This is a genomic window from Burkholderia sp. RF2-non_BP3, from assembly GCF_001522185.1.
In the GTDB taxonomy this organism is placed as follows: Bacteria; Pseudomonadota; Gammaproteobacteria; order Burkholderiales; family Burkholderiaceae; genus Burkholderia; species Burkholderia diffusa.
Map to the genome: position 1 here is coordinate 285,522 of NZ_LOSU01000028.1, position 56,931 is coordinate 342,452.

Here is a 56,931-nt window from a genome sequence, read left to right on the forward strand (position 1 = left end):
TGGCTCGCCGACGTGCTGGCCGGGCGCGACCGCAATCTCGCCGCGCCCACGTTCATGGCCGACGGGTTGTACCTCGCCCATGTCGGCTACCCGGCGGAATTCGCCGTCCCGCCCGCGCAGCTCGGCAGCGTGCCGTGGAGCAGCGTCTGGGCCGACCTGGACCCACAACCATGACGGATCACGCCGTGTCTTCTCCGACTCCCGCCGCGGCCGGCCTCGCGCCGCGCACGCGCATCAAGCTGTGCGGTCTGTCGCGCCCCGAGGACGTGCTGCACGCCGCCGCGCTCGGCGCCGACGCGATCGGCCTCGTGTTCTATCCGAAGAGCCCGCGCGCGGTGTCGATCGCGCAGGCGGCCGAGCTTGCACGCCTCGCGCCGCCGTTCGTGTCGGTGGTCGGGCTGTTCGTGAACGCGACCGAAGCCGAGATCGAGGCGGTCGTGCGCGACGTGCCGCTCACGGTGCTGCAATTCCACGGCGACGAGACGCCCGAGCAGTGCGACGCCCTCGGCCGCGCGGCATGTCTGCCGTGGTTGCGCGCGGTGCGCGTCGGCCCCTCGACGCAGCCGGCCGATTTGGTAGAATCGGCTCTTCATTATTCGAAAGCGCGCGGCCTCCTGTTCGACACCCTGGTGCCGGATTACGGCGGTAGCGGCAAGGTCTTCGATTGGTCACTTATTCCCGCAGAGCTCGCGCATCGGGCCGTTTTGAGTGGTGGCTTGAACGCGCAAAACGTCGGTGATGCGATCCGCCAGTTGCGCCCGTTTGCTGTCGATGTCTCGAGCGGCATCGAAGTGGACGGCGCGAAGGGCGTGAAGGATCACGCCCGGATGGCGGCGTTCGTACGCGCGGTGCGCGAAGCGGACGCCGGGTGATGCAAGCCGGTGCGGCCCCGACAGCGGGGCGCGCCGACCGATCGAGAGTGACACCATGTACAACCTTCCTGATGATCACGGCCACTTCGGCCCGTATGGCGGCGTGTTCGTCGCTGAAACGCTGATTCACGCGCTGGACGAACTGCGCACGGCGTACGAAAAATTCCGCAATGACCCCGATTTCGTCGCCGAATACGAGCGCGAACTGAAGTATTTCGTCGGTCGTCCGTCGCCGATCTATCACGCGCAGCGCTGGAGCGAGATGCTCGGCGGCGCGCAGATCTACCTGAAGCGCGAGGACCTGAACCACACCGGCGCGCACAAGATCAACAACGTCATCGGCCAGGCGCTGCTCGCGAAGCGGATGGGCAAGAAGCGCGTGATCGCCGAAACCGGCGCCGGCCAGCACGGCGTCGCGACCGCGACGATCTGCGCGCGCTTCGGGATGGAGTGCATCGTCTACATGGGCGCCGAGGACGTGCGCCGCCAGGCCGCGAACGTCTACCGGATGAAGCTGCTCGGCGCGACGGTCGTGCCGGTCGAATCGGGTTCGCGCACGTTGAAGGACGCGCTGAACGAAGCGATGCGCGACTGGGTCACGAACATCGAAAGCACGTTCTACATCATCGGCACGGTCGCGGGCCCGCACCCGTATCCGGCGATGGTGCGCGACTTCCAGCGCGTGATCGGCGACGAGTGCAAGGTGCAGATGCCGGAACTCGCCGGCCGGCAGCCGGACGCGGTGATTGCGTGCGTCGGCGGCGGCTCGAACGCGATGGGCATCTTCTATCCGTACATCGACGACACGTCGGTGCAGCTGATCGGCGTCGAAGCGGCCGGCGACGGCCTCGACACCGGCCGTCACGCGGCGTCGCTGATCGCCGGCAGCCCCGGCGTGCTGCACGGCAACCGCACGTACCTGCTGCAGGACGACAACGGCCAGATCATCGAGACGCATTCGGTGTCGGCCGGGCTCGACTATCCGGGCGTCGGTCCCGAGCACGCATGGCTGAAGGACAGCGGCCGCGCGCAGTACGTGCCGATCACCGACGAAGAGGCGCTGAAGGCGTTCCACGACTGCTGCCGGATCGAGGGGATCATTCCCGCGCTCGAGTCGAGCCACGCGATCGCGTATGGCGTGAAGCTCGCGCCGACGTTGCCGAAGGACAAGATCCTGCTCGTCAACCTGTCGGGCCGCGGCGACAAGGACATGCACACGGTCGCCGAGCGATCGGGCATCGCGCTCTGACCCCGACCGATGCGTGACCTGATCGAACAACCGGGCGGCGGTGCCGCGAGCGAAGCGGAGGCGGTGCAGTCCGCCGTCGCCGTGCCGTGCGCGCTGCCGTCCGGGATCGAGCTGCACAACCGCGATTTCATGTCCGAAGCCGCGCGCCTGCCGGATGCGTCGATCGACCTGATCGTCGCCGATCCGCCGTACGGGCTCGGCAAGGACTACGGCAACGACTCGGACAAGCGCTCGGGCGACGACTTTCTCGCGTGGACGCGCGAGTGGCTCGAGCTCGCGATCCCGAAGCTCAAGCCGAGCGGGTCGATGTACATCTTCTGCACGTGGCAGTACGCGCCGGAAATCTTCAGCTTCCTGAAGACGAAGCTCACGATGGTCAACGAGATCATCTGGGACCGGCGCGTGCCGAGCATGGGCGGCACGACGCGCCGTTTCACGTCGGTGCACGACAACATCGGCTTTTTCGCGGTTTCCAAGGCGTATTACTTCGATCTCGATCCGGTCCGCATCCCGTACGACGCCGACACGAAGAAGGCCCGCTCGCGCAAGCTGTTCGAAGGCAGCAAGTGGCTGGAGATGGGCTACAACCCGAAGGACGTCTGGTCGGTCTCGCGCCTGCACCGGCAGCACGCGGAGCGCGTCGATCATCCGACCCAGAAGCCGCTGGAAATCATCGAGCGGATGGTGCTCGCAAGCTGCCCGCCGGGCGGCCGCGTGCTCGATCCGTTCATGGGCAGCGGCACGACCGCGGTGGCCTGCGCACGGCAGGGGCGCGACTTCGTCGGCTACGAGATCAACGAAAGTTATTGCGCGATCGCGCACGAGCGCGTGAACGCGCTCGCCACGCCGGCGTGCGCGTGAGTCGCGCCGCCGCAGTGCCGATCGCATCAAGGAAAATTGCCATGTCCTCCCGTATCCAGCAGACCTTCGCCGCACTCGCCGAACAAGGCCGCAAGGGCCTGATCCCGTTCATCACGGCCGGCGATCCCGATCCCGCGAAGACCGTCGAATTCATGCACGCGCTCGCCGAAGGCGGCGCCGACGTCATCGAGCTCGGCGTGCCGTTCTCGGACCCGATGGCCGACGGCCCGGTGATCCAGCGCTCGTCGGAGCGCGCGCTCGCGCGCGGCGTCACGCTGAAGAGCGTGCTCGCCGACGTGAAGCGCTTCCGCGAGACCGACCGGAAAACCCCCGTCGTGCTGATGGGTTATGCGAACCCGATCGAGCGGATGGGCGTCGACACGTTCGCGACCGAAGCGCAGGCGGCCGGCGTCGACGGCGTGCTCGTCGTCGACTATCCGCCCGAGGAAGCGGGCGTGTTCGCCGAGAAAATGCGTGCCGTGCAGATCGATCCGATCTTCCTGCTCGCGCCGACGTCGACCGACGAACGCATCGCCGACGTGGGCAAGATCGCGAGCGGCTACGTGTACTACGTGTCGCTCAAGGGCGTGACCGGCGCCGGAAATCTGGATGTTTCGAGCATTGCGGGTAAAATCCCGGCCATCAAGTCGCGCGTGCCGGTTCCGGTGGGCGTCGGCTTCGGCATCCGCGACGCCGAAACGGCGCGCGCGGTGGCCGAAGTGTCGGACGCCGTCGTGATCGGCAGCCGCCTGGTGCAGCTGCTCGAGAGCGCCGCGCCGGAAGGCGCCGCCGCCGCGCTGAAGACTTTCATCGCCGAGCTGCGCGCCGCCCTGGACGGCGCCGGCAAGACGGCGCGATAAACACAACACAGGAAGCGGGAACGGGCCGGTCGGCCCGCCCCGCCACGGAACAGGAAACCATACGATGAGCTGGCTCGACAAACTGTTGCCGCCGAAGATCAAGCAGACCGACCCGAAAAGCCGCAAGGGCATTCCGGAAGGCCTGTGGGTCAAGTGCCCGTCCTGCGAGGCCGTGCTGTACCGCAACGACGTGGACGCGAACCTGCACGTGTGCCCGAAGTGCGATCACCACATGCGCATCGGTGCGCGCGAGCGTCTCGACGGGCTGCTCGATCCGGAAGGTCGCTATGAAATCGGCCAGGAAATCGTGCCGGTCGACTCGCTGAAGTTCAAGGACAGCCGCAAGTATCCCGATCGTCTGAAGGAAGCGATGGACGAAACGGGCGAGACCGACGCGATGGTCGTGATGGGCGGCGCGATCCACACGCTGCCCGTCGTCGCGGCCTGCTTCGAATTCTCGTTCATGGGCGGCTCGATGGGCTCGGTCGTGGGCGAGCGCTTCGCGCGCGGCGCGCAGAATGCGCTGGAGCAGCAGGTGCCGTTCATCTGCTTCACGGCGTCGGGCGGCGCGCGGATGCAGGAAAGCCTGCTGTCGCTGATGCAGATGGCCAAGACCACCGCGATGCTGACCAAGCTGGCCGAAGCCAAGCTGCCGTTCATCTCGGTGCTGACCGACCCGACGATGGGCGGTGTGTCGGCGAGCTTCGCGTTCCTCGGCGACGTCGTGATCGCCGAGCCGAAGGCGCTGATCGGCTTCGCCGGCCCGCGCGTGATCGAGCAGACGGTTCGCGAGAAACTGCCGGAAGGCTTCCAGCGCGCGGAATTCCTGCTGAAGACCGGCGCGATCGACATGATCGTCGACCGCCGCAAGATGCGCGACGAGATCGCGCAATTGCTCGCGCTGCTGCAGCGACAGCCGGCCGACGCGCTGGCCTGATTGGCGCGGCGTTGTGAACTGCGCGCGTCGCCCGGCTGAACCGCCGGGCGGCGCGTTTCGTTTTTTGGCGTAGTGGCGGTACCGATTCAGATTTGATCCGATGAGCACTTTTCCCACTCTCGACGCGTGGCTTTCGCATCTCGAACGCGCGCACCCGGTCGGCATCGACATGGGCCTCACCCGCATCGGGCAGGTCAAGGCGGCGTTGCAGCTCGAATTCGCGTGCCCCGTGATCACGGTCGGCGGCACGAACGGCAAGGGTTCGACCTGCGCGTTCCTCGAGGCGATCCTCGTTCATGCGGGCTACAAGGTCGGTTGCCACACGTCGCCGCACCTGCTCGAATTCGGCGAGCGCGCGCGCGTGAATGGCCAGCAGGTGAGCGACGGCGAGCTGCTGCCGCACTTCGAAGCCGTCGAGGCGGCGCGCACGTCGCTGCCCGAGCCGGTGTCGCTCACGTACTTCGAATTCACGACGCTCGCGATCCTGCACCTGTTCGCGTCGCGCGGGCTCGACGCGGTGATCCTCGAAGTCGGCCTCGGCGGTCGCCTCGATGCGGTCAACATCATCGATACCGATTGCGCGATCGTCACGAGCATCGACATCGACCACACCGAATACCTCGGCGACACGCGCGAGAAGATCGCATTCGAGAAAGCGGGGATCTTCCGCGCGGGCAAGCCGGCGATCTGCGGCGATCCCGCGGTGCCGAACACGCTGGTCGAGCATGCCGAAGCGATCGGCGCCGACCTGTGGCTGGTCGGTCGCGATTTCCGCTACGAAGCGCAGCCGGGCGCCGAGCGCCAGCAATGGAGCTACCTCGGCCGCGAGAAGCGCTATCCGGCGCTCGCGTATCCGGCGCTGCGCGGTGCGAATCAGCTGATCAATGCATCGGCCGCGCTGGCCGCGCTCGAGGCGCTGCGCCCGGTGCTGCCGGTGTCCGCGCAGGACATCCGGCTCGGGCTCGCCAACGTCGAACTGCCGGGGCGCTTCCAGGTGCTGCCCGGCAAGCCGGCGATCGTGCTGGACGTCGCGCACAACCCGCATGCGGCGGCCGTGCTCGAGCAGAATCTCGGCAACATGGGCTTCTTCCCGTACACGTACGCGGTGTTCGGCGCGATGCACGACAAGGACATCGACGGCGTGTTGCAGCATCTGAAGGGCGAGATCGACCACTGGTGCGTGACCGACCTGCCGCTGCCGCGCGCGGCGAGCGCGGAGCAGCTCGAAGCCGCGCTGCGCAAGGCCGGCGTGGAGGAGGGGGCCGATTCGAGCGTGACGCGGTTCGCGTCGCCCGCCGAAGCGTTTCGCGATGCACTAAAAAGAGCATCCGAGAATGATAGAATCGTGGTTTTCGGCAGTTTCCATACGGTGGCAGGTGTGATGGCCTACCGGAAATCGCAGCAACACTGACTGACGGGCAGTTTCGGACTCAGCCATTCATGGGAATTTTCTCGTTCGGCAAGAAAGACGACGACGCGCCCCCGCGGCGCGGCGGTCGTACCGGGGCCTCCCGGAACGTGCGCACGGAGCGCACTGAACGCGTCGAGCGACGCACGCGCCGCACCGAGCGTCCGGAATCGGACGCACTGCTCCTCGATCCGACCCTTCCAGAAAAGCAACGCGCCCGCCGGCGTCTCGTCGGCGCGATCGCGCTCGTCGTCGCCGCGGTGATCGTGCTGCCGATGGTGCTCGATTCGCACCCGAAGCCGGTGACGGACGACATCGCGATCGACATCCCGAACCGGCCCGCGCATCAGGCGGTGGCACCGCGCGACGACGACGCGTCCGACGTGCAGGCGGGCGTCGCGCACGACGAACCGCCGGCATCCGATGTCGCCGTGGCGGCCGTGCCCGCAGCCAAGCCGGCCGCGAAGCCCGATACCACGACCCCGACGACCACGGCGAGCGTGACGCCGCCGAAGCCCGCTGCGAAGCCGGCCACGGCCGCACCCGCACCGAAGCCGGCCGCGCCGAAACCGGCGCCCGCGACGGTCGCGAACGCGGATGCCGCGGCCGACAGCGGCGACGCATCGTCGCCGGCGTCGCCGGCCGGTGCGCGCTTCGCGGTGCAGCTCGGTTCATTCAAGGACGACGCAACGGCCCGTTCGTGGGCCACCAAGTTGAAATCGGCGGGTGTGCCCGCATATGTCGAACATCGCAAGCAGGCGGATGGCAGCACGGCTACACTGCTGCGTGCCGGCCCGTTCGCGGATCGCGCGGCGGCGTCCGCCGCGATCGCGAAGGTGCGCGAAGCCGGACTCACGCAGTAACGTGCGATGCTGACGGCTTTCGACTACGCTGTATTGGCGGTGATCGCGTTGTCTGCGCTGCGTGGCGCATGGCGCGGTTTCGTCTCGGAGATTTTCGGGTTGATCGGCTGGATCGCGGCGATTGCGATCGCGGCCCGCTATGTCGGACTGGTCGTGCCATATATCCCGGCAAACTGGCCGGGCGGCGCGCTGACACAGTGGGTGCTGGCGTTCGCGCTGATCGTGATCGGCGTGGTGTTCGTCGCGGGTGTCGCGAACGCGCTGTTGTCGCGGATCGCGCAGGCGACGGGCCTCGGCGGAGTCGATCGCTCGCTGGGCATGATGTTCGGGCTCGTCCGCGGCTGTGTGCTGGTGGTGCTGCTGGTCGCGGCGGCCGGGCTGACCGAATTGCCCAAACAGGATTTCTGGCGCAATGCGCTATTGCGTCCTTTCGCCGAACAGGGCGTGCACGAGCTGAAGCAGCTCCTGCCCGACGGCATGGCCCAGTATGTGCGCGTGTGACGACGCGGCCGGGCAGGACGGAACCGATTTTGTCATCTTGAAGGACATGCCATGTGCGGCATCGTAGGTGTTATCTCCCAATCCCCGGTCAATCAGCTGATCTATGACAGCCTGCTGCTGCTGCAGCATCGCGGTCAGGACGCAGCGGGCATCGCGACGGCGGACGGCAGCAATTTCCACATGTACAAGGCGAACGGCATGGTGCGCGACGTGTTCCGCACGCGCAACATGCGCAGCCTGCCCGGCACCTTCGGCATCGGCCAGGTCCGTTATCCGACGGCCGGCTCGGCGTCGAGCGAAGCCGAGGCGCAGCCGTTCTACGTGAACGCGCCGTTCGGGATCATCCTCGCGCACAACGGCAACCTGACGAACTGGGAACAGCTGAAGGACGAGATGTTCCGGATCGACCGCCGGCACATCAACACCAATTCCGACAGCGAAGTGCTGCTCAACGTGTTCGCGCACGAGCTGCAGCTGTCGACGACGGGCCTCGAGCTCGATCCGGCCGCGGTGTTCAAGGCGGTCGCGGGCGTGCATCGCCGCCTGCAGGGCTCGTACGCGATCGTGTCGCTGATCGCCGGCTACGGCTTGCTCGCGTTCCGCGATCCGTTCGGCATCCGCCCGCTCTGCATCGGCAAGCTCGAGACCGAACACGGCACCGAGTGGATGGTCGCGTCGGAGTCGGTGGCGGTCGAAGGCATCGGCTTCGAATTCGTGCGCGACGTGCAGCCGGGCGAAGCGATCTTCATCGACAAGGCCGGCAACTTCCACAGCCAGCAGTGCGCGGAGCACCCGACGCTGAATCCGTGCATGTTCGAATACGTGTATCTCGCGCGTCCGGATTCGTGCCTCGACGGCGTGCCCGTCTACAACGTGCGCCTGCGCATGGGCGATTACCTCGCCGAGAAGATCAAGCGCGAGCTGCCGAACGTGCCGATCGACGTCGTGATGCCGATTCCCGATTCGTCGCGTCCGGCCGCGATGCAGGTCGCCGCGAAGCTCGGCGTCGAGTATCGCGAAGGCTTCTTCAAGAACCGCTACGTCGGCCGCACCTTCATCATGCCGGGCCAGGCCGTGCGCAAGAAGTCGGTGCGCCAGAAGCTCAATGCGATGAGCATCGAGTTCAAGGACAAGAACGTGCTGATCGTCGACGATTCGATCGTGCGCGGCACGACCTCGCACGAGATCGTGCAGATGGCGCGCGATGCGGGCGCGAAGTCGGTGATCTTCGCGTCGGCGGCACCGCCCGTGAAGTTCCCGAACGTGTACGGCATCGACATGCCGACGCGCGGCGAGCTGGTCGCCCACGGCCGCACCGACGACGAAGTCGCGAAGATCATCGGCGCCGACTACCTGATCTATCAGGACGTCGACGACCTGCGCCGCGCGGTGCGCGACATCAACCCTAAGCTCGAGCGCTTCGAGGCGTCGTGCTTCGACGGCAACTACATCACCGGCGCCGTGACGCCCGAGTACCTCGATGCGATCGAGCGCGCGCGTCTCGCACCGGCGTCGCAGGCCGATCGCGATACGGCCGGCGATACCGCGCGTTCGCAGATGAACCTGCAACTGTCGGTCGAGTGATGCCGGCGCGCGCTTCCGACGAAGCGTGATAGGATGTGGCCTTGCGTCGATTTGATTCAGCTTGCGGACGCGGGGCGACTTCCCAAAACAGCTAAAGCGAAGGCCGGCGGCAGCCGGCCCGAGTCGATCGCTGTCGTACCGCACCGAAGCCCGCTGATGCCGACGCATAGCGGGCTTTTTGTTTTGGCCTGATTTTGTGGCTGGGTGCGCGCCCGATGCATGACCCGCGGCGCGACCCTCGAATACGGAAAACGGAACATGGACGACTCCCTCAACTTCGACACGCTCGCCGTGCGCGCGGGCACGCTGCGCAGCAACTTCAACGAGCATTCGGAAGCGCTGTTCCTCACGTCGAGCTTCTGCTTCACGAGCGCGGCCGAGGCGGCCGAGCGCTTTGCGAATTCGGAAGACTATTTCACTTATTCGCGCTTCACGAACCCGACCGTCACCATGTTCCAGGATCGTCTCGCCGCGCTCGAAGGCGGCGAGGCCTGCATCGCGACGGCGTCGGGCATGGCCGCGATCATGTCGGTCGTGATGTCCGCGCTGCAGGCGGGCGATCACCTCGTCAGCTCGCGCAGCCTGTTCGGCTCGACGCTCGGGATGTTCTCGCAGATCTTCAGCAAGTTCGGCATCACGACGACCTTCGTCGATCCCACCGACCTGAACGCATGGCAGGAAGCGGTGCGGCCCGAGACGAAGATGTTCTTCCTCGAAACGCCGTCGAACCCGCTGACCGAACTTGCCGACATCGAGGCGATCGGCAAGATCGCGAAGGCCGCGAACGCGCTGTTCGTCGTCGACAACTGTTTCTGCAGCCCGGTGCTGCAGCAGCCGCTGAAGCTCGGCGCGGACGTCGTGATGCACTCGGCGACGAAGTTCCTCGACGGGCAGGGCCGCGTGCTCGGCGGCGCGCTGGTCGGCTCGAAGGAATTCATCATGGGCAAGGTGTTCCCGTTCGTGCGCAGCGCGGGGCCGACGCTGTCGGCGTTCAACGCGTGGGTGCTGCTGAAGGGGATGGAGACGCTGTCGCTGCGCGTCGAGAAGCAGTCGACGAACGCGCTCGAGATCGCGCGCTGGCTCGATTCGCATCCGGCCGTCGCGCGCGTGTTCTATCCGGGGCTCGAATCGCATCCGCAGCACGAACTCGCGAAGCGCCAGCAGAAGGCGGGCGGCGCGATCGTGTCGTTCGAGCTGAAGGGCGACACGCCGGAGCAGCAGCGCGCGAATGCGTGGCGCGTGATCGATGGCACGAAGCTGATCTCGATCACCGGCAACCTCGGCGACACGCGCACGACGATCACGCATCCGGCGACGACGACGCATGCTCGCGTCACGCCGGAAGCGCGTGCGGCCGCGGGGATCACCGAAGGGCTGATCCGCCTCGCGGTCGGTCTGGAAAACGCGGGCGATCTGCGCAACGATCTCGCGCGCGGCCTCGAGGGCTGAGCGCGGCGGCAGGTTTCACGGCCGACATGAGATGGGCCGCTCGATCGGATCGAGCGGCCCATTTTCTTTTGGCCTGCGTCGCGCGCGTTGGCGGAATCAGCCGGCGTGCCCGGCCTGCGCGGACCGCGGCACGTCGCGCATCGCTTCCATCATCCAGCGCAGCGTGTCGTCGAGCGGCGTCACGGGCAGCTCGCCCACCGCGCGCCGCAGCTTGTCGCGCGACCCGCTCAGTCGCTTCACCTCGTTGTGCCGCACGAAACGCGGATCGATCGTCACGTCGATCACGTAGCCCGCGATCCGTGACAGCATCGCCAGCACTTCCTTCAGCGAATACGCGCGCTCCGAGCAGACGTTGAACGTCTCGCCGGCCGGCGCGGCTTCGAGCAGCTTCAGATAGGCGGCCGTCACGTCGCGCACGTCGGAGAAATCGCGGCTCACGTCGAGATTGCCGAGCGAGATGCGCGGCGCATTGCGCGCATAGTGCGACACGAGTTTCGGCAGCAGATACGCCTCGTCCTGGCCGACGCCGGTGTAGTTGAACGGCCGCGCGATCACGATCGGCAGGCGGTCGGCCCATAGCTTCGCCGCGTATTCCATCGCGAGCTTGCTGACCGCATAGTCGTTTGCAGGGGCGGGTGCGACGGTTTCGTCGAGCACGCCGGCCGTCGAATTGCCGTAGACATTCGCGCTGCTGGCGAGCAGCACCGCCGACGGACGACGGTCGAGGCCCGCGAGCGCGGCCAGCAGGTTGCGCGTGCCGACGATGTTGACCGCGTAAGTCTGCGACGGCTCGTCCTGCGCGACGTGCGCACGCGCAGCCAGATGCACGACCGCATCGGGTCGCGCATCGGCGGCCGCCGCGCGCATCGCTTGCGCGTCGAGCAGGTCGACCGGCAGCAGCGTGCAGTTCGCGAATGCCGGGTCGTCCGGCCGCGCCGCGCCGGGCGCCACGGTGCCCCACACGTCGTAGCCGGCCGCCTCGAGGCGCTGCGCCATGTAGCGGCCGGTGAAGCCCGTCAGGCCCGTGACGAACGCACGGCGCGACGCGCGTCCGGCATCAGTACGTGTCATGGTGACGATTCCGCGTCAGGTCCGCTTCCACCATCATCTGGCAAAGCTGCTCGAGCGTCGTTTCCGGCGCCCAGCCGAGCTTGGATTTGGCCTTGTCCGCGCAGCCGATCAGCAGGTCGACTTCGGCAGGGCGGTAGAACTTCGGATTCACTTCGACGAGCACGTTGCCGTTCGAGGCGTCGAGACCGCGTTCCTGTTCGCCCTTGCCGGTCCATTCGATCTGGTAGCCGGCGGCCGCGAACGCCATCTGCACGAAGTCGCGCACGGTCTCGGTGCGGTTGGTCGCGAGCACGTAGGTGTCGGGCTCGTCGACCTGCAGCATCCGCCACATCCCTTCGACGTATTCGAGCGCGAAGCCCCAGTCGCGCTTGGCGTCGAGGTTGCCGAGTTCGAGTTTGGTCGCCTTGCCGAGCTTGATCTTCGCGACGGTGTCGGTGATCTTGCGCGTGACGAACTCGCGGCCGCGCAGCGGCGATTCGTGGTTGAACAGGATGCCGCTGCAGCCGAACAGGTCGTAGGACTCGCGGTAGTTCACGGTCATCCAGTGCGCGTACAGCTTCGCGACGCCGTACGGGCTGCGCGGGTAGAACGCGGTCGTTTCCGTCTGCGGAATCGCCTGCACCTTGCCGAACATCTCGGACGTCGATGCCTGGTAGAAGCGCGTCTTCGGGCTCACCACGCGGATCGCCTCGAGCAGGTTCAGCGGGCCGATGCCGGTAACCTCGGCGGTCGTGGCCGGCTGATCGAACGACACGCCGACGAAGCTCTGCGCGGCCAGGTTGTACAGCTCGTCGGGCTGCGTGCGTTCGAGCAGCCGCAGGCTGGAGCCGGCATCCGTCAGGTCGTGCTCGACGAGCGACAGGTTCGGGTGCGTGTCGACGCCGAGCTCGGCGATGCGCCAGAAGTTCACCGAGCTGGTGCGGCGGTAGGTGCCCGTGACCTCGTAGCCCTTGTCGAGCAGCAGCTTGGTCAGGTAGGCGCCGTCCTGCCCGGTGATCCCCGTGATGATGGCCTTCTTGCGAGTTTGGCTCATGGCAATGTCCTGGTCGAATCGATGGATTGAGAAATTCAGGCGGTCGTGCGCGCGGCGGCGGGCACCGTGGCGCGTGCGGGGCCGCGCGTCAGGCGCCGCTCGAAGCCGTACCAGCTCACGGTGGCGTACGCGAGCGTGATGGCGAGGGCGAGCGCGGCCGTGACGAAGCGGTTCAGGTGCAGCGGCCACAGCGCGTACAGCACGCTCAGGTGAATCAGGTAGACGGTGTAGCTGACGGTGCCGACGTACACGAGCAGCGGGTTCGTCAGCACGCGCTGGACGAGGCCGCGTCCGCGCAGCGCGATCACGACGATCGACGTGCACAGCAGCAGCGAGACGCTGTAGAGCGCGGCGTTCGACAGCGGCGTGTTCGCCGCGCGGAAACGCGGGAACGACAGGTGCAGCCAGCCGAGGATCGCGAGCGCCACGAGCGCGCCGACGATCGCGAGCGGATAGAACGGCTCCAGCGCGCGCCGGTCGCGGCGCAGCACGATCGCGAGCAGCGCACCCGCGGCGAGCAGGTCCATCCGGAACGGCGTCAGGTAATAGATCGGCCAGAACGAATCGAACCACGGCGTCGCGATCGCGCGCAGCACGGGCGCCGCGACGATCAGCGCGGCGGCGATCCACAGCAGCGCACGCTCCGAACACCACAGCACGACGAACGGCCAGAAGATGTAGAACTGCTCCTCGACGGCGAGCGACCACAGCACGTTCAGGCTGTCGTGACCGATGCTGCCGAGCGACAGCCCGATGTTGGTCGAGAAGAACGCGAACCACGGCCAGTGCGGCAGCCAGCTCGCACCGAACAGCAGCGTCGACACGACCAGCAGCAGCACGTACGGCGGCAGGATCCGGCGCACGCGGCGCGCGTAGAAGTGGCTGAAGTACGACTGTCCGCGCGCCTTGCGATCGAGCAGGATGCCGGTGATCAGCAGGCCGCTCAGCACGAAGAACAGGTCGACGCCCATCCATAGCGGCGCCTTCAGCGCATGTTGCAGGAACACGGCGCCGACGGCGATCGCGCGCAGCCCGTCGAGCTGCACGATGCGGCCGTGTTGCGGCGGGGCGAGGTCGGCGGTGCGCGAGATGCCCGTCATCGCGCCGCTCCTTCGCGACGCGCGGCCGATGCCGTGGCGCGCCGCGCATCCGATGCGTGAACGTAATGCATGCGTTTAAATGAAATATTGAATCGAAATCGATTCTAGGGAAAAGAAATCGGCAAAAAAACGCATGTCATTTATCCGGTTGAAAAGATCCGAATGCCGGTCGTTTCAATCGCGACATGAAAGGTTTGCAGGCTACGCGCCCCGGCGGGCGGGCCGGAGCGGCATTTTCTACGGATCGCCGCATGAAAGGCGGTCGATATTTCCGCTTTGCCGGGCTAATTTCTCGCTGTTCCGGCTCGATATTTCAGGTGGAAACATCCCCAAATATTTCCAAATTTCTTGTGATTATTTTTGCTTGTAACCTGCATCGCGACGTTTGAAACCTATTTAGCGACAGGGCATCGCGTGCAGGCAGCATGCCGCGCCGCCGGTCGCTTCCGCATCGAGTCTGGAGAGCGCATTGCGACGTCTGATTCTGGTTGGCATGACGGTATGCGCGGCGCTGTCCGCGAGCGCCGCATCGGCTGAAACCGTGTTGCCCGCGACCACGTCGTGGATCGGCAACACGTTCGGCTATGGCGACGGCAGCTGGACGCAGATCGACATCCGCGCGATCGCGGTGACGCCCGACGGCAAGGTGTATACGAACGCGCCGTGGGACGAGAGCGGCGCCGAGGCGAGCGTCTACCAGGACGGGAAGATGCTCGGCTTCGCCGGCGGCACGCACGGCTGGGGCAACCTCGGCGGCAACGCGGTCGCGGTGAACGGCAAGTATGCGTACGTCGCGATTGGCGTCGGCAACGAGCGCGGCCATCTGCAGTCGCCCGGCATCTGGCCGGACAAGGGCAAGCAGTGGTTCGGCATTTCGCGCCGCACGATCGGCGACATGAAGCAGCCGGCGCCGTTCCGCGCCGCGCCGCAGGTCGCGCCGGGCGGGCGCGCCGATGCCGGCCGCGCGCGCATGGCCGCCAGCTTCATGATGGTCAACGAGGTGCCGGCCCCGGCCCGGTCCGAAGTGGGCGAGGCGAAGGCGGAAGTCGGCGGCCTCGCGGCCGACGACAAGACGCTGTTCTCGACGAATCCGTCGCATGACGCGGTGGACGTGTACGACGCCGAGACGATGCAGAAGAAGGCCACCTGGAGCGCGCACGAGCCGGGCCGCATCGCGCTCGCCGGCGACGGCACGCTGTGGCTGCTCACCGATACGATCGGCGGGCCCGCGCACCTCGTGCACGTGCGCGCGGACGGCCGCAAGCTCGACGACGCGCCCGCGCTGCCCGACGGCACCGAGGCGGTGGACGTGGCGGTCGACGCGAAAGGGCGCGTGCTGGTCGCGGACAACGGGCCGCGCCAGCAGGTGCTGATCTTCTCGAAAGGCGGCAAGGGCTACGCACCGTCGGGCACGCTCGGCGAGCGCGGCGGAATCTTCGCGGGCCCGGTGCCGGGCCGTCCGGGGCCGCAGCGCTTCAACGGGCTGACGGGCGTGGGCGTCGATCGCGCGGGCAACGTGTACGTGTCGATGAACGGCATCGGACCGCGTCACGACACGATCGGCGCGGGGCTCGGCGCGGTGCTCGAGAGCTATACGCCGGACGGCAAGCTGCGCTGGCAAGTGCAGGGGCTGCTGTTCGTCGACGGCGCGTGGCTCGATCCGGCGCGGCCGAACAGCGTGTATACGGGCAACAAGCGCTTCGAGCTCGATTTGTCGAAGCCGCCCGGCCAGGACTGGAAATACGCCGGCTTCCTGTCGAACCGCTTCAAGTATCCGGACGATCCCGTGTTCCACACGGACCAGTATCCCGGCATGCCGTTCGCGCGGCGCGTCGACGGCCGCACGTTCCTGTACCTGACCGACATGTACGCCGACCACCTGAAGATCTACCGCTTCGACGCGAAGCGCGACGGCGAGGTCGCGATTCCGTCGGGCCTGATCGCGGGTCGCGCGCGGCCGGTCGACAAGGTGCCGAACAAGCCGCCGGGCGGCGACTGGATCTGGCGCGACGCGAACGGCAACGGCCGGCTCGACGAGGACGAATTCACGACCAACACGACCGGCAAGGCAAAGGCGGGCGGCTGGGGCTGGTGGGTCGACACGAAGGGCGACATCTGGCGCACGAGCGACGTGCGCGGGATTCATCGCTTCGCCTACGGCGGCGTCGACAAGGCCGGCAACCCGATCTACTCGTACGACAAGGTCACGACCTATCCGATGCCGCAGCCGTTCACGCAACTGCGCCGCGCGATCTACGAGCCGCAGACGGACACGCTGTACGTGACGGGCTACACGGCCGATGCGCCGCCGCAGCCGGGCATCAACAAGGAAGTCGGCCGCGTGCTGGTGCGCTTCGACAAGTGGTCGACCGGCTCGCCGGTGGTGCGCTACACGGTCGCGCTGCCGTGGCAGCTCGACGCGAAGCCGATCCTCGACCTGATCGGCATCACGGTCGAAGGCCGCTACATCTTCACGGTGGAGCCGGTCGGCAAGATCCACGTGTACGACAAGGAAACTGGCAAGGAGGTCGGCGTGATGAGCCCGGGCGCGGAGGTCGGCAAGGCGTCGGGCTGGGTCGACGTGCCGTTCGGCATCAGCGCGTTCCGGCGCGAGAACGGCGAATACCTGGTGTTCGTCGAGGAAGACGCGCGCGGCAAGGTGCTGATGTATCGCTGGAAACCGTGACGGGCGGCGCGCCGTCGTCGTTGGCGTCACACAAGGCAGAAGCATGGACAAAGGCATACTCAAGAACGTTTCGATCAACTTCATCGGGCTGATCCTGCCGACCTTCGTGTCGCTGGTGACGGTGCCCGCGTACATCCACGCGCTGGGCGTCGAACGCTACGGCGTCGTCAGCCTCGTGTGGACGCTGATCGGTTATTTCGGGATCCTCGATCTCGGGATGAGCATGGCCGCGCAGAACCACATCTCGAAGGCGCTCGCGAGCGGCAACGCGGACGAAAGCGCGCGGGTCTTCTGGAGCGCGTTCTGGCTGAACCTCGGCACCGGCATCGTCGGCGGCCTGCTGATCTATTTCGGCGCGTTCGTCTACACCGCGTATTTCACGAAGGTGTCGGCGGCGATGCAGCACGAGGTGTATGTCGCGTTGCCGTGGCTCGCGCTCGCGATTCCGCTCGCGAACGTGTCGTGGGTGTTCGCCGGCGCGATCAACGGGGCCGAACGGTTCGGCGTGTTCAACACGAACCAGACGATCGGCACGTTCCTGTTCCAGCTGCTGCCGCTCGGCGCCGCATGGTGGATCGCGCCGAACCTGCAGACGGTGCTGGCCGCGGCCGTCCTCGCGCGGCTCATCGCGGCGGTGATGCTCGGTCACGCAAGCATCAAGGTGCTCGGGATCCGGCGCATCGACCCGCCGCAGTGGGGCACCGCGAAAGGGCTGTTCAACTTCGGCGGCTGGATGCTGATCGCGAGCACGACGAGCATGATCGCCGACACGCTCGACCGCGTGATGCTCGGCGCCGGCATGGGCGCGAAGTTCGTCACCTATTACACGGTTCCGCAGAACCTCGTCACGCGGCTGAACATGCTGCCGAACGCGCTGGTGCGCACGCTGTTTCCGCGCCTGTCGGCGGTCGGCCGCGACCATGCCGACACGCTCGCGCGCCAGTCGCTCGAATTCCTGAACGGCGTGTTCACGCCGGTCGGCATCGTCGCGATTTTCGCGCTCGCACCGTTCCTCACGTTGTGGGTCGGCGCCGATCTCGCCGCGCATTCGGCGCCGGTCGGGCGCGTGCTGGTGATCAGCGTCTGGCTCGTCGGCCAGGCGAGCGTCACGCGGATCCTGATCCAGTCGCAGGTCAATCCGGCCCGGGCGGCGTTCGCCGGGCTCGTCGAGATGCCGTTCTTCGTCGGCGGCCTGTGGTTCGGCATTCATCACTTCGGGCTGATCGGCGCGGCGGTGGTCGTCGCGACCCGCGCGCTGGTCGATTACGGCGTGCTGCTTTACCTGTCGGCGATCCGGATGCGCGCGATCGTGCTCGACATGCTCGCGCATCTCGCCTTCCTGCTCGCGAGCCTGTTTCTGGCGCAGGCGTGGTCGGGGCTCGGCGAGTCGATCGGCCTCTGCGCGGTCGTGCTGGTGCTGAACCTTGCGTGGTCGCTCACGATGACGCCGGCCCTGCGCGCGCTGGTGCGCGACCTGTTCGTCCGTCTCAATGCGAGGAAAACCGTATGAATCGCGATCTGGCGGAACACGCCATCCTGAACCTCGCCACGGCCGATGCCGCCGTGGCCGAAGCCGGCGACACCGCCGCGCTGCGACGGACCGAACCGGCCGGGCAGGCGGGCGCCCGCGATGCGTCGCGCCCGCTGCGCGTGGCGATCGTCCACGACTGGCTCGTCACGTACGCCGGCGCCGAGCGCGTGCTCGAACAGATCGTCGCGTGCTTTCCCGACGCGGACCTGTTCAGCCTCGTCGATTTTCTCGACGATCGCGCGTTCGTGCGCGGCAAGCGGGTGACGACCTCGTTCATCCAGAAACTGCCGTTCGCGCGCACCAAGTACCGCAGCTACCTGCCGCTGATGCCGCTCGCGATCGAGCAGCTCGACGTGTCGGACTACGATCTCGTGATCTCCAGCAGCCATGCGGTCGCGAAGGGCGTCCTGACCGGGCCGGACCAGATGCACATCAGCTACGTGCATTCGCCGATCCGCTACGCGTGGGACCTGCAGCACCAGTATCTGGAACAGTCGAACCTCACACACGGGCCGAAGTCGCTGCTCGCGCGGATGATCCTGCATTACATCCGCAACTGGGACACGCGCACCGCGAACGCGGTCGACGGCTTCGTCGCGAACTCCGCGTTCATCGCGCGACGCATCCGCAAGGTATATCACCGCGACGCGGCGGTGATCTTCCCGCCGGTCGACGTCGACGGCTTCTCGCTGAACGAGGCGAAGGACGATTTCTACCTGACCGCGTCGCGGATGGTGCCGTACAAGAAGATTGACCTGATCGTCGAAGCGTTCTCGCGCACGCCGGAGCGCAAGCTCGTGGTGATCGGCGACGGCCCCGAGATGCAGAAGATCCGCGCGAAGGCCGGCCCGAACGTCGAGATCATGGGTTATCAACCGTTCGCGGTGCTGCACGACCGGATGCGGCGCGCGAAGGCGTTCGTGTTCGCGGCCGAGGAGGATTTCGGGATCTCGGTGGTCGAGGCGCAGGCGTGCGGCACGCCCGTGATCGCTTACGGCAAGGGCGGTGCGCTCGAGACGGTGCTCGAGCCGCGCGCGCACGCGAATCCGACCGGGCTGTTCTTCGACGAACAGACGCCGCACGCGATCGTCGCGGCGGTCGACGATTTCGAGCGGGCGCCGCAGCGCTTCACGCCGCACGCGTGCCGCGCGAATGCGGAGCGCTTCTCCGCCGACACGTTCCGGCGGCGCTTCCTCGACTACGTGGAGGCGGCGCTGCCCGGCTCGACCGCGCAGCGTGGCACGGCCGTCGCGCCGATGCCGCCCGCGCGCGGCCCGGCGACGCTCGTGCTGGACCAGAGCGGCGTGCTCGGCGGCGCGGAGCTGTCGCTGCTGGAGATCATGAAGCACATGCGCACGAACGCCGACGTGGTGCTGTTCGACGATGGCCCGTTCCGCGCGGCGCTCGACGAGATCGGCGCGCGCGTCGACGTGCTCGACCAGGGCGCGCTCGCCGGGGTGCGCAAGCAGGGCGGCGTGTCGGCCGGCGCGTTGAAGCAGCTTTACACGCTCGTGCGGGACGTCGCGCGGCGCGCACGCCGCGCCGAGGTGATCTACGCGAACACGCAGCGTGCGATGGTGGTCGCGGCGCTGGCCGGGCGGCTCGCGCGCAAGCCGGTGGTCTGGCACCTGCGCGACATCGTCAGCGGCGACCATTTCGGCAGCAAGCAACTGATGGCGATCAAATACTGCGCGCGGTTCGGCGTCACGCGCGTGATCGCGAACTCCGACGCGTCCGCGCAGGCGTTTCGTGCGCTGACGGGCTTCACGCCACAGCACGTCGACGTCGTATTCAACGGCATTTCGGCGGAACCGTTCGACGCGCTGGACACGGCCAGCCAGGCCGCGCTGCGCGCGCGCTTCGGGCTGCCCGAGCACGCATGGCTGGTCGGCTCGTTCAGCCGCCTCGCGCACTGGAAGGGGCAGCACCTGCTGCTGGAGGCCGCGGCTCGCCATCCGGACATGCACGTGGTGCTGGTCGGCGCGCCGCTGTTCGGCGAGGACGAATACGCGGCGCAGCTGCACGAGATCGTCGCGCGTCACGGGATGGACGATCGCGTGCACTTCCTCGGCTTCCAGCGCGACGTGGCCGCGTGCATGAAGGCGGTCGACGTGGTCGCGCATACGTCGATCACGCCGGAGCCGTTCGGGCGCGTGATCGTCGAGGGGATGCTCGCACGGCGGCCGGTGGTTGCGGCCCGCGCGGGCGGAGTCGTCGAGATCATCGAGGACGGCGAAAACGGGCTGCTGTGCGAGCCGGGCAACGCGACCGCGCTGGCCGATGCGCTGGGCAGGCTGCAGCACGACGCCGCGCTGCGCGAGCGGCTCGTCGCGAGCGGGCGGGCGACCGCGGTGCGCCGGTTCGGCACCGCGACCTATGTGGAACGGGTCGAGAAGATCCTCGCGGATACGGTGAAGGCCGCGAAGGCGCAGAAGCGGTAGGTGCGGCGCGTCGGCGCGAATCGACGCCATGCGCCGGGAAACGGGCCCTCATGCGGCGGTGTGCTGCATGAGGGTTCTGCTTTTTGGGCGGGCGATGCGGCGGCAGTGCAGCCGCCCAGGCGGCGCGTGACGCCGCGTCACGCCCATGAAAATGCCCCCGGGCGACCTGAGGTCGCGCGGGGGCCGGGAGCGCCGTAACGGCGCAATCAGGCAGCCCGTTCGGGCGCCGGTGCGACGACGCGGGCGGCGCGCGTCGGCTTCAGGCTGGCCGACCACATCATCGCGGGGCGTTCGAACAGCCGGTAGAACACGTAGGCGACCGGAATCGCGGCGGCCATGAACGCGATCGACGGCCAGATCGACAGTTGCAGTTCGGAGTGGAACAGCACCGAGCCGAGGCAGACGAACAGCGGCAGATGGATCAGGTACAGCGAGTAGCTGAAGTCGCCGAACCAGCCGAGCACGCGCAACAGCGGCGTCGGGCGCGGCGGGCACGCGAGCGCGCGGTACAGGAAGCACGCGAAGCCGGCCGCCCACAGCTGGAACGCGCCGTACTGGCCGAAATGGAACGCGCCGCAGCCCGCGGCCAGCAGCGCGGCGGCCGCGAGATACCACGCGCGCGACGGCACGGCGGCCGTGCCGCGCGCCGGCTGCGCGCGCACGTCGGCGATCCATGCGCCGACCGTCCAGGACAGCCAGTACGACGTGAAGAACTGCAGGTCGTGCCGTTCGAGCAGCCACGCTGACGCGACGTTGACGAGCGCGACGGCCGCCACGATGGCCGGCATGCCGATGCGCCGGCGCAGCGCGAACAGCAGCGGGTAGATCGCATAGAACTGCACTTCGAGCGACAGCGTCCACAGCGCGCCGTTCGACCCGTACGTGTAGCCGGCGACACCCTGCAGCGAGAACAGGTTCACGAGGAACGCGGTGAGGCCGACGTCGCGGATCTTGTGGCTGACCGGCGCGATCTGCAGGCTGACCGCGTCCATCGCGAGCGTGAACAGCAGCGCGGCGAGCAGCACCGGGTAGATGCGCGCGAAGCGGCGCGCCCAGAAGTTCGGCGCGTCGAGCCGGTACGCGGGGTTGGCCGCGAGCTTGAGCGCCGCGTTGCGATGGATGCAGTAGCCGCTGATCACGAAGAAGATCGGCACGCCGGCGGAGCCCCACGCGAACGGGAAGGTCAGGTAGCCGGCGATCACGCTCGGGTTCAGCGCATGACCGTAAGCGTGATGGAAGCTCTGCATGCCGACCCAGACGACCTGGCGGCAGTGGAAATAGGCGACGAGCAGCGCCGCGAACCCGCGCATCGCGTCGATCACGTGTTCCTTGTGGTCGGCGACGGGCGGCGCGGTCAAAGACGATCCGCTGAAAGCTTGCATGCGATTCGATTCCTTGCGACGGATGAAGGGGATGGTCCAATCGTAATGCGCAAGAATTCGATCGAATGAATAAAAAAATCTCGCCGGGAAATGACGGTGTTTCAGATGGTGGTTTTATTCCGGTCTGAAAGCGGTTTCGCCGCCGCCACAATTATTTGCCGATTTTTTTCTGATAGCTTGAAGCTCCAGTTGATTGATGCAAGGAGCGGCAAGATGGACATGCATTGGATCGCGAGCGCGGCAGTACTGCTGGTCATGGCCGTGCTGTCGGCGTACCGCGAGGCGCTGAAGAACGAGCCGATTCGCCCGGGCCTCGAGCGGGGCGGCGTCCCGTATATCGAGGAATTCGAATCGTAAGAATTTGTATCCGGAAAATCGGTAATTTGTTTATGTGTCGGCGCCGGGTTCGGCAATATCGACCGGATTCGCCGATTATCTATTTTCCGGAAACATGGGCAATAGGTCCATATCGAAAATGAGCGGAGTGGAATTGGCCGTGCCGCCGGTTCTCGATATGCCGTTCGAAAAACAATCGCGCCGGGTCGCCCAGCGACGCGGCGCAGTCAACGCAATCAGGATGCGAACATGTTGAAAGTCACCAAGGCCGTGTTCCCCGTCGCCGGTCTCGGCACGCGGTTCCTCCCGGCAACGAAGGCGAGCCCGAAGGAGATGCTGCCCGTCGTCGACAAGCCGCTGATCCAGTACGCGGTCGAGGAAGCGATCAACGCCGGTATCACCGAGATGATCTTCGTGACCGGGCGCAGCAAGCGCGCGATCGAGGATCACTTCGACAAGTCGTACGAGATCGAGGCCGAACTCGAGGCGCGCGGCAAGGAAAAGCTGCTCGAACTCGTGCGCGGCATCAAGCCGAGCCACGTGAACTGCTTCTACGTGCGCCAGCCGGAAGCGCTCGGTCTCGGCCACGCGGTGCTGTGCGCGGAAAAGCTCGTGCACGGCGAGCCGTTCGCGGTGATTCTCGCCGACGACCTGCTGCACGGCGAACAGCCGGTGCTCAAGCAGCTCGTCGACGTGTTCGACCACTATCACAGCTCGGTGATTGGCGTCGAGACGATTCCGCGCGAGGACAGCCGCTCGTACGGCGTCGTCGAAGGCCGCGAGTGGGAAGAGGACATCATCAAGCTGTCGGGCATCATCGAGAAGCCGGCGCCGGAAGACGCGCCGTCGAACCTCGGCGTGGTCGGCCGCTACGTGTTCATGCCGACGATCTTCGATCATCTGCGCAAGCTCAAGCCGGGTGCCGGCGGCGAGCTGCAGCTGACCGACGCGGTCCAGACGCTGCTCGCGAACGAACAGGTGCTCGCGTATCGCTACTACGGCACGCGTTTCGATTGCGGCAGCAAGATCGGCTACCTCAAGGCGACCGTCGAGCTCGCGCTCCAGCATCCGGAAGTGAGCCGCGAATTCGAGGCGTACCTGCGTACCTGTCTGCCCGCGCTGGCTGCTGTCGCATAAGCAGCCGCGCTGCTCCGTTGTTTCAGGTGGTGGTTGTTCCGTTGGCCCCGGCTGCCTCGTGCGTCGGGGCTTTTTTGCGTGTGGACGAAGTGCGCGCGTGCGGCGGCGGGTGAGCGGCGATGCGGATGTCGGGCGGGTTCGAGCAGGTGTGTGCGCGACGATTCTGGTATGCCGCCGGACGGTGATGCCGGTTCGAGCGCGCGTTGAGCGGTGCGCCGGATGTCGCGGCGATGAAACCGGTGCCGGCGCGCCGGCCGCTTGCGCGCTGATGAACGACGGTTGCGTACAGGCTGCGTCGCGTCCGCGCCGGTATCGCGCTCAGCGCGGCGACGTGCTCGGCCGCGCGACGAAGTACCGGGCCAGCATCGCGGCGATCGGCTTCTTGAAGTCGAGCAGGCGCCGTTCCAGATAGCGCCACGACAGATGTGCGAGCAGCACGGCAAGCGCGAACTGCAGCAGTTCGGGCAGCGCTTCCCGGACGATTCCGGGCATCGGCACGTGCGCGAACAGCGCGGGCATCTCCCCGAAACGTGCCGGGATCAGGTTGTGGAACAGGTAGAAGCCGTAGCTGATCGTGCCGAGATAGACGAGCGGCGCCCAGTCGAGCAGTGCCACGGCCGGATGGTCGGGTTCGGTGACGATCCACAGCATCAGCGCGCCGAGCGACGCGGACAGGCCGAGATCCGCGAGCCCCGTGACGACGTCCGGCAGCATCGTGAACGCGGGCAGCGCGAGGAAGAACACGACGCCGGCGGCGCCGAGCCAGCCGGGCGGAATGCGGCGGACGACGTCCTGGCCGCGATCGGCGAGCGCCATCGCGCCGACGCCGCCCAGCGCGATCAGCGCGAAATTCCACGGGGAAAACGCGTAGATCAGCACCGGCGATGCATCGACCGCGTAGAGCGCGAGATGCGCGAGCGCGCACAGCGCGATGGCCGCGACGCCGAGCACGACGTGGCGCGCGGCCGGCACCGCGAGCAGCGTGAGCGGCGCAATCATATAGAACTGCTGCTCAACCGCGAGGCTCCAGAAGTGCGACGTGGAGCCCGGCCAGCCGTCCTTGACGACGCCGATCCAGTAATTCGACAGGAACGTGGCGTGCCAAGCGAGCCCGAGATCGACGCCGCGCTGGTAGAACAGCGCGTGCGCGATCGCGAGCGCGGCGAGCAGCAGGTAATAGACGGGAAAGATCCGCAGCGCGCGCTTCGCGAGAAACAGCGCCAGCGCATGACGGCGCGTCATCGCGCCGCATTCGATCGCCTGACGATTGCGATGCAGTTCGCCGACGATCAGGAATCCGCTGATGAAGAAGAACGTCCACACACCGAGCTTGCCCACGTCGACGGCGAGGACGTGGCCCTTGTGGGACAGGAAAACGAGGATGACGGCGATGGCTCGCAGGCCGTCGAGTCCTTTGACGTATCTGACTTCGCGCATGAAGGCATCCGGGGCACTGAGCGAGGTCAGTATAGGTGCGCAAATATCGAACGTAATTCGCGATCGGACGCGTTTGGACGTATACGTGAAGGCGTTTTTCGATGCTGGAGCGGCGTCGAAGTCGGTCGCGCGCAACAAAACCTGCGGGAAACCCCGCGAAAACGCATAAAAGTACTCCACGAAGCGTCAAGGCGCTTGTAGAATCCGGCGTTGAAGCGCGCGCGTTGCACGCTTCGTGTATCCAACGACCACACCTGGTAGGAGAAACATGGCGACTTCCGCAAAAAAGGTGGCCAAGAAGGCTGCCGCACCGGCCACCAAGAAAGTGGCTGCCAAAAAGGCTGCGCCCGCGAAGAAAGTAGTGGCCAAGAAGGCTGTCGCGAAGGCAGCACCGGCTGCTCCGACGCCGCTGAAGGACAAGTTCACGAAGGCATCGCTCGCAACGCACATCGCTGAGCGCGCAGCTGTCGAAGTGAAGGCGGTCAAGGCAGTGCTCGTCGCACTCGAGAACGTCGTGCTGGGCTCGGTTCACAAGAAGGGCGCAGGCGAGTTCACGCTGCCGGGTCTGCTGAAGATCACGGCGCAAGTCGTGCCGGCGAAGAAGAAGCGCTTCGGCAAGGATCCGTTCACGGGCGAAGAGCGCTGGTTCCCGGCGAAGCCGGCCAGCGTGCGCGTGAAGGCACGTGCGCTGAAGAAGCTGAAGGACGCGGCTGCGTAATGCCGCGTAACGGTCGCCGAATGCATGTCGGCGGCCGTTGCGATGTCCGACGATCCCCGTACGCGAAAGCGTACGGGGATTTTTATTGCGCCGCGCAAATCGAACGGCCGCGTCGGTATCGCACGGCGCGGATACGGCCTGACGTGACGCGCATCCGGTGTGGCGGGCCGCTTGCGCGGATGGCCGGATCGTCGTGTTCGTGCCGGCGCGCGGCGCTGCATCGCCGCGCGTTGCGCGCGCGTCGCGCGGGGCTTGCGCGATGAACGCGACGATCGTTCCCGCCGAGATCGCCGAGCAGGTGACGGTCGCGTGCGCCGCGATCGAACGGCATCTCGGCGCGACGCTGCAGGCGATGCATCTGTTCGGTTCGGCGCTCGACGGCGGGCTGAAACCGCGCAGCGACATCGACCTGCTGGTGACGGTTGCCGCATCGCCGGGCGAAGCGATGCGGCGCGCGCTGATGCTCGACTTGCTCGACGTGTCTGCGCCGCCACGGAGCGAGGCGCTCATGCGCGCGCTGGAAGTAACCGTGGTCGTGCGCGGCGACGTGGTGCCGTGGCGTCATCCCGCCCGGCGCGAACTTCAGTTCGGCGAATGGCTGCGCCGCGATCTGCGCGCGGGTATCGTCGAGCCGGCATGCGTCGATCACGATCGGGCCATTCTGTTGACGAAGGTGCGGCAGCACGACGTTGCGCTGCGCGGGCCGCGCGCGGCCGCGTGGTTCGACGCGGTGCCCGCACGCGATTTCGTCGCCGCGCTCCTCGCCACGGTTGCGCAGTGGAATGCCGAGCCCGACTGGCGCGGCGACGAATGCAACGTCGTGCTCGCGCTCGCGCGCATCTGGTACAGCGCCGCGACCGGCAGGATCGCGCCGAAGGATGTCGCCGCGGCGTGGGCGCTGGAGCGCCTGCCCGACACGTACCGCCCCGTTCTGGCGGCCGCGCGTACCGTCTATCTGCGCGGTGACGGCGACGGTGCCGATGCGCTGTTGTCGCGCCAACAGGTCGCCGCATTCGTGCGTTACGTGCGACGGATCGTCGAAGCCATGTTGTCGGCGTAGCCGCGCGCGAACGGCCGCTGCCCGCGATTGCGTCGCGGCGCGATGCAATCCCGTCGACGGCCGCGGTCAGGCGCGTATCGCGCGCGCCGCGGGCGTGCCGATGCCCGCGCGCAGGAGGCTGCGGCGCCGGTGCTTCGTCAGCCCGCCGTGCCGGCGTAGGCGGCCTTCAGCGCGGCGACGTCGAACTTCGTCATCTGCATCATGGCCGCGGCCACGCGCGCCGCCTTGACCTCGTCACGGTCGGCCATCATCGGGATCAGCGCGTCGGGCACGATCTGCCATGAGACGCCGAAGCGGTCACGCAGCCAGCCGCAGCCGTCGGCCGTGCCGCCGTTGTCGAGCAGCGCGCTCCAGTAGCGGTCGAGTTCCGCCTGGTCGGCGCAACTGATCATCAGCGAGATCGCGTGGTTGAACGTCTCGGTGCGCGGGTGGCTCATCGCGATGAACGGCTGGCCGAACAGCTCGAATTCGACCATCCGGGTGCCGCTGGTGCCGGGTATCGCCGTGACGCGCACGACGCGCGAGTTCGGGAAAATGCCCGCGTAGAAGGCCGCGGCTTCTTCGGCTTCCGTCGCATACCAGAGGAACGGCGTGATCTTCTGAATCGTCATGGAGCGTCTCCTGTCGGATGTCGGTGAAGGATGGGGCAATCTGCGTGCCGCCATCGATACGACGGACGAAGGCCGTCGAAATCGACAAGTCGAAGCATAGTGCTTCGCCTCGCTGTATCGAAATCGGCAGGGTGGGCGGACAAGCGTCCGTTGCGATGCCGGATTCCGCGTCGTCGCGCGTCAGGGGGATATGGCGAAGTTCGTGCGGCGGCGTGCGCCTGGCCGGCCGTATGCGGCCGTCGGACAGCAAGGGGTGTCCGGATGCCTCAGGACAGGCTTCCAGCGCGCGACAGGCGGTCCAGGAGCCGCTCCCGGCCGGTTGCCGTACCCAAGTGCCGACCACGGCCATCGCCCGCCACGGCGCCGCCGGCAACGGACGAAAAAAAACCAGCCACGGCCGAAACCGGTGACTGGTTTTGCAGTTCGGCGACATGGCGTCGGAGACGCCATGCACACCGGAAACGTACTTCTTAGAACTTGTGGCGAATGCCGACCGCGACCAGCTCGGCCGAGCTCTTGCCAGCGAAGCCGTACGAAGCGATCGACGCTTGCGCGCTTTGCTGCACGCCGTCGACGAGCTGCGTGCCGCTTGCGTGCTGGTATGCGCCAACCAGGTAGACGTCCGTGCGCTTCGACAGCGAGTAGTCCGCGCCGACACCGACTTGGTGGTACTTGGCCGACGTGTCGCCGCTAGCCTTCGTGTACGAGTAGCCGAGGCCCAGCAGCAGCGGCGGCGTGACCTGGTACGTCACGAACGCGCGGCCCGTGTTGTACTTTTCGGTCGAGCCGAAGCCCGAGAATGCGTCCGGCTTGTACTGTGCGTTGCTGTAGCCGAGGCCGAACGTCACCGGGCCGAGGGCATACTGGCCTGCGACTTGCGCGATGGCGATCGACTTCGCCGTTGCGTAACCCGAGTTGATCGGGCCGTCGAAGATCGCGTCGGACGTCGTCGAACCCCAGCCTGCGCGGCCGACAGCCGTCGTCGGCGACGGGTTGGCTGCGTAGAAGTAGCCTGCTGCAACGCCGACCGGGCCGTTGTTGTAGGCAGCCGCGACCGACCACGTCTGGCCCGAACCCGTCTTGCCTGCAACGCCGCCGAGAGCGTACATGCCTTCGACCTGGAAGCCTGCCCAGACCGGCGACGTGTACTTGATTGCGTTGCTGACGCGCAGCGAGTTGTCGTTGTTGTCGACGTCGCCCGGCGTTGCCATCACGCTGCCGAAGTAGTTGTCAGCCGTGACTGCCTGGACCAGGTCGACCAGCGGGTCATACTGGCGGCCGAGCGTCAGCGTACCGTACTGGGCGCTCTCGAGGCCGACGTATGCCTGACGACCGAACATGCGACCGCCCTGGTTCAGGTGGCCGGTGCCCGGATCAAAACCGTTTTCCAACTGGAAGATCGCCTTCAGGCCACCGCCGAGGTCTTCAGCGCCTTTCAGGCCCCAACGGCTGCCTTGCAGGTTGCCCGACAGCATTTGCCACGAGTTGTTGGCTTGGCCGTTGTTGCCGTGAACCCATGCGATCGACGTATCGATCACGCCGTACAGCGTGACGCTCGACTGAGCGTGAGCAGCGCCAGCGGCGCCCAGCAGGGCGAGCGAGAGGGTCGAGAGTGCGAGTTTCTTCATCGTTGAGTATCTCCACGCAAATGAATCGTCATTCGTTATTTGTTGCGGATTGGAGAATAGCTCAGTGCCATACGTGCAAGAAAGCTTAAAAAATAAAGTGTCTCGAAAAGGTAACAGCCGAAAAAAATCCATATATATCAAGGACATCAACGACTGTTCCTCTTTTTGAAATAGTTGACATTTGGTGCGCTGCGATTGTTGCAGCTGTTGATGCGTTCGGCAGGAGAAGGGCGGATTTCGCCGGTTCGTGCGCGGAAATCGAGGCATGCAAACGTTTGCCATTGCAGCGCGCATCGCCTGCCGACGCAAAGAACGCGTCAACGTGCGCGAATGCGTGGCGGGCGGGATGGTTGCGGAAAGGGAGACGGTCGCGTAGGGCGGCGATACGACGCGCGCGGCGCGACCGCGGGAAGCAATACGTGGGGAATCAGTCGCCGCTTGCGCGATCGGTCGGCGCGGCCGCGGCCGCGGCGTTGCCGGTGCGGCGATGCGCATCGCCGCGCGCGGCCGCGAATTCCGCGCCGAGCAGCAGCACGGCCGCCGAGAAGTACAGCCACATCAGCAGGACCGCGAACGATCCGGCCGCGCCGAACGCGCTGGCCGTGCCCGCGCGCGCGAGGTACAGCGCGAACAGCTTCTTGCCGCCCGAGAACAGGATCGCGGACACGATCCCGCCGATCGTCGCGTCGCGCCATGCGACGCGCGCATCGGGCAGGAACTTCATCAGCGCGGCGAACGCGCCCGCGAGCACCGCGATGCCGACGAAGAACTGAAGCAGATTGGTGATCACGACGTACGGCGAATCGCCGAGCAGCCAGGTGCCGACGAACGTGATCGCGGTATCGAGCACCAGCGACACGATCAACAGGAACGCGACGCCGAGCACGAGCCCGAACGAAACCAGCCGCACGCGCACGAGCCCGAGCATGCTCGACCAGCGGCTTTCCGTGCTCGGCCAGATCACGCTCAGCGCGGTGTTCAGCGACGCGAACGTCGCCGACGCGCCGACCGCGAGCGCGGCGAACGAGATCAGCGTCGCGATTCCGCCGCGCTCGCCGGCGCGATGCGCGTTCTGCACGATCGTCTGGATGCTGGCCGCCGCGTCGTCGCCGATCAACTGATGCGCCTGCTCGAACACCTGGCCGCGTGCGGCGTCGTCGCCGTAGAACCAGCCGGCCACGGCGATCACCATCACGAGCGTCGGCGCGAGCGAGAACGCGGAGAAGAACGCGATGCTCGCGGCCATCGCCGAGCAGCGGTCGGACGAGAAGCGCTTGAACGCGTTGAGCGCCCAGTTGGCCTGTTGTTGCGCGAGACGGGTGGCTTCGGACGTGATCGGTCGTTTCATGACGGTTCGGTTGGGCGTTGTACGCGAGGACATCGGGGGATCAGACAAATCCGTATTGATCCGAGGATTCGATCATAGTTGCCTGAACTGTCTATAATTCCTTTCAGTTTCACCTCACCCCACAAAAACGCCGAGACCATCATGCTACAAATGTCCCGGCGCCAGTTCCTGAAGGTGACGGCCACGTCGCTTGCCGGATCGAGTCTTGCCCTGATGGGCTTTTCTCCGACGGAAGCGCTCGCCGAGGTCCGACAGTACAAGCTGGCGCGCACAGTCGAAACGCGCAACACCTGCCCTTATTGCTCGGTGGGTTGCGGCATCCTGATGTATAGCCTCGGTGACGGCGCGAAGAACGCACAGCCGAGCATCATCCATATCGAAGGCGATCCCGACCACCCCGTCAATCGCGGCACGCTGTGCCCGAAGGGTGCGAGCCTGATCGATTTCATCCACAGCCCGAACCGCCTGACGCATCCCGAATACCGCGCGCCCGGCTCGGACAAGTGGGAGCCGATCTCGTGGAACGACGCGCTCGACCGGATCGCGAAGCTGATGAAAGCGGACCGCGACGCGAACTTCGTCGAGACGGCCGAAGACGGCGCGAAGGTCAACCGCTGGCTGACCACCGGCATGCTGGCCGCGTCGGCGGGCAGCAACGAAGTCGGCTACCTGACCCACAAGACTATCCGTAGTCTGGGGATGCTCGCATTCGACAATCAGGCGCGTGTCTGACATGGCCCGACGGTGGCAGGTCTTGCCCCGACGTTTGGCCGTGGAGCGATGACGAACCATTGGGTCGACATCAAGAACGCGGACGTGATTCTCGTGATGGGCGGCAATGCAGCCGAGGCCCATCCGTGCGGTTTCAAATGGGTAACGGAGGCGAAGGCGCACCGCAAGGCGCGGCTGATCGTCGTCGACCCGCGCTTCACGCGTACGGCCTCGGTGGCCGATTACTACGCGCCGATCCGCACCGGCACCGACATCGTCTTCCTGGGCGGTGTGATCAACTATCTGCTGACGAACGACAAGATCCAGCATGAGTACGTGAAGAACTACACGGACTTCTCGTTCATCGTGCGCGAGGATTTCGCGTTCAACGACGGCATCTATTCCGGCTACGACGCGGAGAAACACGCGTACCCGGACAAATCGAGCTGGGACTACGAACGCGGCGACGACGGCTTCGTGAAGGTCGACCCGACGCTGCAGCATCCGCGCTGCGTGTACAACCTGCTGAAGCAGCACTACGCGCGCTATACGCCGGACATGGTGCAGCAGACGTGCGGCACGCCGAAGGAGAAATTCCTGAAGGTGTGCGAAATGCTCGCGACGACGGCCGTTCCCGGCCGCGCCGGCACGGTGCTGTACGCGCTTGGCTGGACCCACCACTCGATCGGCGCGCAGATCATCCGCACCGGCGCGATGGTTCAGCTGCTGCTCGGCAACATCGGCATCGCCGGCGGCGGCATGAACGCGCTGCGCGGCCACTCGAACATCCAGGGGTTGACCGACCTCGGGCTGATGTCGAACCTGCTGCCGGGCTACATGACGCTGCCGATGCAGGCCGAGCAGGATTTCGACGGCTACATCAAGAAGCGCACGCAGCTGCCGCTGCGACCGAACCAGCTGAGCTACTGGAAGAACTACAAGGCCTTCCACGTCAGCTTCATGAAGTCGTGGTGGGGCGATGCGGCGACCGCCGAGAACAACTGGGCCTACGACTACCTGCCGAAGCTGGACAAGCAGTACGACCTGCTGCAGGCGATCGAGCTGATGAATGCCGGCAAGATGAACGGCTACATCTGCCAGGGCTTCAACCCGCTCGCGGCGGCGCCGTCGAAGGTGAAGACGGCGGCAGGCCTCGCGAAGCTGAAGTGGCTCGTGATCATGGATCCGCTCGCGACCGAGACGTCCGAGTTCTGGAAGCATCACGGCGACTACAACGACGTCGATGCGTCGAAGATCCAGACCGAGGTGTTCCGTCTGCCGACCACGTGCTTCGCGGAGGAAAACGGCTCGCTCGTCAGTTCGAGCCGCGTGCTGCAATGGCACTGGAAGGGCGCGGAGCCGCCGGGCCAGGCTCGCAGCGATCTCGAGATCATGTCGGGGCTGTTCCTGCGCATGCGCAAGATGTACCAGACGGACGGCGGCAAGTACCCGGATCCGATCGTGAACCTGACCTGGCCGTACGCGAACCCGGAAAGCCCGACGCCCGAAGAGCTCGCGATGGAGTTCAACGGCCGTGCGCTCGCCGACTTGCCCGACCCGAAGGATCCGGCCAAGACGCTCGTGAAGAAGGGCGAGCAGCTCGCCGCGTTCGCGCAGCTGAAGGACGACGGCACGACCGCGAGCGGCTGCTGGATCTTCTGCGGTGCCTGGACGCAGGCCGGCAACCAGATGGGGCGGCGCGACAACTCGGACCCGACCGGCATCGGCCAGACGCTGAACTGGGCGTGGGCCTGGCCGGCCAACCGGCGGATCCTGTACAACCGCGCGTCGTGCGACGTGAGCGGCAAGCCGTTCGACCCGACCCGCAAGCTGATCGGCTGGAACGGCAGCGCGTGGAAGGGCGCCGACGTGCCGGACTTCAAGGCCGACGAATCGCCCGAGAACGGGATGGGTCCGTTCATCATGAACCCCGAAGGCGTCGCGCGCTTCTTCGCCCGCGCGGGGATGAACGAAGGGCCGTTCCCCGAGCACTACGAGCCGTTCGAGACGCCGCTCGCGGCGAACCCGCTGCACCCCGACAACCCGCAGGCGCTGAATAACCCGGCCGCCCGCGTGTTCCCGGACGACCGCGCGTCGTTCGGCAAGGTGTCGGAGTTCCCGCACGTCGCGACGACTTACCGGCTGACCGAGCATTTCCACTACTGGACCAAGCATGCGCGTCTGAACGCGATCATCCAGCCCGAGCAATTCGTCGAGATCGGCGAAGATCTCGCGAAGGAAGTCGGCGTCGCGCACGGCGATCGCGTGAAGGTGTCGTCCAAGCGCGGTTACATCGTCGCGGTCGCGCTCGTCACGAAGCGGATCAAGCCGCTGACGATCGAGGGCAAGAAGGTCCAGACGGTCGGCGTCCCGTTGCACTGGGGCTTCAAGGGTCTGACGAAGCCCGGCTATCTCGCCAATACCCTGACTCCGTCCGTAGGCGACGGCAACTCGTACACACCGGAATTCAAGTCGTTCCTGGTGAAGGTCGAAAAGGCGTAAGGGGGAAGAGATGGCATTGCAATCGCTGGATATCAAGCGCGTCTCGGCCACCACGACGCCACCGCCCACGGTGCGCGAACCGGTGACCGGGAGCGTCGCGAAGCTGATCGACGTATCGAAGTGCATCGGCTGCAAGGCATGCCAGACGGCATGCATGGAATGGAACGACCTGCGCGACGAAGTCGGCACCAACGTCGGCGTGTACGACAACCCGTCCGACCTGTCCGAGCACTCGTGGACGGTGATGCGGTTCTCCGAATACGAGAACCCGGCAGGCGACCTCGAGTGGCTGATCCGCAAGGACGGCTGCATGCATTGCGAGGATCCGGGCTGCCTGAAGGCGTGCCCGTCGCCGGGCGCGATCGTGCAGTACAACAACGGGATCGTCGATTTCCACGAGGAGAACTGCATCGGTTGCGGCTATTGCGTGACCGGCTGCCCGTTCAACGTTCCGCGGATCTCGAAGAAGGATCATCGCGCATACAAGTGCACGCTCTGTTCCGACCGTGTCGCGGTCGGCCAGGAACCGGCCTGCGTGAAGACCTGCCCGACGGGCGCGATCGTGTTCGGCACCAAGGAGGACATGAAGCAGCACGCGGCCGAGCGGATCGAGGACCTGAAGGAGCGCGGCTTCGAGCATGCGGGGCTGTACGACCCGCAGGGCGTCGGCGGCACGCACGTGATGTACGTGCTGCACCACGCGGACAAGCCGTCGCTGTACCACGGGCTGCCCGACAATCCGTCGATCAGCCCGATGGTGAAGCTGTGGAAGGGCATCGCGAAGCCGCTCGCGGTCGCCGGGCTCGCGCTGACCGCGCTGGCCGGGTTCTTCCACTACACCCGGGTCGGTCCGAACGAGGTCAGCGAGGACGAGGAAGCCGCCGCCCGCGACGAGGCGCGACGCATCAAGGAGGACGCAAAATGAAGCACGACGACCCCAACCTGATCGTCCGCTACACGCCGAACGAGCGCACGAACCACTGGATCACCGCGATCACGTTCGTGCTGCTCGCGCTGTCCGGGCTCGCGCTGTTCCATCCGTCGATGTTCTGGCTCACCGCGCTGTTCGGCGGCGGCCAGTGGACGCGGATCCTGCATCCGTTCGTCGGTCTCGTGATGTTCGTGTCGTTCGCGATTCTCGTGGTGCGCTTCTGGCACCACAACACGCTCGACGCGGATGACCGGCAATGGCTGAAGCAGATCGACGACGTGCTGACCAACCAGGAAGACAAGCTGCCGCCCGTCGGGCGCTATAACGCCGGACAGAAGCTGCTATTCTTCACGTTGGTGGCGTGCCTGCTGTTGCTCCTGCTGTCGGGGATCGTGATCTGGCGACGCTACTTCTCGTTCTACTTCCCGATCGGGATGATCCGCGCGGCGGCCGTCGTGCATGCCGTGGCGGCCTTCGTGCTGATCGCGAGCATCATCGTGCACATTTACGCGGCGTTGTGGGTGAAGGGCTCGATCGGGGCGATGGTGCGCGGCACCGTCACGCTGGGCTGGGCCCGCAAGCATCACCCGAAGTGGTTCCGTGAAAGCGTGAAATAACGCACGGGAGCGGGGCGGTACGCCGATTGCGGCGCGCCGTCCCGCCTGCCGCCGGGACTGCCTGAAGAGCGCCGATCCGTCGGCGCTTGTTTTTTTGGATGACATTTTCGTGACACAACGCATTCTCGAACCGACCGAGATCTCGACGCTCGATCATTCGGCCATTCCGCGCTTTCGCCTGCCGGAGCGCGACACCGTGTTTGCCGCGCGTGCCGCACGGCTGCGCAAGCTCGCCGACCTGAACCCGATCAGCGGCTACCTGCGGCTGATGGCGACCGTCGCCGATGCGCAGCACGCGACGCTGCAGGCGCTGAACCTGCCGATGCCGTCGCCCGAAGCGATCGCGCGTGCGCAGCAGCATTCGATGCCGCTCGTGCCGGCGCTCGACGGCGAGCGCAACCCGCAGTGGCGGGCCGTGCTGTACGAACTGCTCGACCGCGTCGAAAGCGCCGGGCTCGTCAATCCGTCGCTCGCGAAGCTGCTCGACCGGCTGCGCCTGATGGCGCCCGCCGAACTCGACGCACAGGCCGACGCGATCCTCGCGCTGCGCTTCGCCGAAGTCGATCCGGCCACCGCGCCGTTCCTGATGGCCGCGTTGCAGGTCGTCTGGACCGATCTCGCGAGCCGCGTCGCACCGGCCGACATCCCATATCTCGACCAGCCGGGGCTGTGCCCCGTGTGCGGCTCGCATCCGGTCGCGAGCGTCGTGCGCGTGGGCGGCCAGTTCCAGGGCTACCGTTTCCTTCAGTGCGGGCTGTGCACGACCGAGTGGCACATGGTGCGCACGAAATGTTCGCACTGCGACTCGACCAAGGGCATCGCCTACCACGGGATCGAGGGCGGCAGCGAAGCCGTCAAGGCCGAGTCGTGCGACGAATGCAAGACCTATCGCAAGATCGGCTACCAGGAGAAGGACTACGAGTTCGAGCCGCTGGCGGACGATCTCGCGAGCCTCACGCTCGATCTGCTGATGAACGAAGCCGGCTACCAGCGCAGTTCGCCGAACCCGCTGCTGTGGCCGGACATGTCGCGCGAAGCGGAGTGACGGCAGGCAGCCGGGGCGGGCGCGCGAGCGCCGGTGCCGGCTGCCCCGCCGCGCATGGAAATGGAGCCACCATTACGTGACCGAACCGGGTTTGAATGAATTGAATGCCGTCCTCGCGCGCGTGCCGTCGGTAGAGCGCGTGCTGTCGTCGGCACCGCTGCAACCGCTGCTCGCCGACCATGGCCGCACCCGCGTGCTGAACGCGGTGCGTGCCGAACTCGAACGCTGGCGCACCGCCGCTCAGCAGGATCCGTCGGCGGCCGAGCCGCTCGACGAGCCGCGCATCGCCGCGGCCGTCGCCCGCACGCTGGCCGCACAGAACGCGGGCACCGTGCGCCCGGTGTTCAACCTGACGGGCACCGTGCTGCACACCAATCTCGGGCGCGCGTTGTTGCCCGACGAGGCGGTGCGTGCGGTGGTCGACGCGCTCACCCAACCCGTCAACCTCGAATTCGATCTCGCCACCGGCCGCCGCGGCGATCGAGACGACCTGATCGACGATCTGCTGTGCGAACTGACCGGCGCGGAAGCCGCGACCGTCGTCAACAACAATGCCGCGGCCGTGTTGCTGACGCTGTCCGCGCTTGCACCGAAACGCGAAGTGATCGTGTCGCGCGGCGAGCTGGTCGAGATCGGCGGTGCATTTCGCATTCCCGACATCATGAGCCGCGCGGGCGCGAAGCTGCGCGAGGTTGGCACGACCAACCGCACCCATCTGCGCGACTACGCGGATGCGATCGGCCCGCGCACGGCGATCCTGATGAAGGTGCACTGCAGCAACTATGCGATCAGCGGCTTCACGAAGGAAGTGACGCTGGCCGAACTCGCGCCGCTCGCGCGCGAGCACGGGCTGCCGGTCGCCGTCGATCTCGGCAGCGGCACGCTCGCCGACCTGACGCAATGGGGCCTGCCGCACGAAACGACCGTGCAGGAAACCGTCGCCGCCGGCGCGAACGTGGTCACGTTCAGCGGCGACAAGCTGCTCGGTGGGCCGCAGGCCGGCCTGATCGTAGGCGATCGCGCGCTCGTCGCGAAGATCAAGAAACATCCGCTCAAGCGCGCGCTGCGCGTCGGCAAGCTGACGCTCGCCGCGCTCGAACCCGTGCTGCGGCTCTACCGCGCGCCGGAATTCCTGCGCGAGCGGCTCACCACGTTGCGCTTGCTGACGCGGCCGCAGCGCGATATCGCGGAGGCCGCCGAGCGCGTGCGCCCGGCGTTGCAGGCCGCGCTCGGCAGCGGCTTCGACGTGACGGTCGAGCCGATGTTCAGCCAGATCGGCAGCGGTGCGCTGCCGATCGATCAGTTGCCGAGCGCCGGGCTCGTCGTGCGCACGCCCGACGGCAAGCGCGGCGGCCGCGCGCTCGCGCAACTCGAGAAGAAACTGCGCGAATGGCCGCGTCCGGTGATCGGCCGCATCGCCGACAACGCGCTGCGGCTCGACCTGCGTTGCCTCGAAGCGGCGGACGAAGCGGCATTCGTCGCGCAATGCGTGCAGGTCGCGGGGCCGGCTGCATGATCGTCGGTACCGCGGGGCACATCGACCACGGCAAGACCACGCTGGTGCGCGCGCTGACGGGCGTCGATACCGACCGTTTGAAGGAAGAGAAGGCGCGCGGCATTTCGATCGAACTCGGCTATGCATATACGCCGCTCGAGAACGGCGACGTGCTCGGCCTGATCGACGTGCCGGGCCACGAGAAGCTGATTCATACGATGGCGGCCGGCGCGTGCGGAATCGACTTCGCGCTGCTCGTGATCGCCGCCGACGACGGCGTGATGCCGCAGACCCGCGAGCATCTCGCGATCCTGCAACTGCTCGGCGTCACGCATGGCGCGGTCGCGCTGACGAAGTGCGATCGCGTCGACACCGCACGCCTGTCGGCGGTGCGCGACGAGATCGCCGCGTGGCTGCACGACACGACGCTCGATCGCGCGCCGATCTTCGAAACCTGCGCGACGCGCGAGGACGATCCGGGCGTCGCCGCATTGAAGCGTCATCTCGCCGATGCGGCGCTCGCGTGGCGCGCACGTCGCGACGACGGCCTGTTCCGGCTCGCGGTCGATCGCGTGTTCACACTCGCCGGGCAGGGCACCGTCGTGACGGGTACCGCGTTCGCCGGCCGCGTGGCGACCGGCGACACGCTCGCGGTCGTGCGCACTGGCGCCGCCGCGCGCGTGCGCAGCATCCATGCGCAGAACCGGCCGGTCGGCGCGGGCCGTGCTGGCGAGCGCTGCGCGCTGAACCTGGCCGGCGTCGACAAGGCGGACGTCGAGCGTGGCGATACCGTCGCGGACGCGCGGCTCGTCGCGACGTCGCTGCGTCTCGACGTCGACCTGACGCTGCTGGCCGATGCGGGGCTCACGCTGACGCACTGGGCGCCGCTGCACGTGCATCTCGGCACGCTGCATCGCGTCGCGCACGTCGCGTTGCTCGACGGCGATACGCTCGCGGCCGGCCAAAAGATGCGTGTGCAACTGGTGTTCGACGAACCCGTGTTCGCGCTGCCGGGCGATCGCTTCATCGTCCGCAATCCGCAGGCGACGCGCACCGTCGGCGGCGGCCGCGTGCTCGACCCGTTCGGTCCCGCGCGCAAGCGCCGCACGCCCGCGCGTCGCGCATGGCTCGACGCACTCGCGGCATGGCTCGACGAAGGGCGGCTCGATGCGCTGCTTGCGCAGGCGCCGCTCGGTATCGCACGCACGATGCTCACGCACCTGACGGGTTTCGCGCCCGACGCGCTCGCGTTGCCGGACGACGCCCTGGCGATCGGCCAGCGCGAGCGTGCGTCGAACGACGGCACGGTGATCGCGCGCGCGCACTGGCATGCGCTGCAGGCGAGGGCGATCGACACGCTGCGCGCGTATCACGAGCGCGTGCCGGACGAGCAGGGACTCGATGCGGCGCGCCTGCGACGGATGGCGGCGCCGCTCGTCGGCGATGTGCTGTGGCGCGCGTTGGTCGATGCGCTGGTGGACGGCGGGGAGGTCGCGCGAAGCGGGCCGTGGCTGCATCTGCCGTCGCATGCGGTGAGTTTCGATGCGCGCGAGGAAGCGCTGGCGCAGCAACTGCTGCCGCTGATTCATGCGGGGCGCTTCGATCCGCCGTGGGTCCGCGATCTGGCGCGCGACACGGGCGCGGCCGAGGATGCCGTGCGCACGCTGCTGCGCAAGCTCGCGCGGCGCGGCGACGTGCATCAGGTCGTGCGCGACCTGTTCTATCACGCGGATGTCGTGCGCGAACTGGCCGGGCTGGTTGCCAATCTCGCGCCGACGCGTGGCGGCGGGCTCGATGCGGCGACGTTCCGTGACGCGACCGGGCTTGGCCGCAAGCGGGCGATCCAGATTCTCGAATTCTTCGATCGGGTTGGGTATACTCGCTTCCACCGCGATCTTCACTTCCTGCGGCCTGACAGCGGTTGGATGGGTGTACAGGCGTAGGCGCTCGTTGTTCTTTTGGTTTTTTCCCACGGAAGGCATTCGTATCCGGTGGTACGGCCGGGCTTCAAACCCGGTTGGGGGTGTCAGACACTCCCGGGTCAGTTCGACTCTGGCTGCCTTCCGCCACAAGGGTTTTTGGCGATCCAGGCGCTCCATCGGGAGCGCCTTTTTTCGTATGTGGGGCGGGCTTTTCTGCCCGTATCGTGTCGGCGCTCTACGATTGGCCGGTCTTCTTGACGGCTTCCGCGAGCCGGGCAGTTATCCGGCGAGCGCATCGCGCGAGTGTCGAACGAGGCTGCAACGATGGATTGCGTGAAGCGCTGCCGGGCCACTGCTATGACGCACACGCGTTCGGTGCCTGGGGCGTTGCCCGAAATCGCCCTCGTGCCGGATAATCGCCGCATTATCCCGACAGAACGCGTATCACGCGGGTGCCAAGGATGTCTGAAGAATACGAAGTTCATGGTCCTCACGACCACGCGGTGGAACATCACGCGGCTCACGATGGCGATCACGGTACGTCGCGCATCGCGGTGCTGACGGCCGTGCTTGCCTGCTTCGGCGCGATATCAGCCTATCAGAGCGGTGCCGACGAGAGCCTTGCGTTGCTCTACAAGAATGACGCCGCGATCCGGAAAACCGAGGCTGCGAACCAGTGGGCCTACTATCAGGCGAAGGGCAACAAGCAGAACCTCGCCGAACTCGGTGCGGCGTTGAGCCCGGAGACGTCGCCGCAGCGAAAGCGGTTCGAGACGGATGCCGCGAGATACCGCGCCGACAAGGAGCCGATCCGGGCACGTGCCGAGGCGCTGGAAAAGGAAGTCGAGAAGAACAACGTGGCGAGTGAGGAGCGGATGCACCGACACCATCGATGGTCGCAGGCGACGACCATCATCCAGATCTCGATCGCACTGGCGGCGATCACGATCCTCACGCGACGGTCATGGATGCAAGGTTTGTCGATCGGCGTGGCCGCGATTGGCATCGTGATCGCGGGTTTGGCCTTCTTTGGGGTTTGATCTACGATTTCCGCCGATGGCTTGGGATTGGAATTCCGTAAAAAGCGGACACGGGCGCTATGCAAGCTGGGCGGTTACCAGATGCACGTAATGCCTCGCGGATGCCGCGTACGAAATATGCGTCGACCGCCGGATGATCCTGTGGCTCGGATTCAAGAAGGTAGACCGACGTCTTGACGCCGGCCTGGGCCTCGAGCGCTGCCCACTCTAATGCGCCGCATTGTTTTGCGCCGCTCATCGTGACGTTGCAGAAACGGCGAAGATCCGGATGCATGAAATAGCCGTTCTCGTCTCGTATGACGGGAATCGGTTGGAGAACGTTTCGGGTAGCCATGGCAATGGTTGTCAAACAGGAGGGATTGGGAGCTCGATGATTTCCGTAAGGTCATGAATGTAGACTTCGGCGGCTGTCAGGACGAAGTCGTTCGCACGCCAGCGATTTACGTTCTCGATCCTGAAAACCTTGGCCGACGGAATGTTCTTGGCGAAAAGATCGATCAATGCAGCACGGCTGGCATCGCAGTCGGCGATCGCCCATTGTCTGTCATCCCGAACGATTACGAAGCCTCGGTTGCGCAAGCTATCTATTCGCGCTGCGTCGTTCCGCTTGTCGAAGGCAGGCGTGTCCGAGTCGGGGGGCGGGACTCCAGCGTTGAGCCGAAACGAGAATTTGCCATGACAGGTACCGTAGGCGCCGAATTCGAGGTCGTGCACATAGCCGAATCCGTCGCGGTTCCACCACTTCTTGAGGTGAAGGGCGATGTTCTTGATGGCGTGTTGAGTGATCTCCGGGGACGCCGTGTTGCCAAGCTGGGTCTCGAGATCACGAATGCGCTTGTTGGCTGCTCGAAGGTGTAGGTAACGCTGCTCGCGCTCCCTTGAGGTAAAGGTGTCGACGCCCATTAGGCTGCATAGCCCGGCGAGACTGAACTCGGCCACTTTGATACAGTCGGTCGCCAGTTCGAGTTGAATGTCCGGCCCTTCTTTTATGAGGGTCAAGACTGTTCCGATCGCGTGAAATATGTCAGTGACTTTGGTCTGCGCGGCTTCGAGCCGATCGGCAGACAAATGGAGGGTTGCTGCATGGGTCATGGTCTATCTCTGGTGGATCAGATCAATGGCTGCGTATTCGGCTGACAGCTTCTCGGGACGAATCGCTGATGCTTTACGAGATTGCAGTAAATCCAGGTCGAGGGAATATCTTTCGGGTCCTGAACGTTTTCCAAATCGACATCACATCGTTTGCAGTACGAAAAAGAGCGGGTGCCAGGAAAATGGACACCCGCCGTGAAATTGCCCCTCGGGATCGAGTTAGGAGGGGCAATGGAGGTCGGTCAGATCGTCATATCAACAAAACAGCGTTGTCCATCAGAGAGGCATCTGCGCCAAATGCGTTTCGCGCAGTTTGCTTTGCGCTGAAAAGTTACCGTGCGACAGCGGAACGCCCCCACGTCGTCGGTGCATCGCTCAGGCCGAAAGCGAGTGCGCCGCCGTTCTTGACCTGATCCAGGTCGAGCCAAGTGCTGCTCAACGCCGCGCCGTTCAGTGTGGCGTTTTTCACGTAGGTGAAGTCCGGATTGTCGGCGTCAATCGCGAGCATGTTGCCGTTGCCGAGTTTAATCAGCGCATGCTGGAACAACGGGCTCGTCAGCGTAAAGCCGGGAACAGCCGGAACTTCCGGGTAAAGGCCAAGCGCCGCCCAGACGAACCAACCGGACATTGCACCCTCGTCGTCGTTGCCCGGCAGACCGGATGCGGCCGTCGTGTACTGTTGGTTGACGATCCGGCGTACGACTTTTTGCGTCCGGTCCGGGCGGCTTGTCCAGTTGTAAATCCACGGCGTTGCAAACGACGGTTCGTTTCCGATCCACATGTGCTGACTGCCTTCACCCGCATTCAGGAAGCGGTTGAACATATCGAGCCGGGGCACGACTGCGCTGTCACCACCGAGGACATTGATCAATCCCGGAATGTCGAACGGCACCATCCACGTGTATTGTTCGACGTTTCCTTCGACTTCCTTGTAGGCGTCCGCCACCCAGCTACCATCGCCTTTTCGATCCGACAGGCGCGCCAACGTAGTGCCGTTATAACCGGGAGCAGACGGATTGATCAGATTTTTCCAGTTTGCCGAACGCTTGAGCAGTTTCGCCGCGTTACTGCTGTCGCCGAGCGCTTGCGCGAAACGGGAAATCGCATAATCCGTTGCTGCATATTCCAGCGTCGTCGATGCGGGGCCGTTGCTGACGGTTTCCGGGGGCAGGTAGCCATATTTGATGTAATCGGAAAGTCCGGGGAGCGCATCGATTCCGTTACACGAAGTGGCGACACCGTTTGCCGTATCGAGCATGATCGACAGCGCTCTTTTCGTATCGAAACCGGTTGCGCCGTACATGTAACTCTGCGCAACGAGAATCGAAGCGCCGTCCCCCGGCATGACGTTGCTGTTCGTGCTGGCTTCAACCCATTTCGGAAAGCTGCCGCCGCACACATTGGCATCATCGACAAGCGACTGCATCATGTCGCTTGCTGCAGCCGGTTTCAGCCACGCAATCATCGGCATCAGCGACCGGTAAATATCCCAGGTGGAAAACGTGGTGTAGTGGCTGTGACCCGTTTGAACTTTGGCTGTTGTGCCATCCATCGCCAGATATTCGCCGTTCGCGTCATTGAAAATGCTCGGCGCAAGGAGCGCGTGATATAAGGCCGAATAGAACTTCTTCAGGTTTTCGTCGCTGCCACCTGTCACCTGGATTGCGTTCAGTTCCTTGTTCCAAATCGCATCGGCCTGCGAAGCAAGTTGGTCGAACGTTTGTGAACCGCTCTCCTGCTGCAAGTTTTCCTTGGCATTCTTGATGCTGACGTACGAAATGCCGACCTTCATGTTCACCGGTTTGGACGGAGAAAATGTCAATTTCGCACTATCGCCACTTATGCTTGGTTTGAAGTCCTGATCAAATTTAATGTAAAAATTGATCGTGTAAGTCTGGCCATTGCCGCAGAAGCCGCCGCCTGTCAGCGTGCCTTGCAACGCTTGAGAATCGTCTGGGTCGATGGCAATTGAACCGTCACCTGCGGCTGCAATACTTTCTGCCAAAATATTGAGTTGTCCGATCTTGCCTTCCGGCCACGCGAAACGTGCGGCGCCGGAACGCAACGTTGCCGTCAGTTCGGTACGGATGCCGTTGTCAAAGGTCACACCGTAATAGCCGGGCTTCGCGGTTTCGTTCGAATGTCTGAACGACGAAGGACCATCTTCGCCGGCAACGGTCGGAAATACCGGCAACGCGCCACCTGCGTTACAACCGACACCACTCAGGTGCGTGAGACTGAAACCCGTGATTTGCGTCTGACTGTAATGGTAGCCGGGCGGACTCCACACGTTGGGAACGGGCGGAGTATCCGGCCCCCACTGAACCATGCCGGACGGCAACGTAGCGGCAGGCGTCGTAAATCCACCGAGCAAATCTTCAGGGTGAGCTTCGGCTTTCGCAATGTCCGGATCGATCGGCGGCACTTGATCGGTGCCGATCATCGGGTCGACATAGCGCGTCAACTGCAAATCCTTGACGGACGGTGTCGGATTGGACGGCGTACCGGGATTGGATGGATTCGACGGAGAGCCGGGATTCGATGGCCTGCCAGGATACATCGGTGAATGATCTGCAGGCGGGCTGTCAGCCGTATCGCCGCCGCAACCGGTGCTCAACATTGCGGCCGCGACTGCGGCCACGATCCAGCGTGTGCTATTTGTCACCTTCGGTCTCCTTGTTGGAAATTGTTGTCCACCTCCCTGGTGTTACGGAATATTACAGAGTCGTCGGTTTATCAACTATCAGATGTCTCCCTGATTTTTTGTTTGTTTTGCTAAACATGACGTACCGAATGAAACTTCGGACGAAATGTACGCAGCGGAGCAGATGATTCGCGGCAGCCGCGCCGGACCGTGTTTGGGAAGAGCAGTTTCAACTGCAGAACGGTAAGCAGTGCGAAGAGCAGGGTGGCCTTGCCGCGATGCCGCCTTGATGTGCGAGAGTGGGTAGTGCGTGCCGGCTTCGAGAAGCGGCAGCGAGGGTGTAGCTCGAGGTAACGGCGCGCCTGAACGTTGGGGCACCGGAGTGTTTTCTTCCGGGATCGAGCGCGAGATCGACGCACGCGTTCCCGCGATACCTCGGATGTCCAACGCGATGGGCGACTCGCGATGGACAGAACCGGGCGTGTTCCGGACGAGGGCATACGTCTGCCCGAACCGGCGATCGTGGCAGGCGCGGCGTCGATGGGGCTCGCCGCTTATGCGTCGTGTACCGTTGAAAATCAAAGGCCCGCGTACGCGGGCCTCGTTCAATCAGCAATTGCCTTTCTTTGCCTGTCCGGGCGGGCAGAACCCGTTCCCCGGCCCGCCTTGCGGTGCGACGACCACCGGCGGACCCGGAACATATGCGACGCACCCGCTGAGCGCGCCGACCACGCTCGCCGCCGCGAGCAATGCAATAACCCCTTTCTTCACTTCGTTCTCCCGTTTATTGATGAAAGGGCCGTGCGGCCCTTTCGATGATGCTGTCGATGCGTCAGAAACTGAAATTGACGTTCGACTGGCTGGTCGTTGCGTTGACGTTCGTCGATTGCGTTGCGCCCGACGCTGCGTCCGCCTCGATCGTATATTGTGCCGCGGCGCCCGGCGATGCAGCCAGCGCGACCGGCAGCGATCCCGAGTAAGTGCCGACGATCGGCGCGGCCGTGGGTACGTTGAGCGCATACGCGCCCGTATCCATGTTCGCGTTGATCGACGTGATCTCGTACGCTTTTGCATCGATGGTCTGCAATGCACGCACGAACGCGTCGGCGCTTGCCGTCACCGTGCCGCTGACCGTGCTCATCGTCGATGCCGGCAGCGCGATCGGCGCGTTCGACGTCGACACCGCCGTGGTCGTATTCACGACGACCGGAACCGAGCGCACGATGCCAGACGCGAAGTTGTTCTGCACGACCACCACATCGTAGTTGCCTTGCGTCGAGCTCTGGATCAGCGGCGACAGCACGAACTTCCCGGTACCGTCGGCAACCGTGCCGCGGACCACCTTGCCGCCTTGTTCCGCATACACGGTCGCGCCGGCTTCGGCCGATGCGACGTAACCGGAGATCGCACCGCTCACGACGGTCGGGATCGCGGTGACGACCGGCTTCAGCGCATACGTGCCGTTGCCCCGTTGGACGATCGACTTGCACGCGTTGAAGTCGAGCACGAGGTCGACGAGCGTGTTCGGTTGAACCGTGAAAGGCTGGATGATCTTGTAGCCGCTTTGCGTCGCGCTTGGCGTCGCGAGCGCCTGTTCCGTGCCGCCCGTCGGGACGACCGAGTTCGCGAGGGTGTTGCCCTGGTTCTGCGCGAGAACCAGACGGACCTGTTGATACTGACCTGCCGGCAGCGCCGTCTGACCGATATCGGCGAGCACGCCGTTGGTCAGCGACAGCAGGTCGATCCTCTGCGGTGTGGCCAGCGTGATCGTCGACCAGCCGGCGTCGTTGTCGGAAGCATTCCCGTTCGCATTGACGCGAACCTGTGAGACGGTGATGAAGACATGATCGAAGCCGCATGAAGGCGCATCGGTCATCGCGACATGCAGCGTGCCGGTTTGCGGGCTGCCGCCATCGTCGCCGCCGCCGCACGCTGCAAGCGCGAACGGCACCGCTGCCGCACATAGTGCGGCCTTCCAGAATGAATGGTTCATTGTTTTGCCCCCTCCAGGAAATTATTGTGGATGCAACGAAGCATAGTGTCGGGGAATGCCCACAGTGTGGACAGCTTTGAAACGAACCGTAAATTCTGCGTCGGAGCGTAAGGGGAGGCGCTTCTCCACCGGTATTCGCGACCCGTGGCACGTATTGCGGCGCGCGGGGAATGAATCATGCTCCGAACCGATCGGCGAGAACGCGTGTCGCCGGAACACGGCCCATTTCGCGATCGGCGAAAACTTGATCGGTGAAAGCACTGAATCCGCCCTGATTATTTCGCCGCTATAGTCGAAGCTCGAACGGTGGTCGCGAGCGACATGCGCCGCCCCCGTTCAGGTAACGACTGAAGACGGGTGCTGTATGAAAAACACAATCGAAAAGACCACCGGACCGGTATGGGGTGTGGCGGCAGGCGTGCTCCTGGCTGCCGCGGGACTGAGTCTCGGCATTTTCCCGAAATCGCTGAACAGCATGGGAACCGCAAACGACTTCATGGCATCCGGCGTCGCGATGCTGGGGATCTTCCTCGTCGTCTATTCGACACACGAACTACGACGAAAACGCCTGAACTGAGCGTCGGGGCACCGTCGACCCGCGCAGAACGCTCCGGGCCAATTGCTGGCTCAGGAATGCGCGCGCCCGTCGGTGGAGCCGGAATCGACCAGCAGGTCGTCGACGATGATTTCGCCGGCCGCCCGGCCGGCGCGCAGCGCGTCGAGGGTGTCGTCGAACAGGCGGCCGCCATCGTCGCCGAGCCGGACCGGCGCCAGCAGGCGGGGCGCGATGCCGGCCGCGCGGACCTGCACGACCGCCACGAACCCGAACCGAAGCGTGGCGGGTGGCGGCGCGTGGTCGCGCGGTTCGTCGAGCCGGAATTCGCAGCGGACATCGATGGTGTATCCGCGGTAGATGTACGCACTGTTCATCTGCAGCTCGCTCGGAAGGGAACGCGACGACGGACCGTGGGCGCATGATATCGGCTCGTGCGAGCCGGCGGGGGTGGGGTGTCTACTTACTTGAGGATTTCGTGCCGGTAGACGAGCTCGACGATGCGCTTCGTCGGGATGCTCGCGCGCAGCGCATCGACGTTGTCGATGCGAAACCACTTGCACTTCTCGATCTCGTTGCTCGCCTGGGCGTTGTGCTCCGGGCCGACTTCCGCGAAGAACACGTGGTGCACCTTCGCGAGCCCGGTGAACTGCATCGAGTAGACGAGGCTCTGGCCGACGATGCCGGTTTCCTCCAGCAGTTCCCGATGTGCGGCCTCGAGCGGCGTTTCGCTGCGCTTGATCGTGCCGCCGGGCAGCGCCCAGCGCGACGAAACGCGCGCAACGAGCAAGACCTGTTGTTCGCGGTAGCAGACGACGGTCGCGCGTTCCTTGACGAGGACCGCACTGGCTTCCGGCGCATTCGTGGAGACGGGGGCTTGAGACATGCCCCGATTCTAGCGAGACTCGGGCGCCCGGCCAAGCCGGAGCCGCCGAGCGCGACGCGGCCCGTCGGTCGGGCCGCGTCGTCATGGAGTCCGTAGCGTTACTTCTGTTCCGGCAAGAACCAGTTCATCACGAGCGCGCAGATGCCGCCCGTCGCGACGCCCGATTCCAGCACGTTCTTCAACGCATGCGGCAGGCTGTTCAGGATGTCCGGCACTTGCGACACGCCGAGGCCGAGCGCGAGCGACACCGCGATGATCAGCAGCGCGCGGCGATCGAGCTGGATGCCGGACAGGATGTTGATGCCCGATGCGGCCACCGCGCCGAACATCACCATCGCCGCACCGCCGAGCACGGGCTCCGGCACGGCCTGCAGCGCGCCCGCGACGACCGGGAACAGGCCGAGCACCACGAGCATGCCCGCGATCCAGATGCCGACGTAGCGGCTGGCGACGCCGGTAATCTGGATCACGCCGTTGTTCTGCGCGAACACGGAGCTCGGGAACGTGTTGAACACGCCGGCCAGCAGCGAGTTCGCGCCGTTCACGAGCACGCCGCCCTTGATCCGCTGCATCCACACCGGCCCCTCGACCGGCTCCTTCGAGATCTTGCTGGTGGCGGTGACGTCGCCGATCGCCTCGAGCGATGTGACGAGGTAGATGATCAGCATCGGCACGAACAGCGACCACGAGAAACCGATGCCGAAGTGCAGCGGCGTCGGGACCTGGAACAGCGCGGCCTGATGCACGCCCGTGAAGTCGAGGCGGCCGAGCACCGCGGCCGCGGCATAGCCGATCGCGAGCGCGATCACGAGCGCGGTGCTGCGCACCCATACGATCGGCACGCGGTTCAGCAGGATGATCGTGCCGAGCACGAGGCACGACAGCGTCAGGTTCTGGGCGCTCGCGAACGTGCCGTTGGCCATCGCGCCGTAGCCGCCGCCCATGCTGATGAGCCCGACCTTGATCAGCGTAAGGCCGATCAGCAACACGACGATGCCGGTGACGAGCGGCGTGATCAGGCGCTTCACGAACGGCAGGATGCGCGACACGCCCATCTCGACGAACGAACCGGCGATCACGACACCGAAGATCGCGGCCATCACGGTCTCGACCGGCGTGCCCTGCTTGACCATCACGCTGCCGCCGGCGATCAGCGGCCCGACGAAGTTGAAGCTGGTGCCCTGCACGATCAGGAGGCCGGCGCCGAGCGGACCGAAGCGCTTGCACTGCACGAAGGTCGCGATACCGGAAATCACCAGCGACATCGACACGATAAGGGTCGTATCGCGGCTCGATACGCCGAGCGCCTGGCAGATCAGCAGGCCGGGCGTGACGATCGGCACGATGATCGCCAGCAGGTGCTGGAGCGCCGCGACGAAGGCGACCATCGGCGCGGGCCGGTCATTGGGGCCATAGACGAGGTCGCGCGACGAATCTGCGTCGTCGGCGCCGTGGGAGGCGGATCGGGCGTGGGAGGCGGGTTGCATGGCGAGCGGGCCGGACAGGATGGAAAGTGCGGCATTTTAGCCGAAGGGCCCGCCGGCGCCGCCCGGCGCGTTGCAATGGCCGCGCTTCGGTGCGCGCGGCGCGCGGGCGGCCGGATACGCGCGTTTGCACACGTCGATGACGGCCTCGCGCAGACGGCGATGCACGGGATCGCGCTGCATCCGCGGATGCCAGAGCGCGGAGATCAGGATCTCGGGCAGCCGGACCGGTATCGCGAAGCTGCGCAGCCCCAGCGCATCGACGAGCCCCGGCGTGAATGCGTTGCCGAGGCTCGAGCGCGGCACGAGCGCGATCAGGTCGGTGCCGGCCGCGACGCGCATCGCATCGGGGTAGCCGGGCACCACGACCTGCACGATGTGAGCGGGCGCGAGCGTGTCTGCCGGATCGTTCGCCGGCCCGCCGAAGTCGCCGAGCTGCGATGCGATCACGTGGCGGCAGGCCGCGTAGCGCGCAGGCGTGATCCTGGTCGCCGCGAACAGCGGATGCCCGGCGCGTGCCACCGCGACGTGTCCGTCGTGAAAGAGCTCGCGCGTGTGCAGTTCGGGTGCGTCGTCGCCGCGCTTGCCGATTTCCAGGTCGACCGTGCCGTCGCGCAGCGGCCCCGGATCGCGGTCGAGCCTGGCGACGAAACGCACGCGCACGCCGGGTGCGATGTCGCCGATCGCGGCGACCACCGGGCCGGCGAGCATGTCCATGAACGACGCGGCCACCCGGATGGTGAACGTGGACGATAGCGTGGCCATGTCGACGTCGGCCGAGGCCGGACGAAGCACGGTACGCGCATCGCTCGCGATGGCGTGCACGCGATCGCGCAATGCCGATGCGTGCGGCGTCGGCACGAGCCGGCGGCCGGCACGCACGAGCAGTGGATCGCCCGTGGCGGTGCGCAGCCGCGTGAGCGTGCGGCTCATCGCGGAAGTGCTCAGTCCGAGCCGGCGCGCGGCGCCGGTCACGCTCCCTTCGGTCAGCAGCACGTCGAGCGCGGCGACGAGGTTCAGGTCGATGTCTTCCATCCGGACAGCATACGACATCGCATGATGTGACAGGGCGTTCGATGCAACTATCGATTGAGTCCGGTGCGTCTGGTGCATGCGATGGTGCGCGCCTATAGTGGCCGGATGACGAACTCCGGCAAAGGTGAAATCCATGCAATCGACCGTATCGACCCCCAGGACACCTTCGATCCTGCTCGTCGCGGCCTCGCGCGGCCTCGGGCTCGCGATGGCGGAACAATTCCTGAACAAGGGCTGGCACGTCACCGGAACCGTGCGCGCGGCATCGGCGCGCACGCAGCTGCACGCGCTCGCCGACCGCTTCGACGGACGGCTCGAGATCGAGACGCTCGACATCTGCGCGCCGGAACAACTGGCCGCACTGCGCGCGCGCTTGTCGGGCCGGCGCTTCGACATGCTGTTCGTGAACGCCGGCACGACCAACGACCCGAACGAAACGATCGGCGACGTCACGACCGACGAATTCGTGCGCGTGATGATCACGAATGCGCTGGCGCCGATGCGCGTGATCGACGCGCTGCAGGATCTCGTGACCCCGGATGGCCTGATCGGCGCGATGTCGTCGGGGCAGGGAAGCGTCGCGAACAACGTGAGCGGCATGCGCGAGGTCTACCGCGGCAGCAAGGCCGCGCTGAACCAGTTCATGCGCAGTTTCGCGGCGCGCCAGGCCGGCACGCCGCGCGCGATGGTGCTGATGGCGCCGGGCTGGGTCCGCACGGAACTCGGCGGGCCCGATGCGCGATTGACGATCGACGAAAGCGTGCCGAGCCTCGTGAACGTGTTGATCGGGAAGCAGCGGCGCGCGGGGCTCGAATACCTCGATTACCAGGGGCGCACCGTGCCGTGGTAGCGGCCGGTGCAGCGGCGCGCGTGACGATGCGCTGCGCACGCGGCGCCGATTCAATACAATGCGACGTCGGGGCATCGGCGCCGCGTCGGGCCGCCGACCGCCACTTTCGGCGCGCAATCGCGCATGGTGGAATGACGGCCCGTCATGACGGGCCGCTGGCGAATACGGAGCGCAGCATGAACGAACCTTACCTGCAGGTCATCGCGCATTTCTTCGCGAAACCCGGCAACGGCGACCGCGTGATCGAACTGCTGGCCGAACTCGCGCCGGCCACGCGCACCGAGCCGAAAAACCTCGACTATGAATACTTCCGGTCGCCGGTCGATCCCGACCACATCGTGATCCTCGAGCGCTATCGCGAGGCCGACGGCCTCGACGTGCATCGGGAAACGCCGCATTTCCAGCGGATCGGTGTCGGTGCGATCTTTCCGTTGCTCGATCGCCGCGACGTGACGCGCTACATGGTGCAGCCGGACACCGGCACGGCGACGCCACCGGGAGGCACCCGATGAACCCCTTTCAATTCCGTACCGTTCCGACGCAGATCGTCGAATTCGGCGCTGCTCGCCGGCTCGGCGCGCTGTTGCGCGAACGCTTTCCGGCGCTCGCGCGGCTGTGCGTCGTCACCGACGCGTTCCTGCATCGCAGCGGCGTGCTCGCGCCCGCGCTGGAGAGCCTCGCCGCGCACGGCTGGCAGGTGACCGTGATCGACGACGTGATCGCCGATCCGCCCGAGCACGTCGTGCTCGAAGCGACCGCGCGGGCGGTGGCGGCCGATGCGGAAATCGTGCTCGGCCTCGGCGGCGGTTCGTCGATGGACGTCGCGAAGCTGATCGCGGTGCTCGCGCCGGGGCGGCAGGCGCTGGCCGACATGTACGGCGTCGACAAGGTTGCGACGTCACGGCTGCCGCTCGTGCAGATGCCGACGACGGCCGGCACCGGCTCCGAAGTGACGGCCGTGTCGATCGTCACGGTCGGCGAGGCGCGCAAGATGGGCGTCGTGTCGCCGCACCTGTTCGCGGACGTCTCGATCCTCGACGCCGAGCTGACACTCGGCCTGCCGCGCGCGGCCACGGCCGCGACCGGCATCGACGCGATGGTGCATGCGATCGAGGCGTATACGTCGTCGCGGCTCAAGAATCCGGTGTCCGACATGCTGGCCGTGCAGGCGCTGACGCTGCTGTCGCGCAACCTGCTGAAGGCATGCGACGACGGCGGCGATCGCCACGCGCGCGAAGCGATGCTGGTCGGCGCGATGTTCGCCGGCCAGGCATTCGCAAACGCGCCGGTCGCGGCCGTGCATGCGCTGGCCTATCCGGTCGGCGGCATTTTCCACGTGCCGCACGGGCTGTCGAACGCGCTCGTGCTGCCGCATGTGCTGCGCTTCAACGCGCCGGCTGCCGCGCCGCTGTATGCCGAACTCGCGGCAATCGTCGCGCCGTCGGCGACGGGTAGCGACGAAGCGAGAACGCAGGCGTTGATCGACGAGATCGATCGCCTGATCGTCGCGACGGGCATTCCGCGCACGCTGCGCGAGGTCGGCGTCGGCGAGGGCGACCTGCCGAGGATGGCGTCGGACGCGATGCTGCAGACGCGCCTGCTCGTGAACAATCCGCGCGAAGTCACGGAAGCCGACGCGCTGGCGATCTATCGGCAGGCGTGGTGATCTCGACGCGCGTGCCGTGCGCGAGCGCATAGCCGCAGGCCGGTGCCTGCACGACGCCGATGCCGCCGCCGGCCAGGATCGTGTCGAACATCGGGCGTCAGTGGCGCGTCGCCGTCACCGATCAAAGGCCCAGCAGATCATCGACGCCGTGAGCGTAAATCCGGCTCATGCAACCGACGGGAGACGACATGACGCAACGGGACGAAGCGGCGCGCACGCGGTGCGTCGCGTGGCAGAACACGCAGACCTGGCAGGCGGCCGAATGGTGCCGGCTCGTCGAGACGCATGCGGGCATCGACCTGTCGGGCGCGGTAGCGGGCGCGATCGACGGCACGCCGTTTCGCGTCGACTATGCGATCGCGTGCGGGGCCGACTGGCTGACGCGATCGGCGCACGTGACGTACTGGCTCGGCGCAGCGCCGCCACGGCAGCTCGCAATCGAACGCGACGCGGGGCGCTGGACGATCGACGGCATCGACGCGCCGGCCCTCGCGGGCGCGACCGACATCGATCTCGGCTTCAGTCCGTCGACCAATACGCTGCCGATCCGGCGTCTCGGGCTGGCGGTCGGCGCGTCGGCCGTCATTCACACGGCCTGGCTGCGTTTTCCGGCGTTCGAGATCGTGCGCGGCGAGCAGCGCTATGCGCGCACGGCGGAGCACGTTTACCGCTACGAGAGTGGCACGTATGCGGCCGATATCGCGGTCGACGATGCGGGCCTCGTCACCGATTACGACGAGTGGCGGCGCATCGGCGCGACGCGTTCGCCGTAACGCGGCGCAGCGACGGCGCGTCAGCGCGCGTTGGCGACCGTCACCTTGCCGGGAATCAGCTTCAGCGCGCTGAACGCGTCGGCGATGCTCTGCTGATACGCGAGCGTCGCATCGGTGACGGGCTGCACGCCGTAGCCGGCGCGCTTGAGCGCGACTTCGAGCGTCGGCGCGTCGAGGCCGACGAGCGGCGACAGTTGCGCCGCGACTTCCGGAACGTGGTCGCGTCCCCAGCGATCGACCGCGTCGACTTCGTCGAGCAGCGTGCGCAGCACCTGCGGCTGCGCGGCGGCATATTTGCGCGCGGCGAGGTAGTACTGCGTGTTGCGCACGAGCCCGTCGCCGTCCGCGATCACGCGTGCGCCGAGCTGCCGTTCGGCGGCCGCCAGATACGGATCCCAGATCACCCACGCGTCGACGCTGCGCTGCACGAATGCGGCGCGCGCGTCGGCGGGCGTCAAATAGATCGGCTGGATGTCGGCATACGTGAGGCCCGCATGTTCCAGCGCCTTCACGAGCAGATAGTGGACGTTCGAACCCTTGTTGAACGCGACCTTCTTGCCGCGCAACTGCGCGACGGTGCGGATCGGCGAATCGGGCAGCACGACGATCGCCTCGCCGTGCGGCGCGGGCGGTTCGTTGCCGAGATAGACGAAATCGACGCCCGCGGCCTGCGCGAAGATCGGCGGCGTCTCGCCGACCGTGCCGACGTCGATCGCGCCCGCGTTCAGCCCCTCGAGCAATTGCGGGCCGGCCGGAAACTCGAGCCACTGGACCGTCACGCCCTGGCTCGCGAGCCGCTTCTCGAGCGTGCCGCGCGCCTTGAGCACGACGAAGTTGCCGTATTTCTGGAAGCCGACGCGCAGCCGCTTCTCGCTGCCCTGCGCCAGTGCGGGCATGCCCGCGAGCGGGCCGAGCGCGAGCCCGGCCAGTCCGGCGGCCGCGCCGTGCAGCCACTGGCGGCGGCGCGGATTTGCCGGGGTCGTTTCAAGGTCTGCGTGTGATTCGTCGTTCATCGAGGCGTCCTGCGGGCGGGTTCACGGGTCGCGCGCGCTTGCGGCGCGATCGGCACGGGACGCAGCCGGATGCGCAAGCTGCGCGCGGCCGGCCCGCGCCGGATGCACGACGATACGACCGCGCAATTCGGCGGCCAACCAATGAATCCGCATATGCAAATCAGCGGGCGGACGATACGTGAACGACGGGCCGGCAGGCGCTGCCGAACTCAATCGGTGCCGAGCGGGCTTTCCTCGATCGAGTCGACGCGATCCGGGTAAAACGCGAGGTGCGCGCGAATCGATTCGACGGCCGGGTTCGGATGCTCGTACGTCCATACCGCGTTGGTCGCGCGTTCGCCGCCGGCGGGAATCGAGTAATACGCGCAATCGCCCTTGTACGGGCAGTACGTCGCATGGTCGGTGCGTTGCAGCAGCGCCATGTCGGCGTCCTCGCGCGGAACGTACAGCACGGCCGGATAGCTGGCCTCGCGCAGCGCCAGCGCGTGGCGCGTATCGGCGACGACCTTGCCGGCCATCTTGACCACCACGCGGGACGGATGCGGTTCGATCGTGATCGGATGATCGGGGCCCGGCGACTTCACGGGACGAGAGGGCGTATCGGGGCTGATCGACATCGTGGGTCCTCCAGGAAGGGGCAGCGCGCCGGCAGGCACGCCGCGCCGCAACGTGCGCGCGGGCGAATGCGCGCGCGCCGGTGCCGGCGTTGACCAACCGATACGATGCGCCAATTCCGCAGACTCTGCAGGGGGCCGGAAGGCGGGCCGCGAATGGCGTCGCCGCATGACGCGGAGCGGCGGCGCGTGGCAGCCGGAATTCGCCGGCATGCCCGACGCTCGCGCGGACATTTTCATGCAGCGGCAGCGCGATGCATCCGCCGCGATAAGCAACGCGGAATTAATTGGTAAGCGATCGGCGGGCGGCGCGCGAAGATCGGCGGTCGTCATTCGCATGAAGTCCTTTCTCGACCGCCACCATGAAGATTCCATTCGTTTCGTTCTCGGCGCATCGCGCGCGGCCCGCATCCGTTGCCGTTGCGGCGCTGCGCGGCATGGCCGCGTCGCTGCTGCTCGCCGGCGCGGTCACGCACGCGTTCGCGGCGCCGGCCGGCAAGACGCTCGTGTTCTGCAGCGAAGGCAGCCCGGCCGGCTTCGACCCCGGCCAGCACACGACCAGCACCGATTTCGACGCGAGCACGTACACGATCTACAACGGGCTCGTGCAGTTCAAGCGCGGCACGCTCGATCTCGCGCCGTCGCTCGCGACGAGCTGGGACGTGTCGTCCGACCAGCGCGTCTACACGTTTCACCTGCGGCGCGGCGTGAAGTTCCAGACGACCGCGTGGTTCAAGCCGACGCGGCCGTTCCAGGCGGACGACGTCGTGTTCACGTTCCGCCGGATGCTCGACCCCGACGATCCGTTCCGCAAGGCCTATCCGGTCAGCTTCCCGTACTTCAGCGATCTCGGATTCGACCGCAACATCGAGCGCATCGAGAAAGTCGACGACGACACGGTGCGCTTCGTGCTGAAGTCGCCCGACGTCGTGTTCGTGCGCAATCTCGCGATGGCGTTCGCGTCGATCCTGTCGGCCGAATACGCGTCGCAGTTGACGGCGAGCCATCGCGAGGCCGACATCAACCAGTTCCCGGTTGGCACGGGGCCGTTCCAGCTGCGCGCGTACCAGAAGGACGCGACGATCCGTTACGACGCGAACCCCGACTACTGGAAGCCGGACGACGTGAAGCTCGCGCATCTCGTGTTCGCGATCACGCCCGATCCGGCCGTGCGCCTGCAGAAGCTCACGGCCGGCGAGTGCCAGGTGTCGGTGTTTCCGCGGCCGGCCGATCTCGAGACGGTGCGGCGCGATCCGAAGCTGACGCTGTTTTCGGGGACGGGCTTCAACGTCGGCTTCGTCGCGTACAACACACAGCATCCGCCGCTCGATCGCGTCGACGTGCGGCGCGCGCTCGACATCGCGATCGACAAGGCGGCGATCATCAAGACCGTGTTCAACGGCGACGCGACGATCGCGACGAACCCGATGCCGCCCGCGCAATGGTCGTACAACCCGCGCCTGAAGGACGCGCCGCGCGATCCGGCCGCGGCGAAGGCGCTGCTCGCGCAAGCAGGATTCCCGAACGGTTTCGACCTGACGTTGTGGGCGATGCCGGTGCAGCGCCCGTACAACCCGAACGCGCAGCTGATGGCGCAACTGATCCAGCAGGACTGGGCGAGGATCGGCGTGCGCGCGAAGATCGTCAGCTACGAGTGGGGCGAGTACAACCGCCGCGCGAAACACGACGGGCAGCACGACGCGATCCTGTACGGCTGGTCGGGCGACAACGGCGATCCCGACAACTGGCTCGGCACGTTGCTCGGCTGCGACGCCGTGCACGGCAGCAACCTCGCGAAGTGGTGCAACGCGGATTTCGAGCGGCTCGTCGATGCGGCGCGCACGAACGCGGACGTCGCGAAACGCACGTCGCTTTACGAGCAGGCCCAGGTCGTATTCAAGAGTCAGGTGCCGTTCACGCCGATCGCGACATCGATCGTGTCGCTGCCGCTCTCGAAGCGCG

The 56,931-nt window shown here is 66.1% G+C and carries 50 protein-coding genes and 1 tRNA gene (2 of these 51 running past the window's edge); 33 read left to right on the forward strand and 18 right to left on the reverse strand.

Features of this window, described 5'->3' with window-relative positions:
- From truA to WS45_RS11835, 11 genes are all read left to right on the forward strand, one after another.
- Positions 1-174, forward strand: the 3' portion of a protein-coding gene (gene truA, locus WS45_RS11785; RefSeq protein WP_059699933.1) for a tRNA pseudouridine(38-40) synthase TruA. The gene continues 639 nt to the left of window position 1, outside the view; only the last 174 of its 813 coding nucleotides appear in the window; its start codon lies beyond the left edge, outside the window; it ends in the stop codon at positions 172-174.
- The gene (locus tag WS45_RS11790; protein ID WP_059699935.1) at positions 171-872 is read left to right on the forward strand and encodes a phosphoribosylanthranilate isomerase; all 702 of its coding nucleotides are present in this window, start codon (positions 171-173) and stop codon (positions 870-872) included. Before truA ends, WS45_RS11790 begins: the two co-directional genes overlap by 4 nt.
- A 55-nt stretch (positions 873-927) precedes the next feature.
- Positions 928-2,121 carry a tryptophan synthase subunit beta gene (gene trpB / locus WS45_RS11795; protein ID WP_059524753.1) on the forward strand — a complete coding sequence of 398 codons (1,194 nt, stop codon included), beginning with the start codon at positions 928-930 and terminating at the stop codon, positions 2,119-2,121.
- Between the two features lie 9 nt (positions 2,122-2,130).
- Positions 2,131-2,982, forward strand: a complete 852-nt coding sequence (locus tag WS45_RS11800; protein WP_059524755.1) for a DNA-methyltransferase — start codon at positions 2,131-2,133, stop codon at positions 2,980-2,982.
- Positions 2,983-3,023: 41 nt separating this feature from the next.
- Positions 3,024-3,842, forward strand: a complete 819-nt coding sequence (gene trpA / locus WS45_RS11805; protein ID WP_059524757.1) for a tryptophan synthase subunit alpha — start codon at positions 3,024-3,026, stop codon at positions 3,840-3,842.
- A gap of 64 nt (positions 3,843-3,906) precedes the next feature.
- Positions 3,907-4,779 carry an acetyl-CoA carboxylase, carboxyltransferase subunit beta gene (gene accD, locus WS45_RS11810; RefSeq protein WP_044843820.1) on the forward strand — a complete coding sequence of 291 codons (873 nt, stop codon included), beginning with the start codon at positions 3,907-3,909 and terminating at the stop codon, positions 4,777-4,779.
- Positions 4,780-4,879: 100 nt separating this feature from the next.
- Positions 4,880-6,190: a bifunctional tetrahydrofolate synthase/dihydrofolate synthase gene (gene folC / locus WS45_RS11815; protein WP_059689702.1), complete on the forward strand. Its 1,311-nt coding sequence runs from the start codon at positions 4,880-4,882 to the stop codon at positions 6,188-6,190.
- 29 nt (positions 6,191-6,219) lie between these two features.
- Positions 6,220-7,050, forward strand: a complete 831-nt coding sequence (locus WS45_RS11820) for an SPOR domain-containing protein (RefSeq protein ID WP_059699937.1) — start codon at positions 6,220-6,222, stop codon at positions 7,048-7,050.
- Between the two features lie 6 nt (positions 7,051-7,056).
- Positions 7,057-7,551, forward strand: a complete 495-nt coding sequence (locus WS45_RS11825; RefSeq protein ID WP_059524763.1) for a CvpA family protein — start codon at positions 7,057-7,059, stop codon at positions 7,549-7,551.
- 51 nt (positions 7,552-7,602) lie between these two features.
- Positions 7,603-9,135 carry an amidophosphoribosyltransferase gene (gene purF / locus WS45_RS11830; RefSeq protein ID WP_059524765.1) on the forward strand — a complete coding sequence of 511 codons (1,533 nt, stop codon included), beginning with the start codon at positions 7,603-7,605 and terminating at the stop codon, positions 9,133-9,135.
- A 258-nt stretch (positions 9,136-9,393) separates the two neighbouring features.
- A complete protein-coding gene (locus WS45_RS11835) occupies positions 9,394-10,584 on the forward strand; it encodes an O-succinylhomoserine sulfhydrylase (RefSeq protein WP_059700570.1) in 1,191 nt (396 codons plus the stop codon).
- 96 nt (positions 10,585-10,680) lie between these two features.
- On the opposite strand, the gene WS45_RS11840 is transcribed toward WS45_RS11835, so the two are convergent.
- The 3 genes from WS45_RS11840 to WS45_RS11850 are packed head-to-tail and all read right to left on the reverse strand — an operon-like array spanning position 10,681 to position 13,788.
- Entirely contained in the window at positions 10,681-11,655 is a 975-nt protein-coding gene (locus WS45_RS11840; RefSeq protein ID WP_059699939.1) for an NAD-dependent epimerase/dehydratase family protein, read from the reverse strand.
- Entirely contained in the window at positions 11,642-12,688 is a 1,047-nt protein-coding gene (gmd, locus tag WS45_RS11845) for a GDP-mannose 4,6-dehydratase (protein WP_059524769.1), read from the reverse strand. Before gmd ends, WS45_RS11840 begins: the two co-directional genes overlap by 14 nt.
- Before the next feature lie 35 nt (positions 12,689-12,723).
- Positions 12,724-13,788 (reverse strand): acyltransferase family protein, encoded by a 1,065-nt coding sequence (locus tag WS45_RS11850; protein ID WP_059699941.1) that lies wholly within the window; start codon positions 13,786-13,788, stop codon positions 12,724-12,726.
- A 185-nt stretch (positions 13,789-13,973) separates the two neighbouring features.
- On the opposite strand from WS45_RS11850, the gene WS45_RS34910 reads away from it, so the two are divergent.
- The 4 genes from WS45_RS34910 to WS45_RS11865 all read left to right on the forward strand — a co-directional run bounded on the left by WS45_RS34910 (position 13,974) and on the right by WS45_RS11865 (position 20,446).
- Entirely contained in the window at positions 13,974-14,177 is a 204-nt protein-coding gene (locus tag WS45_RS34910) for a hypothetical protein (protein WP_156437124.1), read from the forward strand.
- A gap of 104 nt (positions 14,178-14,281) precedes the next feature.
- Positions 14,282-16,474: a hypothetical protein gene (locus WS45_RS11855; protein ID WP_059699943.1), complete on the forward strand. Its 2,193-nt coding sequence runs from the start codon at positions 14,282-14,284 to the stop codon at positions 16,472-16,474.
- A 43-nt stretch (positions 16,475-16,517) separates the two neighbouring features.
- Complete coding sequence (locus WS45_RS11860; RefSeq protein ID WP_059699945.1) at positions 16,518-17,984, forward strand: flippase; 1,467 nt, start codon at positions 16,518-16,520, stop codon at positions 17,982-17,984.
- On the forward strand, positions 17,981-20,446 hold the full coding sequence (locus WS45_RS11865) for a glycosyltransferase family 4 protein (RefSeq protein ID WP_059699947.1): 2,466 nt from the start codon (positions 17,981-17,983) through the stop codon (positions 20,444-20,446). The genes WS45_RS11860 and WS45_RS11865 overlap by 4 nt, the downstream gene beginning before the upstream one ends.
- Before the next feature lie 206 nt (positions 20,447-20,652).
- Here the strand turns inward: WS45_RS11865 and WS45_RS11870 are convergent, their stop codons facing one another.
- Positions 20,653-21,828 carry an acyltransferase family protein gene (locus WS45_RS11870; RefSeq protein WP_059699949.1) on the reverse strand — a complete coding sequence of 392 codons (1,176 nt, stop codon included), beginning with the start codon at positions 21,826-21,828 and terminating at the stop codon, positions 20,653-20,655.
- Positions 21,829-22,041: 213 nt separating this feature from the next.
- Between WS45_RS11870 and WS45_RS35640 the strand changes: the two genes are divergently transcribed.
- Together WS45_RS35640 and galU are read left to right on the forward strand one after the other, a co-directional pair.
- On the forward strand, positions 22,042-22,185 hold the full coding sequence (locus WS45_RS35640) for a hypothetical protein (protein ID WP_006479318.1): 144 nt from the start codon (positions 22,042-22,044) through the stop codon (positions 22,183-22,185).
- 228 nt (positions 22,186-22,413) lie between these two features.
- Entirely contained in the window at positions 22,414-23,301 is an 888-nt protein-coding gene (gene galU / locus WS45_RS11880) for a UTP--glucose-1-phosphate uridylyltransferase GalU (RefSeq protein ID WP_034179975.1), read from the forward strand.
- Between the two features lie 318 nt (positions 23,302-23,619).
- On the opposite strand, the gene WS45_RS11885 is transcribed toward galU, so the two are convergent.
- A complete protein-coding gene (locus WS45_RS11885) occupies positions 23,620-24,738 on the reverse strand; it encodes an acyltransferase family protein (RefSeq protein ID WP_059699951.1) in 1,119 nt (372 codons plus the stop codon).
- A gap of 268 nt (positions 24,739-25,006) precedes the next feature.
- On the opposite strand from WS45_RS11885, the gene WS45_RS11890 reads away from it, so the two are divergent.
- Together WS45_RS11890 and WS45_RS11895 are read left to right on the forward strand one after the other, a co-directional pair.
- The gene (locus WS45_RS11890) at positions 25,007-25,456 is read left to right on the forward strand and encodes an HU family DNA-binding protein (RefSeq protein WP_011548077.1); all 450 of its coding nucleotides are present in this window, start codon (positions 25,007-25,009) and stop codon (positions 25,454-25,456) included.
- Positions 25,457-25,715: 259 nt separating this feature from the next.
- A complete protein-coding gene (locus tag WS45_RS11895) occupies positions 25,716-26,516 on the forward strand; it encodes an AadA family aminoglycoside 3''-O-nucleotidyltransferase (RefSeq protein WP_059700571.1) in 801 nt (266 codons plus the stop codon).
- Positions 26,517-26,653: 137 nt separating this feature from the next.
- Here the strand turns inward: WS45_RS11895 and WS45_RS11900 are convergent, their stop codons facing one another.
- The 3 genes from WS45_RS11900 to WS45_RS11910 form a co-directional block, all read right to left on the reverse strand.
- Positions 26,654-27,127: a VOC family protein gene (locus WS45_RS11900; protein ID WP_059689716.1), complete on the reverse strand. Its 474-nt coding sequence runs from the start codon at positions 27,125-27,127 to the stop codon at positions 26,654-26,656.
- 470 nt (positions 27,128-27,597) lie between these two features.
- Positions 27,598-28,755, reverse strand: a complete 1,158-nt coding sequence (locus tag WS45_RS11905) for a porin (RefSeq protein ID WP_059689719.1) — start codon at positions 28,753-28,755, stop codon at positions 27,598-27,600.
- A 427-nt stretch (positions 28,756-29,182) separates the two neighbouring features.
- Positions 29,183-30,103: a YihY/virulence factor BrkB family protein gene (locus WS45_RS11910; RefSeq protein WP_059699953.1), complete on the reverse strand. Its 921-nt coding sequence runs from the start codon at positions 30,101-30,103 to the stop codon at positions 29,183-29,185.
- Between the two features lie 141 nt (positions 30,104-30,244).
- Between WS45_RS11910 and fdnG the strand changes: the two genes are divergently transcribed.
- The 8 genes from fdnG (at position 30,245) to WS45_RS11955 (ending at position 40,366) form a co-directional block, all read left to right on the forward strand.
- Positions 30,245-33,316 (forward strand): formate dehydrogenase-N subunit alpha, encoded by a 3,072-nt coding sequence (gene fdnG, locus WS45_RS11920; protein WP_156437126.1) that lies wholly within the window; start codon positions 30,245-30,247, stop codon positions 33,314-33,316.
- Between the two features lie 10 nt (positions 33,317-33,326).
- A complete protein-coding gene (gene fdxH, locus WS45_RS11925; protein ID WP_059524795.1) occupies positions 33,327-34,241 on the forward strand; it encodes a formate dehydrogenase subunit beta in 915 nt (304 codons plus the stop codon).
- The gene (locus WS45_RS11930; RefSeq protein ID WP_059699955.1) at positions 34,238-34,864 is read left to right on the forward strand and encodes a formate dehydrogenase subunit gamma; all 627 of its coding nucleotides are present in this window, start codon (positions 34,238-34,240) and stop codon (positions 34,862-34,864) included. Before fdxH ends, WS45_RS11930 begins: the two co-directional genes overlap by 4 nt.
- Positions 34,865-34,973: 109 nt before the next feature.
- Positions 34,974-35,909, forward strand: coding sequence for a formate dehydrogenase accessory protein FdhE (fdhE, locus tag WS45_RS11935; protein ID WP_175906405.1), 936 nt, complete (start codon positions 34,974-34,976; stop codon positions 35,907-35,909).
- A gap of 76 nt (positions 35,910-35,985) precedes the next feature.
- Positions 35,986-37,425 (forward strand): L-seryl-tRNA(Sec) selenium transferase, encoded by a 1,440-nt coding sequence (gene selA, locus WS45_RS11940; RefSeq protein WP_059699959.1) that lies wholly within the window; start codon positions 35,986-35,988, stop codon positions 37,423-37,425.
- Positions 37,422-39,347 carry a selenocysteine-specific translation elongation factor gene (gene selB, locus WS45_RS11945; RefSeq protein WP_059699961.1) on the forward strand — a complete coding sequence of 642 codons (1,926 nt, stop codon included), beginning with the start codon at positions 37,422-37,424 and terminating at the stop codon, positions 39,345-39,347. The genes selA and selB overlap by 4 nt, the downstream gene beginning before the upstream one ends.
- A gap of 30 nt (positions 39,348-39,377) precedes the next feature.
- Positions 39,378-39,473: transfer RNA gene (locus tag WS45_RS11950), tRNA-Sec, on the forward strand.
- A gap of 314 nt (positions 39,474-39,787) precedes the next feature.
- Positions 39,788-40,366 carry a DUF4337 domain-containing protein gene (locus WS45_RS11955; protein WP_059699963.1) on the forward strand — a complete coding sequence of 193 codons (579 nt, stop codon included), beginning with the start codon at positions 39,788-39,790 and terminating at the stop codon, positions 40,364-40,366.
- A gap of 345 nt (positions 40,367-40,711) precedes the next feature.
- On the opposite strand, the gene WS45_RS11960 is transcribed toward WS45_RS11955, so the two are convergent.
- The 3 genes from WS45_RS11960 to WS45_RS11970 all read right to left on the reverse strand — a co-directional run bounded on the left by WS45_RS11960 (position 40,712) and on the right by WS45_RS11970 (position 46,095).
- Positions 40,712-41,458, reverse strand: a complete 747-nt coding sequence (locus WS45_RS11960) for a hypothetical protein (RefSeq protein ID WP_059699965.1) — start codon at positions 41,456-41,458, stop codon at positions 40,712-40,714.
- 331 nt (positions 41,459-41,789) lie between these two features.
- Complete coding sequence (locus WS45_RS33395; RefSeq protein WP_156437127.1) at positions 41,790-44,123, reverse strand: GH92 family glycosyl hydrolase; 2,334 nt, start codon at positions 44,121-44,123, stop codon at positions 41,790-41,792.
- 811 nt (positions 44,124-44,934) lie between these two features.
- Positions 44,935-46,095, reverse strand: coding sequence for a DUF4382 domain-containing protein (locus WS45_RS11970; protein WP_059689769.1), 1,161 nt, complete (start codon positions 46,093-46,095; stop codon positions 44,935-44,937).
- A gap of 364 nt (positions 46,096-46,459) precedes the next feature.
- Between WS45_RS11970 and WS45_RS11975 the strand changes: the two genes are divergently transcribed.
- Complete coding sequence (locus tag WS45_RS11975; protein ID WP_059524815.1) at positions 46,460-46,672, forward strand: hypothetical protein; 213 nt, start codon at positions 46,460-46,462, stop codon at positions 46,670-46,672.
- A gap of 50 nt (positions 46,673-46,722) precedes the next feature.
- On the opposite strand, the gene WS45_RS11980 is transcribed toward WS45_RS11975, so the two are convergent.
- The 4 genes from WS45_RS11980 to WS45_RS11995 all read right to left on the reverse strand — a co-directional run bounded on the left by WS45_RS11980 (position 46,723) and on the right by WS45_RS11995 (position 50,053).
- Positions 46,723-47,025 (reverse strand): hypothetical protein, encoded by a 303-nt coding sequence (locus WS45_RS11980; RefSeq protein WP_059689772.1) that lies wholly within the window; start codon positions 47,023-47,025, stop codon positions 46,723-46,725.
- 86 nt (positions 47,026-47,111) lie between these two features.
- Positions 47,112-47,534, reverse strand: a complete 423-nt coding sequence (locus tag WS45_RS11985) for an NUDIX hydrolase (RefSeq protein WP_059689774.1) — start codon at positions 47,532-47,534, stop codon at positions 47,112-47,114.
- A gap of 98 nt (positions 47,535-47,632) precedes the next feature.
- Entirely contained in the window at positions 47,633-49,021 is a 1,389-nt protein-coding gene (locus WS45_RS11990) for a nucleobase:cation symporter-2 family protein (RefSeq protein WP_059699970.1), read from the reverse strand.
- Positions 49,022-49,057: 36 nt separating this feature from the next.
- A complete protein-coding gene (locus tag WS45_RS11995) occupies positions 49,058-50,053 on the reverse strand; it encodes a LysR family transcriptional regulator (RefSeq protein ID WP_059699972.1) in 996 nt (331 codons plus the stop codon).
- 133 nt (positions 50,054-50,186) lie between these two features.
- Between WS45_RS11995 and WS45_RS12000 the strand changes: the two genes are divergently transcribed.
- The 3 genes from WS45_RS12000 to WS45_RS12010 all read left to right on the forward strand — a co-directional run bounded on the left by WS45_RS12000 (position 50,187) and on the right by WS45_RS12010 (position 52,569).
- Positions 50,187-50,903, forward strand: a complete 717-nt coding sequence (locus WS45_RS12000) for an SDR family oxidoreductase (RefSeq protein WP_059699974.1) — start codon at positions 50,187-50,189, stop codon at positions 50,901-50,903.
- Positions 50,904-51,079: 176 nt separating this feature from the next.
- Complete coding sequence (locus tag WS45_RS12005) at positions 51,080-51,415, forward strand: putative quinol monooxygenase (RefSeq protein ID WP_059690194.1); 336 nt, start codon at positions 51,080-51,082, stop codon at positions 51,413-51,415.
- Complete coding sequence (locus tag WS45_RS12010; protein WP_059699976.1) at positions 51,412-52,569, forward strand: iron-containing alcohol dehydrogenase; 1,158 nt, start codon at positions 51,412-51,414, stop codon at positions 52,567-52,569. The genes WS45_RS12005 and WS45_RS12010 overlap by 4 nt, the downstream gene beginning before the upstream one ends.
- Here WS45_RS12010 and WS45_RS36085 read toward each other — a convergent pair.
- Positions 52,526-52,660, reverse strand: a complete 135-nt coding sequence (locus tag WS45_RS36085) for a hypothetical protein (protein ID WP_257140334.1) — start codon at positions 52,658-52,660, stop codon at positions 52,526-52,528. The two genes, WS45_RS12010 and WS45_RS36085, sit on opposite strands and share 44 nt — an antisense overlap.
- Before the next feature lie 97 nt (positions 52,661-52,757).
- On the opposite strand from WS45_RS36085, the gene WS45_RS12015 reads away from it, so the two are divergent.
- Positions 52,758-53,342, forward strand: coding sequence for a putative glycolipid-binding domain-containing protein (locus WS45_RS12015; RefSeq protein ID WP_059700572.1), 585 nt, complete (start codon positions 52,758-52,760; stop codon positions 53,340-53,342).
- Positions 53,343-53,362: 20 nt separating this feature from the next.
- Here WS45_RS12015 and WS45_RS12020 read toward each other — a convergent pair whose 3' ends face one another.
- Positions 53,363-54,355, reverse strand: coding sequence for a sulfonate ABC transporter substrate-binding protein (locus tag WS45_RS12020; protein WP_059524830.1), 993 nt, complete (start codon positions 54,353-54,355; stop codon positions 53,363-53,365).
- A gap of 209 nt (positions 54,356-54,564) precedes the next feature.
- Positions 54,565-54,972, reverse strand: a complete 408-nt coding sequence (locus WS45_RS12025) for a DUF427 domain-containing protein (protein ID WP_059699977.1) — start codon at positions 54,970-54,972, stop codon at positions 54,565-54,567.
- A 359-nt stretch (positions 54,973-55,331) separates the two neighbouring features.
- Between WS45_RS12025 and WS45_RS12030 the strand changes: the two genes are divergently transcribed.
- On the forward strand, positions 55,332-56,931 hold the 5' portion of the coding sequence (locus WS45_RS12030) for an ABC transporter substrate-binding protein (RefSeq protein WP_082721903.1). 62 nt of this gene lie beyond the right edge of the window; 1,600 of the gene's 1,662 nt are visible here — the first part of the coding sequence; its start codon is at positions 55,332-55,334; its stop codon lies off the right edge, out of view.

What these genes read in the sequence shown, in the direction of transcription:
- WS45_RS12015 (WP_059700572.1), top strand. Translation starts at nt 52,758, where the DNA reads ATGACGCAACGGGACGAAGCGGCGCGCACGCGGTGCGTCGCGTGGCAG.
- WS45_RS11840 (WP_059699939.1), bottom strand. Translation starts at nt 11,655, where the DNA reads ATGACACGTACTGATGCCGGACGCGCGTCGCGCCGTGCGTTCGTCACG.
- WS45_RS11895 (WP_059700571.1), top strand. Translation starts at nt 25,716, where the DNA reads ATGAACGCGACGATCGTTCCCGCCGAGATCGCCGAGCAGGTGACGGTC.
- WS45_RS11930 (WP_059699955.1), top strand. Translation starts at nt 34,238, where the DNA reads ATGAAGCACGACGACCCCAACCTGATCGTCCGCTACACGCCGAACGAG.
- galU (WP_034179975.1), top strand. Translation starts at nt 22,414, where the DNA reads ATGTTGAAAGTCACCAAGGCCGTGTTCCCCGTCGCCGGTCTCGGCACG.
- WS45_RS11960 (WP_059699965.1), bottom strand. Translation starts at nt 41,458, where the DNA reads ATGACCCATGCAGCAACCCTCCATTTGTCTGCCGATCGGCTCGAAGCC.
- WS45_RS12000 (WP_059699974.1), top strand. Translation starts at nt 50,187, where the DNA reads ATGCAATCGACCGTATCGACCCCCAGGACACCTTCGATCCTGCTCGTC.
- WS45_RS11995 (WP_059699972.1), bottom strand. Translation starts at nt 50,053, where the DNA reads ATGGAAGACATCGACCTGAACCTCGTCGCCGCGCTCGACGTGCTGCTG.
- WS45_RS11835 (WP_059700570.1), top strand. Translation starts at nt 9,394, where the DNA reads ATGGACGACTCCCTCAACTTCGACACGCTCGCCGTGCGCGCGGGCACG.
- trpA (WP_059524757.1), top strand. Translation starts at nt 3,024, where the DNA reads ATGTCCTCCCGTATCCAGCAGACCTTCGCCGCACTCGCCGAACAAGGC.
- WS45_RS11860 (WP_059699945.1), top strand. Translation starts at nt 16,518, where the DNA reads ATGGACAAAGGCATACTCAAGAACGTTTCGATCAACTTCATCGGGCTG.
- WS45_RS11985 (WP_059689774.1), bottom strand. Translation starts at nt 47,534, where the DNA reads ATGTCTCAAGCCCCCGTCTCCACGAATGCGCCGGAAGCCAGTGCGGTC.
- WS45_RS11910 (WP_059699953.1), bottom strand. Translation starts at nt 30,103, where the DNA reads ATGAAACGACCGATCACGTCCGAAGCCACCCGTCTCGCGCAACAACAG.
- trpB (WP_059524753.1), top strand. Translation starts at nt 928, where the DNA reads ATGTACAACCTTCCTGATGATCACGGCCACTTCGGCCCGTATGGCGGC.
- selB (WP_059699961.1), top strand. Translation starts at nt 37,422, where the DNA reads ATGATCGTCGGTACCGCGGGGCACATCGACCACGGCAAGACCACGCTG.
- WS45_RS11885 (WP_059699951.1), bottom strand. Translation starts at nt 24,738, where the DNA reads ATGCGCGAAGTCAGATACGTCAAAGGACTCGACGGCCTGCGAGCCATC.
- WS45_RS35640 (WP_006479318.1), top strand. Translation starts at nt 22,042, where the DNA reads ATGGACATGCATTGGATCGCGAGCGCGGCAGTACTGCTGGTCATGGCC.
- WS45_RS12005 (WP_059690194.1), top strand. Translation starts at nt 51,080, where the DNA reads ATGAACGAACCTTACCTGCAGGTCATCGCGCATTTCTTCGCGAAACCC.
- WS45_RS12010 (WP_059699976.1), top strand. Translation starts at nt 51,412, where the DNA reads ATGAACCCCTTTCAATTCCGTACCGTTCCGACGCAGATCGTCGAATTC.
- fdxH (WP_059524795.1), top strand. Translation starts at nt 33,327, where the DNA reads ATGGCATTGCAATCGCTGGATATCAAGCGCGTCTCGGCCACCACGACG.
- folC (WP_059689702.1), top strand. Translation starts at nt 4,880, where the DNA reads ATGAGCACTTTTCCCACTCTCGACGCGTGGCTTTCGCATCTCGAACGC.
- WS45_RS11980 (WP_059689772.1), bottom strand. Translation starts at nt 47,025, where the DNA reads ATGAACAGTGCGTACATCTACCGCGGATACACCATCGATGTCCGCTGC.
- WS45_RS12025 (WP_059699977.1), bottom strand. Translation starts at nt 54,972, where the DNA reads ATGTCGATCAGCCCCGATACGCCCTCTCGTCCCGTGAAGTCGCCGGGC.
- WS45_RS11890 (WP_011548077.1), top strand. Translation starts at nt 25,007, where the DNA reads ATGGCGACTTCCGCAAAAAAGGTGGCCAAGAAGGCTGCCGCACCGGCC.
- WS45_RS11900 (WP_059689716.1), bottom strand. Translation starts at nt 27,127, where the DNA reads ATGACGATTCAGAAGATCACGCCGTTCCTCTGGTATGCGACGGAAGCC.
- WS45_RS11790 (WP_059699935.1), top strand. Translation starts at nt 171, where the DNA reads ATGACGGATCACGCCGTGTCTTCTCCGACTCCCGCCGCGGCCGGCCTC.
- WS45_RS11905 (WP_059689719.1), bottom strand. Translation starts at nt 28,755, where the DNA reads ATGAAGAAACTCGCACTCTCGACCCTCTCGCTCGCCCTGCTGGGCGCC.
- gmd (WP_059524769.1), bottom strand. Translation starts at nt 12,688, where the DNA reads ATGAGCCAAACTCGCAAGAAGGCCATCATCACGGGGATCACCGGGCAG.
- WS45_RS11800 (WP_059524755.1), top strand. Translation starts at nt 2,131, where the DNA reads ATGCGTGACCTGATCGAACAACCGGGCGGCGGTGCCGCGAGCGAAGCG.
- WS45_RS11955 (WP_059699963.1), top strand. Translation starts at nt 39,788, where the DNA reads ATGTCTGAAGAATACGAAGTTCATGGTCCTCACGACCACGCGGTGGAA.
- WS45_RS34910 (WP_156437124.1), top strand. Translation starts at nt 13,974, where the DNA reads ATGAAAGGTTTGCAGGCTACGCGCCCCGGCGGGCGGGCCGGAGCGGCA.
- WS45_RS36085 (WP_257140334.1), bottom strand. Translation starts at nt 52,660, where the DNA reads ATGTTCGACACGATCCTGGCCGGCGGCGGCATCGGCGTCGTGCAGGCA.
- WS45_RS11870 (WP_059699949.1), bottom strand. Translation starts at nt 21,828, where the DNA reads ATGCAAGCTTTCAGCGGATCGTCTTTGACCGCGCCGCCCGTCGCCGAC.
- accD (WP_044843820.1), top strand. Translation starts at nt 3,907, where the DNA reads ATGAGCTGGCTCGACAAACTGTTGCCGCCGAAGATCAAGCAGACCGAC.
- WS45_RS12020 (WP_059524830.1), bottom strand. Translation starts at nt 54,355, where the DNA reads ATGAACGACGAATCACACGCAGACCTTGAAACGACCCCGGCAAATCCG.
- WS45_RS11990 (WP_059699970.1), bottom strand. Translation starts at nt 49,021, where the DNA reads ATGCAACCCGCCTCCCACGCCCGATCCGCCTCCCACGGCGCCGACGAC.
- WS45_RS11825 (WP_059524763.1), top strand. Translation starts at nt 7,057, where the DNA reads ATGCTGACGGCTTTCGACTACGCTGTATTGGCGGTGATCGCGTTGTCT.
- WS45_RS11970 (WP_059689769.1), bottom strand. Translation starts at nt 46,095, where the DNA reads ATGAACCATTCATTCTGGAAGGCCGCACTATGTGCGGCAGCGGTGCCG.
- WS45_RS11855 (WP_059699943.1), top strand. Translation starts at nt 14,282, where the DNA reads ATGACGGTATGCGCGGCGCTGTCCGCGAGCGCCGCATCGGCTGAAACC.
- WS45_RS11850 (WP_059699941.1), bottom strand. Translation starts at nt 13,788, where the DNA reads ATGACGGGCATCTCGCGCACCGCCGACCTCGCCCCGCCGCAACACGGC.
- WS45_RS11865 (WP_059699947.1), top strand. Translation starts at nt 17,981, where the DNA reads ATGAATCGCGATCTGGCGGAACACGCCATCCTGAACCTCGCCACGGCC.
- purF (WP_059524765.1), top strand. Translation starts at nt 7,603, where the DNA reads ATGTGCGGCATCGTAGGTGTTATCTCCCAATCCCCGGTCAATCAGCTG.
- WS45_RS11820 (WP_059699937.1), top strand. Translation starts at nt 6,220, where the DNA reads ATGGGAATTTTCTCGTTCGGCAAGAAAGACGACGACGCGCCCCCGCGG.
- WS45_RS11975 (WP_059524815.1), top strand. Translation starts at nt 46,460, where the DNA reads ATGAAAAACACAATCGAAAAGACCACCGGACCGGTATGGGGTGTGGCG.